At 68.9% G+C, this 50,031-nt stretch carries 54 protein-coding genes; 38 read left to right on the top strand and 16 right to left on the bottom strand.

Annotation, left to right across the window (positions count from 1 at the left end):
• Positions 1-609: 609 nt before the first annotated feature.
• Entirely contained in the window at positions 610-1,128 is a 519-nt protein-coding gene (locus RMO01_RS06210) for a hypothetical protein (protein ID WP_309628172.1), read from the top strand.
• Here the strand turns inward: RMO01_RS06210 and RMO01_RS06215 are convergent.
• From RMO01_RS06215 to RMO01_RS06225, 3 genes are all read right to left on the bottom strand, one after another.
• Complete coding sequence (locus RMO01_RS06215; protein ID WP_309628173.1) at positions 1,125-5,372, bottom strand: translocation/assembly module TamB domain-containing protein; 4,248 nt, start codon at positions 5,370-5,372, stop codon at positions 1,125-1,127. The genes RMO01_RS06210 and RMO01_RS06215 overlap by 4 nt on opposite strands.
• Before the next feature lie 56 nt (positions 5,373-5,428).
• Entirely contained in the window at positions 5,429-7,240 is a 1,812-nt protein-coding gene (locus tag RMO01_RS06220) for an autotransporter assembly complex family protein (RefSeq protein WP_309628174.1), read from the bottom strand.
• A gap of 97 nt (positions 7,241-7,337) precedes the next feature.
• Entirely contained in the window at positions 7,338-7,592 is a 255-nt protein-coding gene (locus RMO01_RS06225) for a hypothetical protein (RefSeq protein WP_309628175.1), read from the bottom strand.
• Between the two features lie 157 nt (positions 7,593-7,749).
• On the opposite strand from RMO01_RS06225, the gene RMO01_RS06230 reads away from it, so the two are divergent.
• Entirely contained in the window at positions 7,750-9,489 is a 1,740-nt protein-coding gene (locus RMO01_RS06230) for an ATP-binding protein (protein WP_309628176.1), read from the top strand.
• Here the strand turns inward: RMO01_RS06230 and RMO01_RS06235 are convergent.
• The 12 genes from RMO01_RS06235 to RMO01_RS06290 all read right to left on the bottom strand — a co-directional run bounded on the left by RMO01_RS06235 (position 9,486) and on the right by RMO01_RS06290 (position 15,709).
• Positions 9,486-10,556 carry a CaiB/BaiF CoA-transferase family protein gene (locus RMO01_RS06235; RefSeq protein ID WP_309628177.1) on the bottom strand — a complete coding sequence of 357 codons (1,071 nt, stop codon included), beginning with the start codon at positions 10,554-10,556 and terminating at the stop codon, positions 9,486-9,488. The genes RMO01_RS06230 and RMO01_RS06235 overlap by 4 nt on opposite strands.
• 234 nt (positions 10,557-10,790) lie before the next feature.
• Complete coding sequence (locus tag RMO01_RS06240) at positions 10,791-11,090, bottom strand: hypothetical protein (protein ID WP_309628178.1); 300 nt, start codon at positions 11,088-11,090, stop codon at positions 10,791-10,793.
• A 29-nt stretch (positions 11,091-11,119) separates the two neighbouring features.
• Entirely contained in the window at positions 11,120-12,544 is a 1,425-nt protein-coding gene (locus RMO01_RS06245) for a hypothetical protein (protein WP_309628179.1), read from the bottom strand.
• Between the two features lie 9 nt (positions 12,545-12,553).
• On the bottom strand, positions 12,554-12,850 hold the full coding sequence (locus RMO01_RS06250; protein ID WP_309628180.1) for a hypothetical protein: 297 nt from the start codon (positions 12,848-12,850) through the stop codon (positions 12,554-12,556).
• Positions 12,851-12,908: 58 nt separating this feature from the next.
• A complete protein-coding gene (locus RMO01_RS06255) occupies positions 12,909-13,043 on the bottom strand; it encodes a hypothetical protein (RefSeq protein ID WP_309628181.1) in 135 nt (44 codons plus the stop codon).
• Positions 13,037-13,381, bottom strand: coding sequence for a hypothetical protein (locus tag RMO01_RS06260; RefSeq protein WP_309628182.1), 345 nt, complete (start codon positions 13,379-13,381; stop codon positions 13,037-13,039). The genes RMO01_RS06255 and RMO01_RS06260 overlap by 7 nt, the downstream gene beginning before the upstream one ends.
• Entirely contained in the window at positions 13,378-13,851 is a 474-nt protein-coding gene (locus tag RMO01_RS06265) for a hypothetical protein (RefSeq protein WP_309628183.1), read from the bottom strand. The genes RMO01_RS06260 and RMO01_RS06265 overlap by 4 nt, the downstream gene beginning before the upstream one ends.
• Positions 13,848-14,045 (bottom strand): hypothetical protein, encoded by a 198-nt coding sequence (locus RMO01_RS06270; protein ID WP_309628184.1) that lies wholly within the window; start codon positions 14,043-14,045, stop codon positions 13,848-13,850. The genes RMO01_RS06265 and RMO01_RS06270 overlap by 4 nt, the downstream gene beginning before the upstream one ends.
• Positions 14,042-14,569 (bottom strand): helix-turn-helix domain-containing protein, encoded by a 528-nt coding sequence (locus RMO01_RS06275; RefSeq protein WP_309628185.1) that lies wholly within the window; start codon positions 14,567-14,569, stop codon positions 14,042-14,044. Before RMO01_RS06275 ends, RMO01_RS06270 begins: the two co-directional genes overlap by 4 nt.
• Complete coding sequence (locus tag RMO01_RS06280; RefSeq protein ID WP_309628186.1) at positions 14,566-15,042, bottom strand: hypothetical protein; 477 nt, start codon at positions 15,040-15,042, stop codon at positions 14,566-14,568. Before RMO01_RS06280 ends, RMO01_RS06275 begins: the two co-directional genes overlap by 4 nt.
• Positions 15,042-15,347 carry a hypothetical protein gene (locus RMO01_RS06285; protein ID WP_309628187.1) on the bottom strand — a complete coding sequence of 102 codons (306 nt, stop codon included), beginning with the start codon at positions 15,345-15,347 and terminating at the stop codon, positions 15,042-15,044. Before RMO01_RS06285 ends, RMO01_RS06280 begins: the two co-directional genes overlap by 1 nt.
• Positions 15,347-15,709 carry a hypothetical protein gene (locus RMO01_RS06290; protein ID WP_309628188.1) on the bottom strand — a complete coding sequence of 121 codons (363 nt, stop codon included), beginning with the start codon at positions 15,707-15,709 and terminating at the stop codon, positions 15,347-15,349. The genes RMO01_RS06285 and RMO01_RS06290 overlap by 1 nt, the downstream gene beginning before the upstream one ends.
• Before the next feature lie 118 nt (positions 15,710-15,827).
• Between RMO01_RS06290 and RMO01_RS06295 the strand changes: the two genes are divergently transcribed.
• On the top strand, positions 15,828-16,088 hold the full coding sequence (locus RMO01_RS06295) for a hypothetical protein (protein WP_309628189.1): 261 nt from the start codon (positions 15,828-15,830) through the stop codon (positions 16,086-16,088).
• Positions 16,089-16,091: 3 nt separating this feature from the next.
• Here the strand turns inward: RMO01_RS06295 and RMO01_RS06300 are convergent, their stop codons facing one another.
• On the bottom strand, positions 16,092-16,724 hold the full coding sequence (locus RMO01_RS06300; RefSeq protein ID WP_309628224.1) for a S24 family peptidase: 633 nt from the start codon (positions 16,722-16,724) through the stop codon (positions 16,092-16,094).
• Between the two features lie 329 nt (positions 16,725-17,053).
• Between RMO01_RS06300 and RMO01_RS18085 the strand changes: the two genes are divergently transcribed.
• From RMO01_RS18085 to RMO01_RS06470, 35 genes are all read left to right on the top strand, one after another.
• Complete coding sequence (locus RMO01_RS18085; protein ID WP_409013054.1) at positions 17,054-17,551, top strand: HNH endonuclease; 498 nt, start codon at positions 17,054-17,056, stop codon at positions 17,549-17,551.
• The gene (locus RMO01_RS06305) at positions 17,548-18,393 is read left to right on the top strand and encodes a ParB N-terminal domain-containing protein (RefSeq protein WP_309628190.1); all 846 of its coding nucleotides are present in this window, start codon (positions 17,548-17,550) and stop codon (positions 18,391-18,393) included. Before RMO01_RS18085 ends, RMO01_RS06305 begins: the two co-directional genes overlap by 4 nt.
• Positions 18,390-18,752 (top strand): hypothetical protein, encoded by a 363-nt coding sequence (locus RMO01_RS06310; RefSeq protein ID WP_309628191.1) that lies wholly within the window; start codon positions 18,390-18,392, stop codon positions 18,750-18,752. The genes RMO01_RS06305 and RMO01_RS06310 overlap by 4 nt, the downstream gene beginning before the upstream one ends.
• Positions 18,749-18,934 carry a hypothetical protein gene (locus tag RMO01_RS06315; protein WP_309628192.1) on the top strand — a complete coding sequence of 62 codons (186 nt, stop codon included), beginning with the start codon at positions 18,749-18,751 and terminating at the stop codon, positions 18,932-18,934. Before RMO01_RS06310 ends, RMO01_RS06315 begins: the two co-directional genes overlap by 4 nt.
• Positions 18,931-19,635 carry a hypothetical protein gene (locus tag RMO01_RS06320; protein ID WP_309628193.1) on the top strand — a complete coding sequence of 235 codons (705 nt, stop codon included), beginning with the start codon at positions 18,931-18,933 and terminating at the stop codon, positions 19,633-19,635. The genes RMO01_RS06315 and RMO01_RS06320 overlap by 4 nt, the downstream gene beginning before the upstream one ends.
• Positions 19,629-19,928 carry a hypothetical protein gene (locus RMO01_RS06325; protein WP_309628194.1) on the top strand — a complete coding sequence of 100 codons (300 nt, stop codon included), beginning with the start codon at positions 19,629-19,631 and terminating at the stop codon, positions 19,926-19,928. Before RMO01_RS06320 ends, RMO01_RS06325 begins: the two co-directional genes overlap by 7 nt.
• Positions 19,928-21,046 (top strand): toprim domain-containing protein, encoded by a 1,119-nt coding sequence (locus RMO01_RS06330; RefSeq protein ID WP_309628195.1) that lies wholly within the window; start codon positions 19,928-19,930, stop codon positions 21,044-21,046. The genes RMO01_RS06325 and RMO01_RS06330 overlap by 1 nt, the downstream gene beginning before the upstream one ends.
• Entirely contained in the window at positions 21,043-21,918 is an 876-nt protein-coding gene (locus tag RMO01_RS06335; RefSeq protein ID WP_309628196.1) for a DNA adenine methylase, read from the top strand. The genes RMO01_RS06330 and RMO01_RS06335 overlap by 4 nt, the downstream gene beginning before the upstream one ends.
• Positions 21,915-23,900, top strand: a complete 1,986-nt coding sequence (locus tag RMO01_RS06340; protein WP_309628197.1) for a hypothetical protein — start codon at positions 21,915-21,917, stop codon at positions 23,898-23,900. The genes RMO01_RS06335 and RMO01_RS06340 overlap by 4 nt, the downstream gene beginning before the upstream one ends.
• 536 nt (positions 23,901-24,436) lie before the next feature.
• Positions 24,437-24,955: a hypothetical protein gene (locus RMO01_RS06345; RefSeq protein WP_309628198.1), complete on the top strand. Its 519-nt coding sequence runs from the start codon at positions 24,437-24,439 to the stop codon at positions 24,953-24,955.
• A gap of 442 nt (positions 24,956-25,397) precedes the next feature.
• Positions 25,398-26,738 carry a hypothetical protein gene (locus tag RMO01_RS06350; protein WP_309628199.1) on the top strand — a complete coding sequence of 447 codons (1,341 nt, stop codon included), beginning with the start codon at positions 25,398-25,400 and terminating at the stop codon, positions 26,736-26,738.
• A gap of 76 nt (positions 26,739-26,814) precedes the next feature.
• Positions 26,815-27,234 carry a hypothetical protein gene (locus tag RMO01_RS06355; protein ID WP_309628200.1) on the top strand — a complete coding sequence of 140 codons (420 nt, stop codon included), beginning with the start codon at positions 26,815-26,817 and terminating at the stop codon, positions 27,232-27,234.
• A gap of 97 nt (positions 27,235-27,331) precedes the next feature.
• On the top strand, positions 27,332-27,526 hold the full coding sequence (locus tag RMO01_RS06360; protein ID WP_309628201.1) for a hypothetical protein: 195 nt from the start codon (positions 27,332-27,334) through the stop codon (positions 27,524-27,526).
• A complete protein-coding gene (locus RMO01_RS06365) occupies positions 27,523-29,244 on the top strand; it encodes a portal protein (protein ID WP_309628202.1) in 1,722 nt (573 codons plus the stop codon). Before RMO01_RS06360 ends, RMO01_RS06365 begins: the two co-directional genes overlap by 4 nt.
• A 58-nt stretch (positions 29,245-29,302) precedes the next feature.
• Positions 29,303-29,440, top strand: a complete 138-nt coding sequence (locus tag RMO01_RS06370; RefSeq protein WP_309628203.1) for a hypothetical protein — start codon at positions 29,303-29,305, stop codon at positions 29,438-29,440.
• On the top strand, positions 29,437-29,640 hold the full coding sequence (locus RMO01_RS06375; protein ID WP_309628204.1) for a hypothetical protein: 204 nt from the start codon (positions 29,437-29,439) through the stop codon (positions 29,638-29,640). Before RMO01_RS06370 ends, RMO01_RS06375 begins: the two co-directional genes overlap by 4 nt.
• Positions 29,641-29,970: 330 nt before the next feature.
• Positions 29,971-30,930 carry a hypothetical protein gene (locus RMO01_RS06380; RefSeq protein WP_309628205.1) on the top strand — a complete coding sequence of 320 codons (960 nt, stop codon included), beginning with the start codon at positions 29,971-29,973 and terminating at the stop codon, positions 30,928-30,930.
• A 191-nt stretch (positions 30,931-31,121) separates the two neighbouring features.
• On the top strand, positions 31,122-32,066 hold the full coding sequence (locus RMO01_RS06385) for a phage capsid protein (protein ID WP_309628206.1): 945 nt from the start codon (positions 31,122-31,124) through the stop codon (positions 32,064-32,066).
• A gap of 105 nt (positions 32,067-32,171) precedes the next feature.
• A complete protein-coding gene (locus tag RMO01_RS06390; RefSeq protein ID WP_309628207.1) occupies positions 32,172-32,672 on the top strand; it encodes a hypothetical protein in 501 nt (166 codons plus the stop codon).
• Between the two features lie 112 nt (positions 32,673-32,784).
• Entirely contained in the window at positions 32,785-33,390 is a 606-nt protein-coding gene (locus tag RMO01_RS06395) for a hypothetical protein (protein WP_309628208.1), read from the top strand.
• A 45-nt stretch (positions 33,391-33,435) separates the two neighbouring features.
• Positions 33,436-35,682, top strand: coding sequence for a hypothetical protein (locus tag RMO01_RS06400; RefSeq protein WP_309628209.1), 2,247 nt, complete (start codon positions 33,436-33,438; stop codon positions 35,680-35,682).
• A complete protein-coding gene (locus RMO01_RS06405; protein ID WP_309628210.1) occupies positions 35,672-36,142 on the top strand; it encodes a hypothetical protein in 471 nt (156 codons plus the stop codon). Before RMO01_RS06400 ends, RMO01_RS06405 begins: the two co-directional genes overlap by 11 nt.
• A gap of 1 nt (position 36,143) precedes the next feature.
• A complete protein-coding gene (locus tag RMO01_RS06410; RefSeq protein WP_309628211.1) occupies positions 36,144-36,620 on the top strand; it encodes a hypothetical protein in 477 nt (158 codons plus the stop codon).
• Complete coding sequence (locus RMO01_RS06415) at positions 36,620-38,890, top strand: hypothetical protein (protein ID WP_309628212.1); 2,271 nt, start codon at positions 36,620-36,622, stop codon at positions 38,888-38,890. The genes RMO01_RS06410 and RMO01_RS06415 overlap by 1 nt, the downstream gene beginning before the upstream one ends.
• An 86-nt stretch (positions 38,891-38,976) precedes the next feature.
• Positions 38,977-41,928 carry a transglycosylase SLT domain-containing protein gene (locus tag RMO01_RS06420; RefSeq protein WP_309628213.1) on the top strand — a complete coding sequence of 984 codons (2,952 nt, stop codon included), beginning with the start codon at positions 38,977-38,979 and terminating at the stop codon, positions 41,926-41,928.
• A gap of 18 nt (positions 41,929-41,946) precedes the next feature.
• Positions 41,947-42,192 carry a hypothetical protein gene (locus tag RMO01_RS06425; RefSeq protein ID WP_309628214.1) on the top strand — a complete coding sequence of 82 codons (246 nt, stop codon included), beginning with the start codon at positions 41,947-41,949 and terminating at the stop codon, positions 42,190-42,192.
• Positions 42,193-42,202: 10 nt separating this feature from the next.
• Positions 42,203-42,571, top strand: coding sequence for a hypothetical protein (locus RMO01_RS06430; RefSeq protein ID WP_309628215.1), 369 nt, complete (start codon positions 42,203-42,205; stop codon positions 42,569-42,571).
• Complete coding sequence (locus RMO01_RS06435; protein WP_309628216.1) at positions 42,568-45,288, top strand: hypothetical protein; 2,721 nt, start codon at positions 42,568-42,570, stop codon at positions 45,286-45,288. Before RMO01_RS06430 ends, RMO01_RS06435 begins: the two co-directional genes overlap by 4 nt.
• 58 nt (positions 45,289-45,346) lie before the next feature.
• Complete coding sequence (locus RMO01_RS06440) at positions 45,347-47,572, top strand: hypothetical protein (protein WP_309628217.1); 2,226 nt, start codon at positions 45,347-45,349, stop codon at positions 47,570-47,572.
• Complete coding sequence (locus tag RMO01_RS06445) at positions 47,572-48,003, top strand: hypothetical protein (RefSeq protein WP_309628218.1); 432 nt, start codon at positions 47,572-47,574, stop codon at positions 48,001-48,003. The genes RMO01_RS06440 and RMO01_RS06445 overlap by 1 nt, the downstream gene beginning before the upstream one ends.
• Positions 48,000-48,728 carry a hypothetical protein gene (locus tag RMO01_RS06450; protein ID WP_309628219.1) on the top strand — a complete coding sequence of 243 codons (729 nt, stop codon included), beginning with the start codon at positions 48,000-48,002 and terminating at the stop codon, positions 48,726-48,728. Before RMO01_RS06445 ends, RMO01_RS06450 begins: the two co-directional genes overlap by 4 nt.
• Positions 48,725-48,934 carry a hypothetical protein gene (locus RMO01_RS06455; protein WP_309628220.1) on the top strand — a complete coding sequence of 70 codons (210 nt, stop codon included), beginning with the start codon at positions 48,725-48,727 and terminating at the stop codon, positions 48,932-48,934. Before RMO01_RS06450 ends, RMO01_RS06455 begins: the two co-directional genes overlap by 4 nt.
• On the top strand, positions 48,931-49,482 hold the full coding sequence (locus RMO01_RS06460; RefSeq protein ID WP_309628221.1) for a DUF1353 domain-containing protein: 552 nt from the start codon (positions 48,931-48,933) through the stop codon (positions 49,480-49,482). Before RMO01_RS06455 ends, RMO01_RS06460 begins: the two co-directional genes overlap by 4 nt.
• Before the next feature lie 25 nt (positions 49,483-49,507).
• Entirely contained in the window at positions 49,508-49,834 is a 327-nt protein-coding gene (locus RMO01_RS06465) for a hypothetical protein (protein ID WP_309628222.1), read from the top strand.
• Positions 49,834-50,031 (top strand): hypothetical protein (locus tag RMO01_RS06470; protein WP_309628223.1); only part of this gene is annotated, 198 nt, incomplete at its 3' end. The genes RMO01_RS06465 and RMO01_RS06470, both read left to right, overlap by 1 nt.

Consider the following 50,031-nt stretch of genomic DNA (forward strand, 5'->3'; position numbering starts at 1 on the left):
CCCCCCAGGACCCCAACGATTTCAATGTCCGGGATTATTTAGGGCCTTTATCGCAGGCGCCCTCCAAACCGCGCGTACACTTCTCCCGTCCCGTCGCGAGGGGAAGGCGTCCTGGGCCCAGGACCCGGACGTGCGGCGGGGTCGATCGCGGGTAGTCGTGGAGCGAGCCAACGATCTGGCTCGCGAAGCGAATGCCGGGGCAAGGGAAAAGCCCCGGGCCCGGCGGCGCTCTGGGCGCCGTCGCCCGTCGTGGGCTTAAGACGCGGAATCGGGACGAACCGGGTGACACCAAGGCGGCGGGGAAGAGGCTCCGTCGCTCCCGGCGCAAGAGCTTCCCTCACCGCACAGCTTGCGAAAACCGGTCGAGCGGAGCCAAGGCGACCACGCCGAAACTCTAAACACACAGGCTGGCGTCGGCGACGGCGTCAGCCACGGTCCCGGGCGAGATCGCCCATGGCTCCGCCGCTTCCCCGACCCGTTCACAGCGGAAGAGCGATGACCTGTGTCCGGCACGCTCCCTCCCCCTCCGGGGAGGGGGAAGCCCATCATGATATTGCGCACTCCGCCGGCATCATGTAAAACGTGCTTGTCATTTTGGAGGAAAGACACATGAGCAACTGGCTGAAGGCGATGAACCCCGCGAGCCCGATCACCACGGAGGCGGACGCCGAACGCGCAGCCAAGGCCAGCGCGATCTCGATCTTCATCGGCGTGGTCGTCGGCCTGATCGGCCTGGCCTGGACCTTCGCCAACCCGGCCGCAATGCAGGACGCGGTGGCCGCAGCGTCTCAGAACGATCCCGCCGCCGCAGCAGCGAGCCAGGCTGCGCTTCAGGTCGGTCTGTGGATGGGCGCTGGCCTGGTCGTGATCCAGCTCATCCTGGGCGTTGTCCAGTGGCGCAACCCCGGAAAGTTCATCGCCATCCTCTTCATGGTGCTGATCGCGTTCGGCGTGGTGTCCAGCCTCGCGGCGCCGCTGATGGCCGATATGGCTCCGGGCATGCCCGCCACCCCGATGTGGCAAGTGGCCCTGTCGGTGGTCATCATGATCATCCAGTTCATCCTGCACGTCACCGGCCTGAAGGGCATCAAACAGCTCGACCGAATCCAGATGGAGCAGTCGCGCTAATTCGCGTCCGCTGAACTGTTGGGCCGTCGGTCCTGCGCTCCGGTTCCCGGGACGCGGGACTGGCGGCGCCAGCGGATCGACAGGGTCGCGTCGCCCTGTCCGCCGAATTCGGAGCTGATGGCCAGGTTCCTGCGCACCTGCCATTCGACGTTGACCGCCGCCCCGCCTTCGCCGCCGCCGATGATCTCCAGATAGACGTCGTCGGTGATGTAGCGGCCGCCCGCCACCGTGAGGGCCGAGGCCTCCCCGCCGAACGACAGCCGGTCCAGCCCGGCGAGTTCGCGCAGATTCCCGATCACATCGAACCCGCCGCCGCCCGCCAGCGACGCGACCCCCGCCGCCAGCTGGGCCGCCTCGAACGGCGACAGCTGCGACGCCGACCGGCCGAACAGGACCTGCGACAGGATCTCGTCCTGGGGCAGGGCAGGGGCCGAGGTCAGCAGGATTTCCGGCCGCGCCGCCGTGCCGGTGACCCGGATGGTGGCCGTCAGAGCCGGATCCTCGCGCACCGCCGACAGGTTCAGCCGGATGCGGTTCGGGTCCGTGGACAGGGAGACCGAGCCCCGGTCGTCGAAGACGAAACGCTTGCCGGCGAACTCATAGTCGCCGCGCACGACCGCGGCGCCGCCGGTCAGCACCGGCTGGGCGATCGTGCCGCGGACCTGGGCGTTGAGGTTGAGCAGGACGTTGAGGCCCCGACCCTCGACGCTGACGTTGCCGCCGCGCGACCGCAGCCGGATGTCCATGCCGATCTGGGGACCACGGCTGGGACCGTCGTCGGCCTCGACCGGATCGCCGCCGGGGCGGTTGATCTCGACCACATCCATGCCGACGATGCCGCTCGAACCCGGCGGGTTGGCCTCGATCCGGGCCTCGTCGATGTTGATCTCGCCCGCCAGGGTAATCTTGCCGTCCGCGGCCCGGACGACGGTCAGCGGACCCGACGCCCGGCCCTCGGCGATCTCGTTGTCGATGATCTTGAAGCGGGTCAGGGTCAGTTCGAAGTTGGACCCGGAGCCTTCCTTCAGACCGATCCGGCCGGCGCCGGAGACCGTTCCGCCGGCGCCGTCGGTGGCCGTGAAGGTCTGGACCAGGGCGGTCGTGTCGTCGAACCGGCTGGCCAGGGTGACGGCGTCGAGGGTCAGGCCTATGCCGTTGTCGCGGAAGCGGCCATTCTGCAGGTTCAGACGTCCATTGATCAGCGGCGCCGCCAGGGTTCCGCCCAGGGTCGCCGAGCCGTCGACCTGACCGGCCAGGGTGCGTTCGCCCCCGAAGAAGACGTCCCAGATCGGCTGAATCTGGCCCTGCACCTCGACCTGGCCGGACATGGTGCGAGTCCTCGCAATCGCCAGACGCAGGGGCGCGGCCGAGGACTCGACCGGCAGGGTGACGTCGGCCGTGGCGCGGACCGCGTCGGTCCCGGCCGCACTGGCCTGGATCCGCAGGGTGTCATTGACCAGGGTCGCATTGACGGAGCCGTCCACGGACAGACCCCGGGGCGCATCCACGCTGCGCAGCTGGGCCAGGTTGACGTTCGCCGATCCCGACAGGTCGTCTCCGGAGCCGCGCAGGGAAATCCGCCCAGTGACCCGGCCCCTCAGATCGGGCGAAATGGAGCCCAGCTCGACGCTCGTCAGGTCGGCCTGGATCAAGGCTGCGTCGGTGTCCTGACGCAGTTCGCCGAGCAGGACGCCGCCTCCGATCGACAGGTCGACCCGGGCCACGCGGCCCTCTCCGGCCAGGGCGACGACGGCGGGATTGCGCGTCGAGAAGGCGACATCGCGCACCCTGCCTGACCCGCTCAGCGTGACGCTCTGCGCCTCGCCCTGCCGCGAATACACGCCAGACCCGTCGAAGGAGAGGGGCGTTCCTCCGCCGACGTCGGCCTTCAGGGTGAAGGGCAGGCGGTCGAGCGTGCCTCGCCCGTCCAGCTCCAGCGAACGGATCACATAGGTCGAACCGGCGAGGCGAACGTTGGAGCCGGTCACGTCGAGGATGGCAGTGTCATCGCCCGCCCCCTCGGTCAGGCGAATGCGACCGTCAGCGGTGCCCGAGGCGAGGAAGGCGCCGGGACGGGCCGTGAACGTCAGGTCGGCGCTCGACGGCGTGTTGTTGGCAAGGGCGATCGCGCCCTGCGCCGTCACGCCCCCGGCATTCAGATCGACCTCGGTCAGGCGGATACGATTACCGCCGAGGAAGAAGTTCCCCGTCGCCTTCGCTGGTCCGTAGTTCGACCCGGCTGTCATGACGATCCGGCCGTCCGAGGCGTCCGCACCCTTGCGGAAACTCAACACCAGATCGGCGTCGGTCAGCTTGAGGGGGCCTGCGGCGATGCTGTCGAAGGCGGCGGTCAGGTCGATACGCGGCTCGGCCAGGGTGCCGGTCAGGGCGCCGTCGCCCGTCATCGCTCCGTCGACGGCGACGGGCCCCACGCCGAACGGACCCTGCGCATTCCAGTTCAGGGCCAGGCGCAGCCGGCCCTCTGGCTCGATCAGGCCCCTCGCCGAGGCCGTGCCGGCCGCGCCGGTCAGGACGCCCTGTTCGACGGCGATCCGGCCGTCGTCGAGCCCGCCCGCGAACTGCAGCCGGGGCGTCGCGCCCAGCAGCCGATCCAGTTCCGCCATGCCCGTGGTCAGGCGCCCTCCGCGACCGTCGAAGGTCAGAACCCAGGGCGCGCCGCTGCGGGCCGAGGAGGCCTGGATCGGACCGCCGAAGGTTCCTCGCGCCCCGGTGCGGATACGGCTGACGTCGGTGATATCGGCCCGGCCCCGGAAGCCCAGCCCGCCGGTCAGTCCGCGACCGCCCGATCCGGTCACGGTCAGGGCCTGACCGCGCAGGTCGACCTTCTGCAGCAGGATGGCGCCGTCGGCGAGACGGGCCGCCTCGAACGACAGGCGCGGCGTGGCGCCGAGCAGGGCTCCGACGATCCCCTGGCTACGTCCGCCGGCGACAGACAGGTCGCCGGTCAAACCGATGCGGCCATTGCCGGCGGAAATGTCGAGCGGCCCCTCGATCGTCTGGGCTGCGTAGCTGGCGAGGTCGGCGTTCGCGAGACGGACATCTCCGTCCAGTGTCCAGCGCGCGGCATCGCCCTTGAACACGCCGGTATAGGTCGCCGCCCCGCCGCTGGTCGCTCCGACGAGCCGGGTGACCGACCCGGTCGAGACAGTCAGAGCGACCCCGTCTGGCACGGTACGGTCGTCGAGGCGGATCATGCCCCGCGCGCTCGACTGCAGGTTTTCCGAGGTCAGTTGCCAGGCCATGCCCTGAACCCTGTCGTCGTCCGCATCGGGCGCCGAGGCGAAGCCGAACCGAGCGGTGCGACCGATGCGTTCGACGAAAGGCTCAAGCAGATCCGATCCGCTGAAGTCGAAATAGCCCGAGATCCGCGAGCCCTGGGGACCATAGCGGCCGCGAACGGTCAGGGGCGTGAAATCGCCAGTCTGCACCGTGGCGTTGACGATCTCGCCGTTGACGAGGGCCGAGGCAAAGAAGGGTTGGTCCGGCGAGTACCCCAGCGATCCCGCCAGAGGTCCGCCCTGGGCCTCGCTGGCGCGCAGGTTCAGGCGCAGATCCTCGGGCTTGGCGCCCAGGGTGGCGGCGATGCGCAGGAAGTCGCCCGGCCGGTTCAGGCTGTAGGCGGCGATGTTCGCGCCCTTGTCTCCAGTGCGGGGAACCATGGCGTCGCCCGTCAGACGCCAGCGGCCATACTCCTGCGAGAACCCTTCAAGCAGTTCGACGTCGGCCGTGAACCTGTCGATGTCGATACTGATCGGCATCGGCTGCGGCGGCCTGCCGTCCGGCGGGTCGAGTTCGGGGCGCCGGATGACCCGGATCGACTTCGCTGTGATCTCCGTGGCGTGGAAGCGACGGGCGATCAGCGGCCAGTAGCTCCAGTCCACCCGGACGTCGCGAGCCTCGAGCCACACGCCCTTCTCGTCGGTAATCGTCACGCGACGCAGGGTGAAGTCGTCGAACAGATCGCCCTGCAGGCCTTCGACGTTGATGCGGCCATAGCGGCTGATTTTCTTGCCGGCGACAAAGCTGGTGACCAGGTCGCGGCCCGGCCCGGACACCAGATACATCCGGCCGCCGACGGCCAGGATCAGGGCCAGGATCAGCAGGCCCACAAGGGCGAAACCGCCGAAGAAGGCAGCCGCCTGAAGCCGGGTGCGACGCCGTTTCTCCGCCTTGGCGGGCGTGTCGATTTGGGCGGCGATCGCTTCGGACACTCCGGTTGTCACCGGCTTCTTCTTCCGACCCGTTGGCATGCGCCGGGCGGGCTTGGGGGTCGGATCGGTCAAAACGCCTGACCGATGCTGACGTAAACCTGGAAGCCTGCGTCGCCCTCGCGCTTGTCCAGCGGGAAAGCGATATCGGCGCGGATCGGGCCGAAGGAGAGATTATAACGGGCGCCGATGCCGACCGCGTAGCGCAGGTTCGAGAAGTCGGGTGTCTCGGCGAAACCGATCGCCCCGGCATCCACGAAGCCGACGACGCCGAAGCCCTTGCCGATATCGTGACGGACCTCGGCCGAGACCTCGAACAGGGAGATGCCGCCCCGCGGCGTGTTGTCGGGAAGGCGCGGACCGACGCCCTGGTACTCGTAGCCGCGCACCGAGCCGCCGCCTCCGGAGTAGAACAGCCGATCCGAGGGGACGCTGAGCTCGCTGCCGCCGATGATCGAACCCAGTCGCATGCGGCCGGCCAGCACCGTGCGGGCGTTGTCCTGCACGGGCATATAGGCCGTGGCCTGGGCCTCCGTGCGCAGGAACAAGATGGTGTCCTCGCCCGCCACGGCTGTCGGCTGGACATTCAGGGTCATCCGCCAGCCGGTGGTCGGATTCAGCGGGTCGTTGGATTGATCGACATAGGCGCTGCCCCGGCCGGTCAGGATAGCGAGATCGCGATCGAAGCTGATCGGCGCCTGTGTGACCGGGTCGAACCGGTTCTCGCTATACCGGCCGGCGTCCAGACCGACGCCGTAGCTGTAGTACGACGTCTTGCCGATCCGCTGGCGCAGGTCGGCGGACAGGACGGCGGCGGTCCGGCGATAGGCGTCGGTGTCCTCGTTCACCACGGCGGCCGACAGCGCCAGGGTCTCGCCCGGCGTCCGCCAGTGCGGCAGGCTGAGGTCCGCGCCGATGCGGCTGTCGATCGTAGCGAGACGCGCCTCGAACCGCAGGGTGTCGGCGCGGCCGAAACGGTTGTACCAGGTCCAGAGTCCGTTCACGCCTGAACCATCGGCGGTCGAGAAGGTGGCTCCAGCCTCCAGGATCCGACGCGGCCGGTCGGTCAGGGTGATGACGACCGGGCGGTTGCCGTCCGGCGTGGTCTGGTCCGCTGCAGTCAGGGCCACCGCCACCCCGTCATAGACGCCGGTCTCAAGCAGTCGGCGCTCCAGCTCGGCCACCAGTTCAGGATCGTAGCGCTGACCTTCGTTCCAGGGGGCCAGGCCCATGACCCAGTCCGGATTGGTAGGGCCCCGGGTATCGACCCGGACACCGTCGAGGCGAACCAGAGGGCCGGGGTTGATGTTGAAGGTCGGGGCGACAGTCAGCGTTGCATGATCCACGACCACGCGGCGCGGCTCGGTCGCGGCATCGGGATAGCCTTCACGCGTCAGGCTGGCGATGATCCGGCCCTCCCCTGCGATGACGTCAGCGGCGCGACCCGGATCGCCGGGCTGCAGTCCGATCTCGGCCTGGGCCGTTCGGATGACCTCGGGTTCCGGTTCGGGCCCAACCCACCGGATCGCTGGATCCGCAAGCAGGAAGCGCGGGCCGGGCGTGATCTCGACGATCGCGATCGGGCTGTCCTCGCCCTCGACCACGTCCGCCAGGATGGGCTGGTAGTAGCCTTCGGATCGCAACAGGGCCTCGGCCGAGGCCATGGCGGCGCGGGCCCGTCGGCGGGCGTCGAAGCCGTTGGTGGGCGGCCCTTCGGTCTCGCCGATGGCGCGAACCAGGGCAGTGCGCAGGTCGGCGTCGAGGTCGCCGCGGATCTGGGCGCGCGGGTCAGCGGACGCCGCTCCCGCTACGCTGACTGCGCCCAGGCCTGACACCGCCGCGACGAGCGCGGCGGAGATGCGGCGGAAGGGAGAGGACCTCAACGTCAATATGCAACCCTGATCGGCGACCTGTTCCGGATCGGACCAGGCTCGCCAGAGGCCCCCCTCAATCAGCGAATCGGGACGACCTTGCGGCCGATCAATAGAACAGGGTCTCGCTCTCTGGCTTGACCGTCTCTTCCGAGGAGCGCTCTTCGGACGGCAGGGTCGAGTTGGGTGGCGTGTCGGTCGGAGCCGTGGTGTCTGCGGCAGCCACGCCCTGATCGGTCGCCGCGGGTGCAACGGGCGCCTCGATCGGCGGCGGTGCGGTTTCGGCCTGCTGGGACACGGGATCTTCACAGCCGGCGACAGCCAGACCGGAACCCAGAGCCGCGAGCAACATCAAACGCTTCATTTCAAATCTCCCCCGGAGTGCGGCGTGAAAACGCGCCGTGAACAGGCCTGTTCCATAGCTCTTCCCACGGTCCCGGTCACGCTGGATCAACAGCGTTCTGGCAACCAATCCTTCGTCTATTGGCGCGACACTCAGCTTAACGGGAGAGGGCTCAGGAATGACGGCGAACGGCTATGCCATGATCGCCCAGGTGCGGTTCCGCGAACTGAGGACGCGGATCGGTCTGGCGGCGTTCATCGCCGTGACGGCGTGGTTCCTGACGCATACGGTCTGGCCGGCCGTGTGGTTTGGCGCCGTCGTGGCGACGCAGGCGTTGGACTGGATCGTGTTCAAGCCACTGCGCAAGCGCCCCGACGCTGAGCCGTCCACGGGTTACAAGATAGCCTTATGCGCCACGGCTTCGGTCAATGTGATCGTCTATTCCGGCATTGCCGCCTATCTTTGGGCGGCCGGCGGAGACGCGGGGCGGTTGTTCGCCATGGTGCAGGTGGCCGGCGGCCTGCTGCACGTCAGCTTGCACATGCACCATGTACGGCCGCTGCTGTTCGCGGCGGTCATCCCGCACAGCCTGTATTTCCTCGGCATGCCCGTCGTCGGCGCAATCGTCGACGGCAAGCCGGAAGAAATGCTGATCTCGCTGGGCGGGGTTCTTTACATGATGCACCTGGTGGTCGCCGTGCGGCAGAGCTCAATGACCACCGCGGCTTTGCAGACTGCCAACGCCGAGGCCCGGCGGGAACGCCAGAAGGCTGAGGTCGCCAGTGCGGCCAAGTCGGAGTTCCTCGCCGTCATCAGTCACGAAATCCGCACGCCCATGAACGCCGTCATCTCGGCGGCGAACCTGCTGCGCCGGACGCGATTGGATCGAGAGCAGCGCGAGCATGTGTCGATGCTTCTGGACGGCGGCGACGTGCTGGTTGGCCTTTTGAACGATGTGCTCGACCTCTCGAAGATCGAGGCGGGCAAGATGACCCTCGAATCCTCGGTGATGGACCTTCGCGAAAAGCTGGGCTCGCTCGGTCGGCTTTGGGGGCCGAAGGCCGAGGCCAACGGCGTCCGGCTGAAGATCGAGATCGAGCCCGGTGTGCCCGATTGCGTGCGAACCGATCCGCTGCGTCTGCAACAGATGCTGTTCAACCTGTTGTCGAATGCGGTGAAGTTCACGGATCAAGGCGCGATCACCGTGTCCGTCGATTGGCGGGCGGAAGACAATCGCTTGATCATTGCGGTGGCCGATACGGGCGTCGGTATTCCGGCGGACCGGCTTGCGGGGATCTTCGACAGCTTCGAACAGGTCGACGCGGGCACGACGCGAAAATACGGGGGCACCGGCCTGGGTCTGGCGATCAGCCGGCGGCTGGCAGAGATCATGAGGGGGCGCCTGACCGCCGAGAGCGTCGAGGACGAGGGTTCGACCTTCGTGCTGAGCCTGCCGATGGAGCCTGTAGCAAGGCCGGCGGCCGAGACCCGGCGTCGAACGGCGCCGCAGGTCGGGTTGCAGGGTAAGGTCATCCTCGCCGCTGATGATCACGCCGTGAACCGGCGCATCCTTTCGCTGCTGCTGGAACCGCATGGGTGCACGGTTCTGCTGGTCGAAAACGGGGCCGAGGCTGTCGAGGCGGCGAAGGCCCAGCGGTTCGACGCCATCCTGATGGACATGCAGATGCCGGTCATGGACGGGCTGGAAGCGTCGGCCCAGATCCGGGCCGGGGGCCTCAACCGGAGCACCCCGCTGATCGCCCTGACCGCCAACGCCATGGACGTGCACCGGGCCGCCTGGGATGCGACGGGTGTGCACGCTTTCCTGACCAAGCCGATCGATCCGGCGTTGCTGGCCGCGACCCTGGCCGAGGCCTGCGCCGAGCCGATCGACGAAGCGGAAATCCGAGTCGCCTAGGCCCAGCGAGAAACCGCTTCCTCCAGAGTGAGAGACCCCGCCGGTCCGATCGGAGCGATCTGCCCGTCGAAACGGGGAGCCGGCGACGGCTGGAGCGGCGCGCCGGCAAGGGTCTGTCGAGCGGCATTGTGCGGATGGTCGGCCGCCTCGGCGAAGGTCAGGACAGGGGTGACGCAGGCTTCGGTCCCGGCGAAATGCGCGGCCCAGTCATCGCGGGTGCGGCCGGCGAAGAGTTCCGTGAACGTCGCTTCCAGCGCGGGCCATTGGCTGACCGGGAATTGCGCGGCATCGACTGGATCGAGGTCGAGACCGGCGAGCAGGGCGGCGTAGAAGCGGGGTTCCAGGGCCCCGACGGCGACGAACCGGCCGTCGGCGCAGGCGTAGCAGCGATAGAAGGGCGCTGCGCCGTCCAGCAGGTTCGAGCCGCGTTCGCCCGACCAGTGGCCGCTGGCCGTCATCGAGAAGAACAGGGCGGACAGGAGCGCCGTGCCGTCGGTCATCGCGGCGTCGACGACGCGGCCCTTGCCGGTGGAGCGGGCCTCGATGATGGCGGCCAACACGCCGGCGACCAGCAGCATGGCGCCGCCGCCGTAGTCGCCGACCAGGTTCAGCGGCGGGACGGGCGGGCGACCAGCCTCCCCCATGGCGTGAAGCGCGCCGGTCAGGCCGATGTAGTTGATGTCGTGGCCTACTGTCTGGGCCAGAGGTCCCGTCTGCCCCCAGCCGGTGACGCGGCCGAAGACCAGTTTCGGGTTGCGGGGGGCGCAGTCCTCCGGCCCGAGACCGAGGCGTTCGAGAACGCCCGGGCGGAAGCCTTCAATGACGGCGTCGGCGCTCGCGATCAGGTCGAGGACCCGGTCCCGGTCGGCGGGGGACTTCAGGTCGACAGGTACGGCGTTGCGGGCCCGGTGCATGACGGCGCTGCCGACATCGCCGAAGACGCCGGCCCCGTCGGCGCGGCTGAGGCGCAGCACATCGGCCCCCAGATCGGCCAGGACCATGCCGGCAAAGGTCACCGGACCCAGGCCGTCGAACTCGATGATGCGCACGCCGGAAAGAGGTTTCATTGTCGCTTGCTAGCGCCGGCAGGGAGCCCGGTCGAGTTCACCCAAGGGAAGCGCATGAGGCTTTTCTCACGCCGTCGATGGCGGAGAAACGATGGTACGTCCTCTCGGGCTCGAACCGAGGACCCTCTGATTAAAAGGACGAGGGCCTAAATCGGCCGGGTCAGTAGCGGCGGGATCAGAGCGGTTTCGGGCCGGTCTCGCCGGGGCCGGACAGGGCGCGGTTGGGCGGTGAAGTCACCAAGCCGGATGGCCGGGCGGGATAGAGCGGCCACGGGTGTCGAGGAAAGTCGCCACGTCCGCTCCATGCAGCAGCGCCGGCTCTGGCTGAGCGTCGTCGATATAGACCTCGATCGTCAGCAGACGGGGAGCGTCCTCACCGTGCAGGTCAAACGACAGGCTGGCGTCGTTTCGGGCGCTGTCCGCCTTGAGTGCGTCGAAGTCGCGCAGGTTCATGACCCAGAGCCGTTCCGGATTGCCGTGGACCTCGGAAGCCTCTTTCAGCATGGCGCGAGCGTCGGCGACGGTGAAGGTCATGGGTGCGGCTCCAGTGTTGTGAAGGCAGCCTAGACCGAAACCAGCGCCTTGACCCAGCCCGAGGCCTCCAGGTGCGCGCTCATCTTGCGGGCGCCGGAGCGGCCGACCGCGGCGTTGCCGGTGCCGTAGTGCTTGGCCCAGAGGCGCAGGACGTGGGCTTCGTCCTTGTGCAGGCTGCGCTTGCAGACCTCGGCCGCCTCCAGCCCGGCCGATCTGGCGAGGGTGATGAAGGTGTCGCGGGTGTCCATGAAATCGAACGGGCCGTTGAAGTCCGAACCCTCGTCGCCGTCGCCGGTGAGGAGCGACGGGGCCGCGACGGCGGCGTGGTCGCGGACCTCGCGCCAGGCGTCGTTGAAGGCCCGGTTGGTCCAGACGCCCGAGCGGTTGCGCGGGGTGTCCTCCCTGACGATCAGGCGGGTGGGCGACACCTTCAGGGCGGCGTGGCGGGCGATGATGCGGTCGACGGCCGCCGCGCCGATGTCGAGCAAGGGTATCTCGGACGAGGCGACGCCTGTCTTGGCGCGGCTGACGCGGGCGACGTGCCAGCGGGGCGCTCCGGTGTCGTCGGGCAGCTTGACCAAGCGGCGCTTGTCGAGGCCGAGGATGTCCTTGAGCGACCAGCCCAGGTCCAGCGCCAGCAGGACGGCGTCGCCGATGCTGTGGTGGCCCAGCGCCTCGGCCGAGGCGACCAGGGCGGCCATCTCCTCGGGCGTGCCGACGCGGATGCGGCCGTCGGGCGGGGTGCGGTCGACCAGGGCGACGGGATTGATGGCGAAGGCGGCGATCCGCTTCTTGAGCTTGAGCCAGCCGAAGAAGACCGAGGCGACCTGAAGCACGCCATGGGCCATGTTGTGTCCGCGATGCTGGAGCAGCCACTGATAGGCCTGCTCGACCGGGAAATCCTCGTCCTCATCCTCGCCCGGTGCGCACAGGGTCTCGATCGGCAGGGCGCGGAAGGCGTCCAGCGCCGCCTGGTCCTCGGTCTCGACACAGGCGATCTGGAAGACGTGGATCTTTGACTTGTAGTCGGCGACCGTGGTGGCTGCGAGGCCGCCCTTGCCGCGATCGAGCGTGAACTTGGGCGTCTTCAGCCATTCGTCGATCAGGGCGCCGATGGCGCGGCGGTCGATCCTCTGCGCCGGCGTCAGGGCCGAGCCGTCGACGGACCCCGCCGGGGCGAAGGCGGCCATGTCGGCGGGGACCGGCGTGCCCTTCAGGGTCCAGGCGGCGACGGCGGCGTTGATGGCCTCGGCGCGGGTGATGGCCTCACCCTTGGGCAACCAGGTCTGGACGCCCTTGCGGTCGCGGGTCGAGAAATCGACGGGCCGCCAGCCCTGGGCGCGGCGCGTTGGAGACGGGAGCCAGCGTGGGCGTCCGTTCCGCCAGTCGAAGCCGACGGGGAGGACGCCGTGCTGACGCTGGCGGCGTTTGGGCGGGGCGGTTTTGCGGGCCATGGACGGGCCTCAGGGGATGAAGGTGGCGAGGTCCTGGATCGCGGACCCCGTGTTGTCGCGCACGGCGACGAAGCTGGCCAGCGCCGGGTCCGTCGGATTGGCGACCTGAAGCGCCGCCGCGACCTGTCCGGCCGATGCGGCCACGGCCGCGAGGTCAGCGAGATTGACGGCGGCCAGGGTCGAAGCTTCGACCTTTGCGACGGCCTGGATCACCTGATCCTGCCCCATGCCCATGACCTTGAAGCGGCGGAAGAGCGCACGGCGCAAGGATTTGCGGGTCTCGGCGACATAAGCGGCGTCGGTCATAGCAGTCGCTCCCGCCGCGTCAGACGCAGCACCAAGGTGTGGAAGAGCGCGGCCAGCATCACGGATGCCCCTTGGCGGTGACGATCAGGAGGAAGATGGCCGCCAGCGCCAGCAGCAACAGGGCGACGCCCTGACCGCGTTCGGACAGCAGGCGGGGGCGCGACGCCGGGCGGCGGCCGAGGAAGGTCAGCATGAGGCTTTCCCCTTGATGGCGCGGAGGGAGGCGCGGCCGTCGCGGCCGACGGCGGGCGGGACGATGCGGGGCTCGGGCTCGACCGGGCGCAGGGCGTGGACGCGCTGGGTGCGGCGGACCAGCCAGCGTTCGACGGCCTCGGCCAGATAGCGGACCGGTTCGCCCGGTTCGTTGATCTCGGCCGGGAAGTCGCGGTCGGCGGTCCAGCGCTCGCGCACCTTGCGGAACCGCTCATAGCTGAGGCCGACGCGGTCGGCGGCCTGGCGGCCGGTGTAGTGAGCCGAAGGCGCGGGCGGGGTGAAGGTCAGTGGCGTGTGGCTGAGAGCGAACATAGTCATGAAGACGGTCCCTTCAGTGCGCGGACGGCGGCTCCGGCGCGCTTTAGAATGTTGTCCCAGAGGCTATCCCGCACCCATTCGTAACCGGTGCGATCCTGCATCTCGGCCGCTGCGGCGCACTGTTCGATTACCTCGTCAGGGCTTTTCGAAATGTAGAAGAGCAGGCTGGCCTCATAGGGAAGCCATCCCACGACGCTCCCCGAGCCTTGGGTGAAGTGGTCGTGCGACCAGCACCAGCCGGCGAACTCCCAGCGATCTTCGCCGGTATTGCCGAGGTTGTTGTGGCCGATGGTCCAAGTTTCCAGCTCGTCTTCCAACGGATGCTGGGCTTCGGGCTCCTCGTAGTTCACCAGAAGGCGAAGCAGCCGGCCGTCCTTCGGCGCATAGTCCATAGGAAAAGCCGGTCGGGCGACCCAACCCTTGTCGAAGGGCTGAAGCGCCTCGACGATCTCTTGTGGCATCTTCCTCATGCCAGCACCTGTCCGTGCTGAAGGCGGCGCGACAGGTTGTCGGCGATCATGTCACCGATGGCCCGTCCGGCGGCCGTGCAGGCTTCCGGCGTGGTGATGCGGTCGAAGGCTCCGGCGATCTGAACCGGCTTCTCCTCCCCGCCCTGCAGCACAGCGAGGTTGACGTTGAGGACGGTGACGTGGGCGGCCGTCATTGCGCCCTCCGGCCGTCGTGGCGTTCGGCGTCGATGCGGGCCTGGCGCAGGGCTTCGGCCGGGGAGGCGGCGCGGCCGACGTGCAGCTTGGGGCCGTCGACCTTGAACGGGCTGTAGCGGGGGCCGTGGGTCTCGGCGAGATGCTCGGTCCCGGTCCAGCGGATCAGCCAGACCCAGTCGGGGCGCAGGGCCTGCATCAGGGCGACCTCCTCCGCCAGCGCCATCGAGGGCGGCGGGCAGGCCATGACCTCGGCCCAGATCTGATCCTTGCCCTCCGGGAAGGCGGAGAAGACCGCACCCGTGGACATGCCGATGCGGGCGGCCAAGTCGCGGATCGTCGTCGCCTCATAGCCGACGTTGACGAACAGGAAGCGGGCCGCCTCCTTCACCTTGGCGAGGGTGCGCAGCTTGGCGAGGTCGCGGCGGTTCGGCTTGCGCTGATCGAAGAGGTTTCGCGCCCGTTCGATGTCCGCAAGGGTCGGGCTGGGCGGCTGGATGGCCGTCAGGGTGTGCGACAGGCTCATTGGGGCGCACCCCAGGCGATGACGTGCCGGGCGATGATCTCGCCGTCGTTCTTGCGCAGACTGTTCCACAGCTGGGCATAGTTGGAGAAGCCGGCGGCGATCGCGAAGCCGTGCGCCGGCTGCGCGCGGTCACCGGCCGAGGCCTGTTCGGCGGCGGCCAGCATGCGGGCGACCCCGGCACCCCGGTCGCCCAGACGGCCGGACGCGTTGTCAAACTGCTGGCTCAGGACGCGCACAACGCCGTCGGCGGAGAAGGTGACGACCCCGGAGAAGACGCACTGCATCTCGGGGAAGGTCTTGCGCGTGCGCGGGTTGGTCCCGCCCCGCGCGGCCGTCGCCAGCTGGAGCCGGTGACCCACGTGGGCGTGGGGCCTGCGGCTGTCCGCTTCGCGCGGCAGGGCCAGTAGAATGTAGCGGCGGCCTTCGTTGATCGCGGTCGCGATCGTGGCGGCGGGAAGGGTATAGGTGGCCATCAGGCGGCGTCCCGCTGAGCTTCGGGGAGGGAACAGCGCGGGTCGAAGAAGTCGCGCAGGCGGCCCGTTGTCCGGTCGAGGTGACGGGCGATGCCGAACACGTCGTGGGTGAGGTTGAAGTTGTCCGCCTTGGCCAGCTTGGTCAGGTCCAGCGGGCAGCCGTTCGCGTGACATGCCGTCAGGTCCATGGTGGTGGACAGGCGGTCGAGCGTCTCGCCCTGGGCAAGGCAGAGTTCTTCGGCCCGATCGACGATGGTCGAGATCAGGCCCGCATCCTCATCGGACACGTCGAAGGAAACAGGCATCAGTTCAGGCTCCGTTGCAGAAGGTTGGCCGCCGTGGCGGCGGCCAGGGCGGCCTCCGTCAGGCGGGAGGCGAGATCGGGGGAGACGGGGAAGGGCGGGTCCTCGGCCAGGCACTGGGCGGCCAGCCGCACCTCGTGCAGGGCGAAGGGGTTCGCGCCCCGGCCGTCGCCGGCGTCGATGAAGACGGTGGCGAAGATGCAGGCCTCGGTCGCCGAGACCTGCTGGAGGTCGGCGATGGGGCGCAGGCTGACCCGGCGGGGGTCGCCCCGCTCCAGCGCGATCAGCAGATCGGACACGCGCCCGACCGTGGCGTCATCGCTGACGACCGGCGGCGGAGGGGCGGCGAGTTGAGGGGTGGTCATGGTTGGCTATCCGTGGTTGGTACACGGATATCCACCCTGTCTAGACGTTATGTCAAGACATTTTGGCTAAAGCAGATCGAACATGCCGCTGTTACGCTCCACCTGAGGAGGTGGGGCGATGTGGATTCTATTGTTGGGCGTGTTGATGCTCGGGCGTTGGTGGCAGGTGGCCCTGTGGGTCGTCGCCGTGACGGTCCTGGGAGGCGTCGTCACCGTCGGGCTGACGCCTGGGGTCACTGCGGATGAGCTGATCCCAGCAGGGATCGTCGCGCTGTTTGTGCATGGCGGGATTGCCGCCGCGATCTTCGGGTTGAAGAAGGCGTGGCTGAACCACAAGCTGCCGAAGCAGCGTCGTCCAGGCCCAGCAGGTCAGCGGTAGCCTTTAGCCGCGTCCGACCACCGCGTGGACGGCGGCAACGTTGTCCTTCTCGAAGGACCAGTCGCGCGGCGGGTTGAACTGAGTAAGCGTCACGGTTTTCGCGTCGCGACCAACGTACCGCTTGAGGTAGCCGTAGTCATCCTTCGTAACCAGAACGCAGTCCTGATCCCTTGATGGCCACTGGTTAGGCGCGATGTAAATAGTTTCGCCGGGCTCGTACCGCGGGACCATGCTGTCGCCAGCAACCTTCAGGGCGTAAGCGCCAATGATGTTCGCCTGATTTGGATGGCGTGGCACCGCACCAAGCAACGTCTGCTGCGCTAACGTCAAATGATCGTCGCTCGCCGCCCCTGCCCAGCCATATAGGGGCACCATCCCCGGGAGGATGGAGATTTCAGAAGTTTCCCCGGCACGGGAGATTTCCTGCCCCAGCCAGCTCTCGACCTTTCGCCACTCGTGCCGCTGGATGCGGCGCCGGTCGTCGAAGATGCGGGTCACCTGTGAGGCGTCGATGCCCAAAAGCCGGCCCAGCTCGGACTTCTTGAAGCCCTTGGCGTCCATCGCCTCCGCGAGAGCCCGGATCTCGGGGTCGCTGCTCTTAGTGGTGTCTGCAATGCCCATCCGCCCATTGGACACATAGTCCAAACGGGGTCGTTGACGCGGTGCGCAAATCACATGAGGCATGGCGCTAGACATTATGTCTGGAGGTTATGTCAAATGTCTCGGAACCGCCAGAGGCGATCTAGGGCGCAGCAAAGGTTGTTCGATATCGGGCTGGCGCGGGTCGCTGTCTGGTGCGGGGTGAGCGAGAGCGCCGTCTACAAGTGGGTGGATCGTCGTCCGGCTGATAGCCCGGTCCCGCCCCAGCATATTCCCGCCATCCTCGTCGGATGCCGGGCCGCCGGTATCGAAATGGAAGCCCAGGAAATCTGGGCGGCCGCAGCTTCTCTTCGGGAGATTGCGGCATGAGAGCCGTGGTCATCGAGATCGCCGCCACTTGGCATGATCGGGTTGATCGGTCGGGCGGGCCAGACGCGTGCTGGCCGTGGGTTGGACCGCTCAGTCCTGCCGGATATGGCCAGACCCAGATCAGGCTGGACGGTCGGTCAAGAAGTGCAGGCGCGCATCAGGTTGCCCACTATGTGGCGACTGGTCGCTGGGAGGGGGCGGCTGCGAGGCGGATGGTCAGGCACCTCTGCCATAACCGTCCATGCTGCAATCCGGGCCATCTGGTCGGCGGAACTGCGAAAGACAATGCGGAGGACCTAGCTGCTCGCAATCGCGGGGAAGACCTTCTGGCATCACCAGTCCGTCAGGCACCGCCGCGCCTGCGAGCCGAGGCTCCGCGAGCCGAGCCCCGGAACCTAGGCGTCTATCAGTTGCCCGTCGCAGGCACGGCCTGCGCCCACAACTGGCCCTGCCGCGTCCACTTTTGCGGCGCGTATCAGGGAGAAGCGGCATGACCGATCATCGTCCCATCGCAACCGGCGACCTGAAGGCACCGGAGAGCGGTTTCAAACCCGGCCCCGCCCCGATGCTTCAGTGGCTGAAGATCGCCGACCTGGTCGTGGACGACCGCTATCAGCGGCCGATCTACGGCGCCGGACATCGGAATGTCCGCGAGATCGCCGAGCGTTTCAGCTGGTCGAAGTTCGCGCCGCTGATCGTCGCACCTGTCGAGGGTGGCAAGTTCGCTGTCATCGACGGCCAGCACCGAGCGACGGCGGCGGCGTTGCGCGGCCTGGAGAGCGTGCCCGCTCAAGTGATTATCGCCGACGAGATCGAACAGGCCGCCGCGTTCAAGGCCGTCAATGGTCAGGTCACGCGGATGCACAAGCTGGCTGTGCAGCACGCCGCCCTGATGGCCGGAGATGCTGACGCGCTGGCGATCAAGGCGGCATGCGACGCGGCGGGCGTCGCCATCCTTCGATACCCGGTCGCCCTGCCATCGCTGAAGCCGGGCGAAACCCTTGCGCTCGGCGCGGTGAAGGAGGCGCTGAAGTCGTTCGGCCACGACGCACTGGTCACGGCCATGATGTGCGTGACCGAAACGAGCAACAACCGCCCGGGCCTTCTGGCCGCCGACATCATCAAGGCCGTCTGTGCGGCGCTGGCGTCGAACGAGCGTTGGCGAGACGGTGGCGAGGCTCTGTTTGCGGCATTCGACGTGATCGACCTCGAGGACGAACTGGAAGAGGCGCGCTGCTCGCGTCGGGCCAAGGGCGTCGCGGTCTGGGAGGTCCTGGCTGACCGGATCAAGGCAATCCTGCGTGACGCCCTGCCCATGGTCGAGGTGGCGCCATGAGCCACAACCCCAACATGACCAGCGCCGAACGGGTGCTGTGGCGACAGGTGGCGCAGGCGGCGCACGAGGCGGCCAAGGCGCCGGAGAGCGCGGGCCTGGCCAAGGCGCTGAAGAAGGCGCTGTCGGGGGCCGAGAGCTGGCGCATGCCGGACCTGAGGCCTCTGCCCAGCGCCTGTTTCCGGGCCTTTCTGATGATGGCGCGCGGCTTCGCGGCCGAGCCGGACCCCGTGGTGCGCTTCGCCCTGAAGGCGCGGCTGGCCGGTCTGGCCGATGCGGCGGGGGACATTCTGGATGGGCTGGGTCCGACGTCGGGCGATGAGCCGCGTCCGGCATGGATGGATCGGGCGGACCTGAAATGAGCCGCGCCGTGATCCCCGTGCCCCGGGCGCTGCTGAAACAGCTGATCCAGGCGAGCATCGACCTGCTGGACGCGGCCGAGGCGGCGGCGACCGATCGGGAACCCGACGACGAAGACGAGGTCGTCAGCGAGGACGACGGCCTGGTGCGCCACTGGACCGACAGCGTCGGGAGGCAGGCGTGAGCATGGTCGCCCTGGTCTCGTCATCGCCGCCGGTGACGCCGCGCGTCGGCTCGCCCCGGCGCGCCGCCATCCTGACCGCCCTGGCCAGCGCGGCCGTGCGGGCGGGGAACCTGAAGGCCGTGCTGCTGCTGGCCAAGACGGGGCGGCCGAAGAGCCTGCTGGCCTGTTCGGGCCGGTTCCGGGTTCTGGCCCTGAGCGGGCTTCAGGCCGTCTATCCCGAGGCGAACGAGCCGGCGCTGAGGTCGGCGCTGGGGCTGGGGCCGTCGGTGGACCGGCGGCGCCGGGCGCTGGAGGCCTGCACCACCTGGCCGGAGGCCGACGTGCGGGCCACGGCCCTGTCGATCGTCGAGAACGAGGACGCCCAGCTGACTGGGCGCTGGATCTGGCCGCACGCCTGTGCGGTCGCGGCCGAACACACCGGGGCCGAGGCGGCCGTGGTGGCGACGGTGACCGGGTCGCGGGCGACGCCGCCGCGCGTCGTGGCGCGGGCGCGCAAGCTGGCGGTCTATCTGACCATGACCGAGGGGGACGTGAACCTGACGGCCATGGCGGCGGCGACGGGCCTGGATAAATCGACCGTGCGGTTCCACGTCGAGGGCCTGGGGGACGCGCGCGATGACGACCCCGCCCTGGACGCCGAGCTGGAGATGCTGAGCGCGCTGTTGCGCGCGCGGCTGGATCAGGAGCTGAGCCAGTGGTGACTCGCGCGAAGGTCAAGAGCCGAAAGCAGTTCGACAAAAAACTGGCCCAGATCTGGAAGCGGATCGGTCAGGGTGGACAGGTCGAGATCGCGGCCATGTACGAGGTCGGCAAAGGCCCCCGCGTCTGGTTCGGCTGCGATGGCCTGTACCTGACCATGCCGATAGAAGCGGCGCGCCGGTTCGCCGTGAAGTTCCAGGAGGCCGAGGCTCTGGACCCGAGCCTCGGCACGTTGGGTCGCGATTTCGCGACGGCGGCCGATATGGCGGAAGCGTCGACGGCGCCGGTGCAATGATGGAGCGTCGCCCTCTCCCCTATCCCTGGGATCGCGTGAAGGAGGAGCTTCAGTCGCGCGTCCGCGATCTGGCTGAGGACCTTGGCATCAAGTGGAAGCCCGACGGCCAGGGCCTTTTGCATCCGCTGAACCCGAACCGGAAGGACAACAAGCCCGGCAGCATGGTGATCTGGACCGATCCCGGCCGCATCGGGGCGTGGAAGGACTATGCCTCCAACGATCAGGGCGACATCTTCGGCATGATCCAGTTCTGGGCCCGTCCTCGCCCCGCCGGGAAGATGGACGTCTATTGGTGGGCGCTGGAGTGGCTGGGCTGGGACAAGGGGACGGTTCGGACCCTCTCGGAGGACGTCGAGGCGCGAGAGCGCCGGGAGCGTGAGCGGATCGCCGAGGAAAGCCGGTCCAAGGCCTTGGCCGATGCGAAATCTCGCGCACTGTTCGGGCTGTGGCTGGGCCTTCCGCCGATCGCGGGGACGCCGGCCGAGCATTATCTGCGCGAGGTGCGCAAGGTGCCGATGGAGCGGCTGGCGCATCAGCCCGGCGCCCTGAGATGGGCGGCGGCTGTGGATTGGGTCGATCCGGAGACGGGCGAGGTCCACGAATGGCGCAACGTGATGGTCAGCGCCATGACGGCCGACAAGCGGGTGACCGCCCTGCACCGGACATGGCTAAAAGCGGACGGCAGCGGGCCGGACCCGGCGCGCAAGGCCAACGGCCGGCACAAGACGATGATCGGCCGCGCCTCGGGCGCGGCGATCCGGCTGAGCCCCGGACCCAGCGGCCTGTCGCCGACGGCGGCGGCGAAGAAGGGGATCACCGGGCCGCTGGGCATCGGCGAGGGGATCGAGACGTGCCTGCCCGTCGCGGTGGCGCGGCCGGACTACCGCGTCTGGGCGGCCGGGTCGCTGAGCCTCATGGGGCTGCTGGAGTGGCCGGACTGCGCCAGCGCCGTGGTGCTTTTGCGCGACAACGACTGGGAAAAGCCGGAGGCCATCGCGGCCTTCGACCGGGTCGAGGCCCACTGGCGCGCCCAGGCGCGCGGGCGGCCGGTCGCCGTCGTGGCGCCGCCGCCGGGGGTGGACGACTTCAGCAGCTGGGTCATGGGGGTGGCGGCGTGAGTTCGAGGACGAGGCCTCCGCTGAGATATTTCGGCAGCAAGTTCCGGCTCGCTCGCAAGCTGCTGCCCTACTTCCCGCCCCATGACCAATACGGCGAGCCGTTTGGCGGGAGCGGAAGCGTCCTGCTGCACAAGCCGCGTTCGCGCGTCGAGATTTACAACGATCTCGACGATGACCTGGTCAACCTGTTCCGCGTGTTGCGCCAGCCGGGCCCGGCGGCGAAGTTGACCGATCAGCTTCGCCTGACGCCTTACTCGAGATCCGAGTTCGTAGCCGCCTATGTTCACACCGACGAACCTGTCGAACGGGCCCGGCGCATGATCGTCCGGTCATTCATGGGCCACAGCAGCATCGGAACGCGGATCGACCGGACGACGGGTTTCAGGGCTTGCAATCCCGCTGCGCATGGCGACCCCGCCAAGTCCTGGGCGACCTATCCAGATGCCCTTCAGGGTATCATCGAGCGCATTCGCGGGGTTTCCATCGAGCAGCTTCCGGCGCTGGACCTGATCGCACAGCGTGATGGCCGAGGCGTCCTTTGGTACGTCGATCCGCCTTATGTCCATTCGACCCGATCCGAGAAGACCACCCGGGCGGCTCCGTCCGCTGGATATCGTCATGAACTGAGCGACGCCGACCATGTCGCGTTGCTCGAGACCCTTCTGCGCGCCGACGGGATGGTGATCCTCTCCGGCTACCACCATCCGATCTACGCCGACATGCTGTCGGGCTGGGAAGTCGTCGAACTGGAGGCGCTGGCTGAGGGTGGATCGCCGCGCACCGAAGTCCTTTGGATCAATCCCGCTGCTACCCGCGCTCGCGCCGGCGCAGCCGTGGCCAGACCGGCCGACCTGTTTGGCGTTGACGCATGACTACCGATGACCCCTTCGCCGCCATCGCTGCGTCCCTGCCCTCGTTCGAGGAGGAGGACGAGGCGGCCCTGACCCAGGTGTTGCGCGAGATGTCGCTGCGCGACCCCCTGCGCGGCGATCCGATGGAGATCGAGCTGCCGACCGGATCGGTCGAGGACGTCCTGCCTGGGCAATGGCGCATGGGGTTCAGCCGGTATCAGACCGGCCTGCCGTTGAACTGTCCGGTGACACCGCTGGGCAAGCTGGCGACCCTGTCGGGGACGACGTATTTCTTTCTCGACACCCTGGGCGAGGTGGCGGTGCTGGGGGAGAACGCGGGCAAGGGCAATATCGCCAGCCTGTTCAGCGGACGGCCGAAATATCTCGAATGGGCGTGGCCGCGCCTGACGGCGCCGAAGCGCAAGGGCGATCCCTGGATGGTGAAGGGGTGGGAGGCGGACGAGGCGCGGAACGACCTGTTCGCGGCCTGCGCATACATGGGCACGTTCGAGCTGGAGGACCGGGTGCGCGGCCGCGGGGCCTGGCGCGGGGACGACGGCGGCCTGATCTTCCATGCCGGCGACGCCGTGTGGATCGACGGGAAGTGGAAGCCGCCCGGCGCCAACGGGCGCTACATCTATCCCGGGCGGCCGAAGATCGGGCGGCCGGCGCGGGGCAGCGTGCCCCAGGGCGAGGGCTCCCCCGGCGACATCCTCTTGCAGGGGCTGGAGAGCTGGGAGTGGGAACGGCCTAAGCTGGACCCGCGCCTGGCGCTGGGCTGGATCATGTCGGCCATGGTCGGCGGGGCGCTGGAGCAACGACCTGTTGCGTATGTCACCGGGACCGAGGGGGCGGGCAAGTCCACGCTGCAGAAGCTGTTCCGCCTGTTGATGAACGGGGCGCTGCTGGCCACGTCCAACACGACGCAGGCGGGCATCTATCAGAAGGTCAAACAGGACAGCGTCGCGGTCCTGGTCGACGAGATGGAGGCCAAGGAGGATACGCGGACCACGGACAAGATCCTGGAGCTGGCGCGGGTCGCCTATAGCGGGGACAAGATGCAGCGCGGCGGCAAGGACGGCGTGGGGCAGGAGTTCAGCGTGAACAGCTCCTTCCTGATGTCGTCGATCGCCATGCCGCCCGTGGACGCCCAGGACGCCAGCCGCATGGCGGTGCTGATGCTGCGCGAGCGGGTCAAGGCGATCAGCGTGGACGGGGTGAAGCCAGTCGACGTGATGACGGCGTTGGGGCTGAAGGACGCCAAGAAGGTCAGCCTGATCGGGTCGCAGCTGTTGCGGCGGCTGGTCGTGTGGTTCGAGATCGAGGGCAACCGGCCGCGTTGGGACAAGCTGATCGACGCGTTTCGGGCCGCGCTGCTGGACAGCGGGCATTCGGACCGGGCGTGCGACACCTTCGGGACGCTGGCGGCCGGCTATCACGCCGCGCTGAGGGACACGATGCCCGATGACGTCGAGTTGGCTGAATGGGTGGCGCTGCTGGCGCCGAATACCCTGACCGAGACGAGCGGCAAGGAGAAGACGTGGCGGCGGTGCTTCATGCACCTGCTGGAGGCCCAGCCGGAGACGTTGCGGAACTCGCGCGTCGCCAAGTCGGTCGGCGCGGCGCTGTTGTCGTGGCGGGACAGCGAGACCGGGCCGCTGGACATGATCTTCAGCCCTGACGAGACCCTGAGGCTGTTCGGCATGGCGATCAGCTTCGGCAGGGACCAACACGGCGCCCCGAACCCCCAGACGTGGCAGTACGCCCGCCTCTTCATTCCCGCCAAGCACCCGGGGTTGAACACCCTGTTCGCGGGGACGCCCTGGGCTGGACGCATGGGCGCGCCCGGACCCTGGCTGGGCGTGTTGCGCCAGATGCCGAGGCATCTGTGGGAGCCGGGTAAGTGCGACAAGGGGCTGGATCGGAAGGCCTCGGGCGTGTTCATCGAGCTGGCCGAGGCGCTGGCGCATGATGACGTTGAGCCGATGGCGCTGGCCGCCTAGGAGCGAAGCGACCCAGCGACATGGAAAGGCCTGCCAGCGTGAGCTGGCGGGCCTTTCTGCATCGCCGACCAGGCGATGCGCAGCATCTCTTCAGCGAGGCCTAGCCGAGCGCCCACGCAGCGCCCGCTTGGGCGCGGTGCGCGTGGGCTCCGCATGACTGTCTGAGGCCGCCCAGACCCTCACCCTGAGCGCTCCAGATAGGGTCCGGTCCATCCCCGACCCTGCCCCGGTTAGCGAGAACATGCGCTGCGCCTCGGGTCGGGGGACACCGGTCGAGACGGTTCTGTGGTTCTGATCACGGTTCTGTGCTTTCGCCAGCGACTTCAAACACATCGACGGCGGGAGAACCGTAGAACCGTAGAACCGGGCGGCGCGGCCCCATGCGCGATGAAATGTCGGCAAGATCGCACATAGGCGAGGATATATAGGGTTCTACGGTTCTATGGGTTCTGACCTTGCGAGAGGCCAATAACGGCGGGAATATTCATAGAACCCGGCGAAGAACCCGCCAGAACCCAATTAAATAGGGTCCAAATATGAATACCCCTGCGTTGCCGGGGCTCGCTCCGGCGCCGAAGCGGGGGCCAGGGCGGCCGAAAGGATCCGGGAACAAACGATCGGGCGACCTCCAGCGCTACGTCGAGGCGGTCTATGGCGGGATGACGCCTGGGCAGCAGTCGGCGCAGATCGGCCTGGTCACGGCGGCCGAGCTGAGAGCCCAGGGCGGGGACATCATGGCGGCCATGGGCCTGAAGGCCCTGAAGCTGGCCCAGATGCTGGGATGCGAGGGCAAAGAGGCGTGGCTGCTGATGCAGCGGGAGCGGGCGGACCTGCTGCCCTACATCCACCAGAAGCGCGCGCCGAAGGAGGAGGCCCCGGAGGGCGAGGGCTCGACCCACACCATCCTGGCCATCCCGATGGAGGCCGGCACGGCGGCGGGCGACGGCAGCGGGGCAGGGGAGTGGGACACGCCGCCCGATCTGCTGGAATATCAACAGGTTATCGAGGCCGAGGCGAACGAAGTCACCGAACCCAAGTCACCAGACGACGCCTAAGCCCCTGTTATCGCTGGCCTAGCAGCCCTTGGAACCTCTGACTGCAAATCAGAGGACCGACCCCCTCCCGCCGGACCCCCCGCCCCCCTCGCGACCCCCCGCCCCCGTTTTCGGGCGGCCCCGGTTTTCAGGTGGGGGCATCGACCGGCAGGTTCTCGCCCCGAGGCCCCGTCCACCCCCCGTTTCGGCACCGCGAAACTGACCTCGTCGAAACGGGTCAGGGTCAGGGAAACGGGTGTCTGCTGTCGCGAAAATAGAGCGCCGGACGTGGGGCTTCGCCGGGCCGGTGGCGCGCCTGTTCGAGTTCGACAGGACACAGCTGGTTTTCATCGTGGGGCCAACGGGCGGCGGCAAGACGATTGCCGCGGCGCGCCGCTGTCTCCGGACTGCTCTCTGGCAGCACGCTAGTCCGAGAGACGGCTGGCGTCGAGCGCGGATTTACGTGGTCTGCCCGACCTACCGGATCGCCTGGGACAGCGTGATCCCGTCGTATCTGAAGACCTTCGCCAAGGAGACCGACCAGCCCCTGGTGACCGAGGGCCGGGGTCGGGACGGCGAACTGCGCGCCAGCTGGAAGGGCGCGATGGGCGACCCCGCCAACCACACCTATCAGATGCTGGGCAACGGCCCCGACGGCAAAGGCCCCGTCGAGATGGATGTGCGGTTTCGGGCCGTGCAGGACGTGGACCTGGACGAGTTCTTCCGGGGTAAGGAATGCACGGCCTTCTGGCTGCCCGAGGCCGACACCCACAACGACAAGAACATCCTGTCCTACTGCGCCAACCGCATTGGGCGCTTCCCTGAACCGGACGACCGGCCCGAGACGGCCCCGACGCCCGCCTACATGGGCGTATGGGGCGACGCCAACACCCCGACCATCGGCCACTGGTTCCAGGAAGAGTACTTCAGCGCCGAGCAGAAATCGTTCCGCCTGCACAAACAGCCGCCGGGCTACGACCCCGACAGCCCTGACGGCTTCCACCCGGCTGCCGAGAACATGGCGAACCTGCGGAAGATCAACCCCCGCTACTACCAGGCTATGGCCGAGCGGATGGAGGCGCACGACGTCCGTCGCCTGTTGCAGTGCAAGCTGACCTATGGCCGCCTGGGCGAGCCGGTGCACCCGAGCTTCGACGAAACCCTGCACGTCGGGCCGGACGACATGGAGCCGTCGCCGGATCTGCCGGTGATCATCGGCGTGGACGTCGACTTCAAGGGCGCCGCGACGCTGGGCCAGCGCGGGGCCTTCGGCCAGTGGACCGCCTATGCCGAGGTCAACGCCATCGACAGCCCCGACGGCGAGATGGACGTGCTGGAGTTCGCCGACGCCATCACGGCCGCGCGCCAGCAGTATTTCCCGCACTGCAAGAAGGCGATCATCGTCATCGACCCGGCCGGCAAGGCCCGCTCGACCCTGAACCGGGGCCTGAGCTGGGCGACCGAGCTTCAGGCGCGGACCAAGATTACCGTCGTTCCCGCGCCGTCGAACGATCCGAAGGTGCGCAGAACGGCCCTGGCGCGGCCGCTGAAGCGCCGGAACGGGTTCCGCGCGCATCCGCGCTGCAAACGGCTGATTACCGCCCTGAACGGCGGGTTCCACTACCCCAAGAAGGGGTCGGTGACGTCGATGGTGGCGCGTAAGAACGAATACAGCTCCATCGGAGAGAGCTGCGAATACATGGCGCTGGGCGGCGAAGGGCTTGAAGACAGGGCGGGGCTGGTCCCGGCGATGGGGCTGGGCGATCCGGGCGTCAGCAACGTGGTTGAAGTCGTCTTCGACTAGGTCGGTCCACTCCCCGTTGCGGCAAGGAGAGCCTGTGCGGGCTGAGGCATTCCCGCCGCAATCCCGAGGACACCACATGAAAAGTCTGAGATCCATCGGCCTCATGGCCGTCGCCCTGCTCGCCTGTTCCGCAGTCGCCCACGCCGCCCCGGTCACGGCTGCCATGACACACCTCACCTCGTCCATCGACCCTGGCGCTATCATGGCGAGCCTCGCCGTCGTCGGCGCGGTCGCCGCCGCCCCGACCGAAGGCATCGCCGATCCGAACCCGGCCACGGGGCCAGTTTCTGTCCTGCAGGCGCTGCACGACAGCGAGATCAACGCCGGCATCCAGACGTTCTTCGACGGACAGTTCGAAGTCTGGCTGGGCGACGAGGCGAACGGTCGCAAGGCCGAGACGATCGCCGACAGTTACGCCTCGGCCGAGGCCTGGCTGACGATGGCGGCCCGCGAGCGATACCCGGACAGCCAGTTCGCCCAGGCGAACCCCGGTTAAGAGGGCGTCAGGCCCGGTTGAAAGCCCCGGTCAGCGATGGCCGGGGCTTTTTGCTGTCTCCCGTCCCCCCCCGGTTTCGGCCGGGCGACGGTGCGGCATGAGCTTCCTCCGTCGTCAAAAGGTGCAGGCCCCGCCGCGTCCGGTCGATCCGGCCGATGTCGCCAATCGGCTCGACCAGGCGCGCCAGAACCGGCTGAAGAAGGGCGGGCGTCAGTCCACCTTCCTGTCGGAGGCCGTGGCCGAGGCTGCTACCGGCGCGCCGGCCGCCACCCTGACCGGGATCGGCGGATGAGCGTCGCCGCGCCGACCGCAACGCCGCGCAGCCGCAACATCCGCAACGGCTGGGAGGAGGCGCAGACCCAGCGTCGGGCCTTCGAACCCGGCTGGCAGATGGTCAGCGACTATTTCTATCCGTCGTCGAACTTCACGGTGACGCAGACGTCGCCCGTGGTGCGGCGCGCCCGGCGCATCGTGACCAACACCCCGCGCCAAGCCCTGAAACAGGCCGCAGCCCTGTTCGTCGCCTATGCCGTCGACAACGCCCAGCCCTTTCTCGCCCCCAATGTGAACCGGGGCATGGCCCTGGCCGGGCGCGCGATCTGGATCAAGGGGCCGGATGGCCGCGCTCTGGAGCTGGACGACGCCAGCCGCGATTATCTGGACGACCGCCGCTGGCAGATGTTCGACGCGCAGATGCTTCCGCAGTCCGGCTTCATCGCCGCGACGGTGCGCGCCGGGCTGGAGTTCCTGGCCTTCGGCAACGGCGTCCAGTGGACCGGCCGCAAGCGCGGCTTCGGTCCGCGCTACCGCCACATGCCGCTCAAGTCCTGCTGGTGGATGAAGAACGAGGACGGCGAGGTGGACACGCTGTTCCGCCGCTGGCGCACGCCCGTCTGGCGGCTGGTCAAGGACTATCCGAGGTCGCTCGAGCATCCGAAGATCAAGGAGCTGGCCGACGATCCGAAGAAGGCCCAGACGTCGATCGAGGTCCTGCACGTCGTCGAACCGCGCCAAGGCGGGGTGTCGGGCGGCATCGCCACCAACAAGCCCTTCGCCAGCCTGACCCTGTTGCCCGAACAGGACTGGTTCGAGGCCAAGGAGGAGGGTTACGACAGCTTCCCCTACCAGGTCGCCGGCATGGACGAGTGGGAGGGCGCGCCCTACTGCACCGGCCTGGGTTTCGACGCCCTGCCCGACGCCATGGCCCTGAACCACTTCTCGGGCGGGATGGAACGGGCCATCGACCTGATCAACGACCCGGTGACCTTCGCGCCCACCCGCCTGTTCGGCAACCGGCTGGACCGGCGGCCGGGAGCGGTGAACATCTACGACCCGGTGAACCTGGGCTTCCAGTCGCTGAGGGATGCGATCCAGAAGGCGGACATCGCGGGCGACCCCAGCTGGGCCGAGCGCCGCTGCGCCGCCCTGACCACGAACATCGAAAAGGTCTTCTTCGGCAACTTCACCAACCTGAGGGACGCGGCCAACGTCACGGCCGAGGAGATCCGGGAGCGTCGCGACCTGCGCACCCGCGCGCTGAGCTATCTGGTTCCGGCTTTCGACCGCGACCTGTTCGGCAAGGGCGCGGACCGGGCGCTGGAAGCCCTGATCGAGGAAGACCTGGTCCCGCCGCCGCCCGCCGCCCTGTCGGGCGTCGATGTCGACTGGGATTACGCCGGGCCGCTGGCCAAGGCGCAGATGCTGACCCAGGTGGACGGCGCCATGCGCCTGTTCGACGCCGCCGCCGCCGCGAAGCAGTTCGACGAGAACGCGGGCGACATCGTGTCGGTGCATGAGGCCCTGCGCACCGTGAACGACAGCCTGGGCAATGCGCCGGGCATGATCAACACCCGTGCCGTCGTGGCCGAGAAGGCCGCCGCGCGCGCCGAGGCCGCCGCCCAGCAACAGCAAAACGAGGCCATGACCGCCGAGGCGACCGCGCTGCGCGACGCCGGCCAGGGCATGGCCTCGATCGAGAACGCCGGCCAGCCATCCCGGATGGCGGCGTAGAAGGAGACCGGCCTTGAGCAAGCCAAAGCGATACGCGGAGCATCCCCGCGCCGAGAGGATGAGCAAAACCCCGCCGCGCCCGAAGCCCAGCCTGCTGCGTCAGCGGTTGCTGGCCTCGACCCGCCACTCGCCTGTCTTCTCGCCCGAGCTGAAGGAGTGGCTGATGTGGGATCGGATGGGGGTGTCGTTCCGATGAGCGATCCGTCTGCGTTTGACGAGCGACCGGCCGCGACCCTCTTTCGCCAGACTTGCGATCTTCGCAACCGCGCTCGAACCCATCGCGACAACGCGAACTCCGCCCTTTCGGTCTATGAGGCTGAGGTGGCCAAGGCCGTAGCGCTGGAAGTCCGCATCGAGATGTTCGACCGGGCCATTCGCAAGCTCGAACCCCTGTGACTGACACCCTGCCGCAGGACACGCCGGAGCTTGAGCCCGCGCGCGGGTTCGACAGCGCGCGGCTGATCGCCGACGTGCGGCTGGGCGATCAGGACGCCATCCGCGAGGCCTATCGGCGGACGTTCGGCACGGCGCTGGGCCGCGTCGTCCTTCTGCACGCCCTGGCGACCATCGGCGAGATCGGACAGGCGCGCGCGCCCGAGCCGCCGGAGCTGAGCAACCACAAGAACGGGCGCGGCCATGCCGTGCTGACCATGGCCAATCTGGCCGGCTTCGACCCTGTCGCCGTCGCGGCGGCCGGGCTGACGCAAACGCTTGAAGGAGCAGACTATGAGCGATCCTACACCCACGCCGACGCCCGAGCCCACGCCGACGCCGTCGCCATCACCTTCTCCGACGCCGACGCCGACCCCGACGCCTTCACCGGAGGGGCAACCGACGCCGACCCCGGCACCGGCGGATGGTCCGAAACCGGCTGACACGCCCTGGCAGGACAACCTTCCCAAGGCCCTGGCCGAGGACCCGCTGTTCCGGGGATACAAGACGATCGACGACCTGGCGCAGGCGCACCAGCATCTGACGAAGCTGAAGGGTGCGCCGGCGAATGAACTGCTGCGCATTCCGTCGAAGCCGCTGGATCAGGCGCCCGAGGACTGGAAGCCGATCTTCGCCGCCATCGGCGTCCCGGCCGACGTCAAGGACTACAAGATCGAGCTTGCGGCCGAGGCGGCGACCGATGCGCCTGCGCTGGAGGGTGTGCTGCGCGAACTGGGCGGCAAGGCCAATCTGAACCAGGCCGGGATGAACGCCGTCGTCGAAACGCTGAACACGCTGGGCAAGGCCGCCGCCGAAGCCGATGCGGCGGCGTTAGCGGCCTCGACGAAAGAGACGGCCGAGACCCTGACCAAAGAATGGGGCGCGGCCGCCGAGGGCAACCGACGCGCCATCGGCAAGCTGATCCGCGACGCCATGGGCGGCGAGATCGACGAACAGGCCGCCGCCGATCTGGAGACTTCGCTGGGGTCGAACCTGACCCTGTCGCGCGTTCTCGCCCATGCCATCGGCAAGATGGCCGAGCCGGAGGCCCCGGGCGGTGGGAACGCGTTGCCTCAGACGACACAGATGACCCCGGCGGCCGCCAAGGCGGCCCTAAGCGCCAAGTACGCCGACAGGGACTGGTCCGCCGCCCTGAACTCCCGGAGCCATCCTCAGCACGCCGCCGTCATGGCGGAGCGCGACATGCTGCTGGCCCAGCAGCGCGGCGAAAAGCGACCTGACGCGGTCGCATAGAACGACAGGCTTGACGGCTGGGGCAAATCACCCCAGCCGTTGACCATTCTCTTCGCCGGAGACCGCGAAAGCGCCGGGCCACGAAGACGACGCCCCGGGGAGCGCATCCCAAGGCACGCACGGCGAGAGCCGAGACTGCAGCCGATCAAATCCAGACCTTTTTTTGATCGAATGCAGGAGGGCGTGCGCCCATGGACTATTCGCAAATCACCCAGGCCGACGTGGATGGCTTCCGCGAGAACCTGAACATGGTTCCGCAGCAGGACGAGAGCGTCTATCTGCCTCACGTCGACTCGGACATGGCCTATTCCGAACCGGGCAAGGCGTTCAACGTCGACAGCATCGGCACGTCGGACCCCAAGGACGTCGACACCGTCGTTCCGGACAGCCCCGAGGGCCTGCTGGAGATGACCCGTCGGGTCGGCTTCTTCAAAGGCTTCCACGACGGCAAGTTCATCGAGAGCGTGCAGAAGGTTCACCAGCTGCGCGACCCGACCAATCTGGTGATGGCGTCGATGCGCGCCGGCAAGATGCGGAAGGCCGACACGAAGATCCGCGACAGCTTCTTCGCGCCCGCCCGCATTGGCGAGCATGGCGAGGACGTGCTGAACTTCCCGTCCGGCAAGATCATCGACGTCGCGTCGCGCAAGTACCTGCACACGCTGGAGGTCTCCGCCCTTCCGGCGTCCGGCGCTTTGCCGATCACGCTCGGCAAGATCCTGACCGCGCGCGGCATCATCCGGAAGACCAAGATCCTGAAGCTCCACAAGGGCGCCCGGATCAAGCTGGCCGTGCGTGAAGACGACATCAGCCAGCTGCTGACCACCATTCCGGTGACCAGCAGCGAATACAAGATCGCGGAGAAGCTGGCCGGCGGCGAGATCACCCACGCCTGGGGGATCGACTTCGTCCAGGACGACGACGTGAACCTGAAGGCCGGTTCCTCTGACACCTACATCCTGCCGATGTGGGTGGACCGGGTGATGATGTATCGGTCGCGCGAGATCCACAACGCGACGATCAATCCGCGTCACGACAAGTCGAACCGCCCCTACGCCTACTACGAGACCGAACACGGCGCCGCCCGTGGCTGGGACGAAGGCGTGGCCGGTATCGAGGTCAAGGACGTCGCCTGAGCCTGAACCCGGGCCGTCCCTGACCGGGGCGGCCCATCTTCGCTGATTTCGGCCGAGAGGCCCGCGGACCCCGGAAAGGCCGCTGAATGACAAGGAACACCCACCATGGCCAAGTTCATTGGAGCCATTCTTGGAGCCGCCCATGCCGCGAACAGCGGCGCGGCCGGCTCTCTGGTCGACCCGTTCTACTGCAACGGCCGCGTGGCCCGGATGCTGAGCGATTACTGGACCGGGGACGCCGCCCAGGACGATCAGATCAGCCTCGGCTTCGTCGACTGGACGACCCGCTTCGACGCCATCTCGACGATCGACTTCGACGACATGGGCACCTCGATCACGCTCGACGTTGGCGTCGCGCTCGACACGGATTGCCTGATCGCCGCCCAGGACGTGGCGACGGCGGCGGGCTCGGTCTCGCTGCTGAAGTCGGTCGCCATCGCCAACCGTCGCAAGCCCCTGTGGCAGCTGGCTGGCTATGCCAGCGCCCAGGCGGCCCGCACCGCGACCGTCGCCGTCGGCGGGCGAGCGGAGCTGCTGGCCACGCTGAAGGGCGGCAACCCCGGTTCGGGCACGCTCGCCTGGTCCATCTACGGCTCGCCTCAATAAGGCGACGCCCAGGCATCGGCGCGCCCGCCGGATTGCTCGTCTAGAGGCGCGCCGCATCGGGGGCGGGAGGATGTGCAGTCCCTCCCGCCCCTAGTCATTTCAGGAAGAGACCATGTCGGACGCGGAAACCAGCCTTGTGAACGGCGCCCTGGTGCATCTGGGGGAAGACACCGTGTCCAGCCTTGTAGGCGACCCGCCGCCGTCGCGCATCGTGAAGATCCTGCCGCACCTTCAGAAGTCGATCGACGCCGTGCTGGTGAAGTACGGCTGGCTCTGCGCCCTCGACTACTTCACGCTGGAGCCCAGCGCCCTCATTCCGGCCAACTGGCGCTTCCAGTACCACTATGTCCTGCCGGCCGGCGCGCTGCGCTTCTGGGAGGTGTCCCGGCTGAACGGTTGGGAGCGCGGCGTCTGGATCCGCGACGACGGGGCAACCGTTCCGGTCCTGCGCTCCACACAGGGCGGGTCGATCAACGTCAGCCTGGTCATGCGCCGCAATGCTGACGCACTGGACAAGAACGTCAGCGACGCCATCGAGTTCGAGCTGGCGGCCCGCGCGGCGCGGCCCATCGGCGGATCGGTCGAACGGGCGCTGGAGCTGCGCAAGATCGCGGATCAGGCCGTCCTGTCGGCCATGGGCACGGACGGACAGGATGCGAAGGGCGATGACGTGATGATCGCTGACCGCGTCGGCAACCTGCGCGCCGCGGCTCTGTAGCCCGTCCGCGTCCACCCCCCGTTTCGGCAGGGGGAGATTGGGCGCATGGGCAGACAATCCGGTTTCCAGAACGCGTTCAACATCGGCGAGCTGTCGCCCGACGCCTGGTCGCGCAGCGATCTGGTGCAGCACTCCAAAGGGTGCGCGCTCGGCTACAACATGATCGGGCGGGTGGCCGGGCCGACCGGGCGTCGGCCGGGGACCTGGTTCGTCGGCCTGCCCAAGTTTTCGGCCACGGCCGGGCGGCTGGTTCCGTTCCGGCGATCGAGCGCCGACGCCCTGGTGCTGGAGTTCGGCCACCTCTACGTCCGCGTCTGGACCGTCAACGGCGCGCCGGTGATGGACGGCCCGTCGCAGGTCGAGTTCACCACGGTCTATACGGCCGCGCAGCTGGACGGCCTGCGCTGGCGTCAGTCGGGCGACGTCCTCTACCTGACCCATCGCGACAACCTGAGCCCGCGTGTGATCCGGCGGCTTTCGAACACCAGCTGGCAGTTCGACGGGCTGGGCTTCTCGAACGGCCCGTATCGCGGCGAGAACGGCGACGCGACGCGGACCCTGAACCTCAGCGGGACGACGCTGACCGCCAGCTTCTCCGCCTTTGTGAGCGGCCATGTCGGCAGTCTGTGGCGGCTGAGGTCCAATGCCGGCAACCCCGGCGTGCTGTCGTGGGAACCGGGCGAGGAAAGCGTGACCATGGGGGCGCAGCGCCTGTCGGACGGTCGCGTCTATGGCGCGGCGAGCGGCGGGACGGCCGGCAACACCCCGCCGGTGCATGACAGCGGCACGGTGTCGGATGGCGGGGTCGAGTGGACCCATTTGCACGACGGCGCGGCCGTGGTGGTGGTCACAGCCTTCACCAGCGCCACCGAGGTGACCGTGGCCCTGCTGACCGGCGCGCCCGCGGGGCTGGACGCCGGCACGCCCTACTGGTCCGAGGGGGCCTATTCCGACGTGCGGGGGTGGCCGACGGCCAATCCGGCCGTCCGCGAGGAGCGACTGGCGCTGGCGGGAGCCTTCGCCGAGCCGGACGGGATCAACCTGACCCGGACGGCCGGTTTCGGCCCGGCGACCGTGGATTTCACACCCGGACTGGGGACCGGCCGCGTGGTCGACGACGACGCGGTCAAGCGGTTCGTCGGCGGCGACCGCGACAGGATCGTGTGGATGGAGGGCTCCAGCTTCCTGCTCGCCGGGACGACGGACGGCGAGTTCATCATCTCGGGCGGCACCCTCGACGATCCGATCAGCCCCAGCGGATGCGTGGCGCGGCCGGTCGGGGAGTTCGGGTCAGCCGACGTCATGCCCGCCCTGGCCTATGGCGGCGTGGTGTTCGTGGCGGCGGGGGGCGAGACCCTGCGCCTGGTCGCCGTCGCGCCGGACCAAAGCCTGGAGCTGCGCGACCTGAACGTGGTCGCCGGTCATATCGGTGCGCGCGGCCTTGCCGAGATGACCTGGATGAAACAGCCGCTGAACCTGTTCTGGTTCCGGCTGTCGGACGGCGGACAGGCCAGCTTCACCTATCACCGCGAACAGGCGGTCGAGGGATGGAACCGGCACGGGATCGGCGCGCCCGCCGTGCCGACCGAGGAGGAGCCGCTGGGCGGGGGCATGGTGCTGGAAAGCAGCTGTGTCGTTCCCGGCTTCAAGGGGCGGCCCCGGCTGTTCATGCTGGTCAGCCGGATCAAGGATGATGTGCCGCAACGCCTGATCCTGAGACTGGCGGAACCGGCGGACAAGCTGTTCCTGGACGCCGCCGAGCGATACGCCGGTGCGGCGACTGCGGGCGTCGGCGGGTTGAACCATCTCGCCGGGGAGCCGGTGACCCTGATGGCGGCGACCGAGGCCGGCGCGTCGGCGGCCGTGGGCAAGGGCTGGGGCGAGTATCGTGACCGGATGGTCGATGAGGACGGCGAGGCCCTGTTGCCCGACGATACAACGGCGACGGCGATCTATGGCGGCCTGCCCTTCCTGAGCCGGTGGGAGGGGCTGACGCCCGATTTCGGCGGCCCCGGCGCGACGGCGGGGCGGCTGGTCCGCTACACCCATGTCAGCGTCGTGCTGGAGGCGGCCGTGGCCTATACGGGGACCGTCGGCGACGAGGGCGACAGCGGCCGCGACCGGCTGTTGAACCGGGCGCCGGGCGACGTCGGCGGGCCGGTCGTGCGGCGCACGGCGTGGAAGTCGGCGGCGCTGGGTGGCGCGAGCCGGGACCGGCGCTATTTCGTCGAAACGGACCACGGCTGGGACCTGGTCATCCACTCGATCCGGGCGACGGCCGATGTCGAATAGGCTGACCCTGCGCCCCTACTCGCCCACAGATCCATTGCGCATCGACGCCCGGGAAGATTTCGCGCGCGAGCATAAGGCCATGGGGGAGCCGCTGTTCGGGCCGGGCCGGGTCGAGGGCCTGTGCTGGACCCTGACCGACGGTGAGCGGAAGTGGGCCAAGCCCCTCGCGTGTGGCGGACTGGAGCCGAACGGCATGGGGCGGTGGACGGCCTGGCTTTACGCGAGCGACCTGTCGCCGCGCGGCTGGGTGAAGGTGGCGCAGGCGTTCGTCGTGGCGGTGCTGCAATCCGGGGCGCACCGGGTCGAGATGACCGTGCGGGCGCCGACGTCGACAGGCGACTGGAACGGATGCCTGGACGCCTGCGCCTTCGCTGAGCGGCTGGGCCTGAAGCGCGAGGGTCTGATGCGCGGATACACGCCCGACGGGGCGGATTACTGGCTTTTCGGGGGAGTGTTCTAGGATGCCGTTGCCATTGCTGGCGGTCGGATTGGCGGCCGCGGGAAGTATCATGGGCGGGATCGGCAGTCTGCGCGCCGGATCCGCGCGGGCGAAGGCCCTGGGCTATCAGGCCCGGAACGCCCGGCAGGAGGCGGGCGTGCGCGCCTCGATCCAGATGGAGGAGAGCGACCGGATCGGGGCGCGGGCGGCGACGCTGGCGGCGGCCTCGGGCGGCGGCGGACTGCAAGGGTCGGCGCTGGCCGTGATCGACGATCTGGCGCGGCAGGGTGTCTATCGCGCCCGGCAGACGGTGCGCGACGGCCTGTCGGAAAGCATCGCCCTGAAACAGGAGGCGACGACGGCGCGACGACAGGGCCAGGCGGACTTCGCCGTCAGCGTCATCAACGCCGCTTCAACCGTGCTGGGCGGGATGGCGCAGCAGGCGCAGGCGCGGCGCGCGGGCGGGCAGGCCCCGGCCCGATTTGATCGGTTCTTCTGATGGCAAAGCTTCCTCAGTCCATCGACATGCAAGGGCCGAACGGCGCGACGGCGTCGGGGCGGGCCGTGGATTTCAGCAGCATCGGCGGGGCGCTGGAGAGCGCCGGCGCCCAGGTCGCGCGCTGGGACGAAAGCCGGCGGGTCGCGGACGACGCCGTGGCCGGTCGCGAGATCGAGACGGTTCAGCAGGACTATGCCCTGGCCGCCGGGCTGAGGGCCGAGGAGTATGACGGCCGCGACCCCGGCTATGCCGCGCGCGAGCTGGCGGCGTTCGATGCACACTATGCGCCGGTGTTGGCGCGAACCGACGTTCCGGACGGGGTGCGCGATAGCCTGACCCGTCAGACCCGCGAGCTTCGCGCCCGTGTCGGTCAGCAGGCCATCGCGGTCGAGACGACCACGCGCGGCCGCCGGGCCTCTGCGGACCGGGACGCGGCGGATCAGGCCGGCGCGCTTCAGGCCCTGATGCGGTTTCAGGACGATTTCGACGGGCGGTCCGACGCCCGCAGACAGGCGTGGGACGGCGCGTCACCGGGCTTCGCGGCCGGAACGATGGAGGATTTCACGGCCGCGCAGGAGGCGGCCCTGGCCGACCTGCCGCCGAACGTGGCCGATCGGTTGAAGCCCATGCTGCTGTCGCGGCAGGTGACCCTGCAGGCCCAGGCCATGGCGGCCGAGGACGAGGGCCGCGAGGCCGGGACCATGGCCACCATCTCGCAGGGTCTGCAGGGGCTGGTGAACCGGGCCGCGCGCGACCCGTCGCTGATGGCCCGGTTCGACGAGGAGATCGCGCCCATTCTCGCCGCCGCTCCGGCCGCCCTGAGGGACCGACTGGAGAAGGAGACGCGCGAACGGGCGCAGGTCGGTGCGATCGAGGCCCGGATACAGGCCGGCGACTATGACGCCGTCGAGGCCGAGGCGGAACGCGGGGCCTATGACTGGATGGACCCCGGCACGGTGGCGCGCACCCGCGAGGCGGTGAAGAGCGCGCGGGCCAACGGGGTGATCGAGGACGCCCAGGCGGCGGCGGATCTGGAAGCCCAGGTCGCGGCGGACCTGAGGGGCGTACTGGCGGGCGGACAGCCCGACGCCGCCCTAGTCCAGCGGGCGCGGCTGATCGGCGGCGACGCCCTGGCCGTCAAGGTCGAGACCGACCAGAAGGCGGCGCTGGAGGTCCGGCCGCTGATGGCGCGGGTTCGCACCATGACGGCGGACCAGTTGTCATCGGAACTCGAACGACTGCAGGCCAGCGCCACAGACGCGGTCGGAGCCCGCGCGCTGGAGCTGGCGGGGGCGATGATCGAGGCGGACCGTGGGCTGAGGTCCGATCCGGCGGCTTGGGCGGCGACGCCGACCGGGCCGGGCGACCGCGTGGCCGAGGGGGTGCGCGACCGCTGGCGCGGCTTCACGGCCGAGCCGACGGCCGAGACGGCGCAGGCCTACGCCCGCGCCACCTGGATCGCCCAGCGCGAGGGCGGCGTGCCGCTGTCGCAGCGGCGCATCCTCGACAGCGGCACGGCCGAGGCCTGGGTGGGGTCACTGGATGCGGAGGGCGAGGCCGGTGACGGACTGGCCGCCCTGGCGGCTCGCGCCGCCCTGTTCGGCCGCGAGTTCCAGCCGCAGGTGCTGAGGGAGCTGACGCTGGCGGGTCTGAAACCCGCCGATCTGGGGGCGCTGACCCACTATGCCGGGTCGCCCCGGCGGATGGCACTGTATGTCCAGTCGCGCGCCCTGACCGGCGACGACCGCGCGGACAAGGACACGCGGGATCAGGTGGACGCGGCCCTGACCACGGCGCTTGCGCCCTATATGCGGGCCATCGGCAGCCAGAGAGGCGGCCCGGCGACGATCGAGGCCGCCCGGGTCCTGGCCTATGGAATGGCGGCCCGGGGCGAGAGCGTGCGCGACGCGGTGCGGACGGCGACCGCGCCCATGACCGACGCCTATGAGTTCGAGGACGACTGGGCCTTGCCGGCGGCTTCAGGCCATGAGGTCGGGCGCGTGCGCGCGGGGGCGCGAAATCTTGTCAGCGGGCTGATCCGACAGGACGGCTCGGGACTGTTCGCGCCCGCCAGCACCCGGATGACGCCGGACCAGAGCCGACGGGTCTATGCCGACATGGTGCGCGAGCGCGCGACCTGGAGGAACCTGGCCGACGACAGCGGCCTGGAGCTGGTGATGACCGACGCCCAGGGGCGCCCGGTCCGGGTTCGCGACGCGGCAGGACAGGACGTCGTCCGGACCTGGGCGCAGCTGACCAGCGAGCGCTAGGGCCTCTTTGCACGCTGTCGCCTGCCGCGCGGCGGCTCGCTGCTTGAGCCCGTCCACCCCCCGTTTCGGCAGGGGGAGGATGAAGCATGTTTCAGGATCCTTTCCGCCAGAACGCCGACACCGCGTCCGACGATGATCTGACGACCCTGGTCGAGACCGGCCCGGTGTCGAATGCGATGGGGCGTCGCGCCCTGTTCGACGAGCATCAGGCGACCGACCGGGTGGGCGGCTTCATCGTCAGCGATGACCGGCGGGCGTTCGACGCCCAGAGGGCGCGGGTCTTCGGGGACCAGTACCGGAACGAACTGAGCGCCGAGGACGCCAACGCCCGCTACGGCGTCGAGGGCGAACTGACCTTCGACGCGCCGGTGAACGAGCATCGGGCCGTCGAGATGAACCGGCAGGCGACGTTGCGCCGGTTCCGCGAGGATACGGCCGCCCGGGCCGACCTGAGCGTGCTGGAGAGCATCGGCGCGTCCGTGCTGGGTTCGGCGACCGACCCGGTCATGCTGCCGACCTGGTTCATCGGCGGAGGATCCGCGGCCGTGAGAGCGCTGGGTGTCGCGGGCGGCGCCGGGCGGGGCGCGGCCATCGCGCGCGGGGCGACCGTCGGCGTGATCGACGGCCTGACCGGCGGCGTCGTGGCCGAGGGGATCAATGCGGCGGCGCGCCTGAGCACCGGCGAGGATTACACCGGCGGCGACGCCCTGAGAAACATCCTGTTCGGCGCGGCCCTAGGCGGCGTGGTGGGCGGCACGGTCGGCGGCGTGGCTGGCACGGGCCGCCGCGCCCCGCCAGTGCGGGCGCCGGGCGTTCGAGGCCCGGTTGGTGAGATTATCGCGCGCGAGGCCGCGGCGTCAGGCGTGAACGTCGATGTCGCCATGCGCATCGCCCAGATCGAGAGCGGCGGGAACCCGAGAGCGCAAAACAGCCGGTCGACGGCCGGCGGCCTGTTCCAGTTCATCGACAGCACCTGGGCGCAGTTCGGCGGGGGCGACAAATACGATCCGACGACCAACACCCGCGCCTTCATGCGTCTGACCCAGGAGAATACGAACGGCCTGCGATCTACGCTGAGACGCGATCCGGCAGGCTGGGAGCTTTACCTGGCGCACCAGCAGGGTCTCGGCGGCGCCCGTCAGTTGCTGAGCGATCCCAACCGACCGGCCGTTGACGCCCTGAGGGCGGCAGGGGTTCGCAATCCGGCGAGGGCCCTGACGCTGAACGGTGGCCATGCCGGGATGACCGCGGGCGAGTTCGCCGGAAAATGGCGCGAGCGGTTCGGCGACACCGGCCCGTCGATCGAGGCGCTGACGCCGCCCCAACCGCCGCGTGCCCTGGACGGCCTGACCGAGAACGAACGCGTCGGGGCCTTTACAGAGAGCCTTGAGGCCATCGCCGAGGACGCGCCGGTGGACCTGGGTTCCATGCTCGCCCGGAACGGCATCGACGCGCTGGATGAGGTGTCGGCGGTCCCGTCGATCCGGGGTCGCTGGCTGGAGGCGGACACGGCGGTGACGCGGCGCGGCGGGGAAATCCCGGTGCGGTTCGCCGTCGTCGAGCTGGGCGACCTGAAGACCAGCCACAGCGATGACCTGACACCTTCGGGCGACTATCCGCAGGCCCTTCAGCCGCGCGACCGGTCGCGGGCGGGGTCGCAGGCCGAAAACTACAATCTGGAGCGCGACCTGAACCCGGCGCTGTTGATGCGCGACCGGGCGGCATCGGGCGGCGCGCCTATCGTCAGCCCGGACGGGCTGGTGGAAAGCGGCAATGGGCGGACCATCGCCCTGCGCCGCAGCGCCGCGACGGGGACCGAGGCCTGGGGGCGGTATCAGGCCGAGTTGGCGCGGTCGGGCATCGACATCGAGGGCTTCGACCGGCCGGTGCTGGTGCGGATGCGGTCGGAGCCGATGACCGGGGCGGGCCGGGCCGACATGGCGCGCGAACTGAACGTGAGCCAGACCGAGGGTTTCAGCCCCGTCGAACAGGCGAAGTCGGACGCGCGCCGTCTGGACGCCGACACCCTGTCGCTGATCGAAGGCGACGACGCGTTTGCGGCGACGAACCGGCCGTTCCTGAAGGGGTTCGTGTCGCGGGTCGCGCCGAACGACGCCAACGCCCTGACCGATGCGCGCGGGGCGCTTAGCCTGGCCGGCAAGAGCCGCGTTCAGGCGGCGCTGGTGCAGCGGGCCTATGGGGACGAGGCGCTGACGGCGGCCCTGTTCGAGACCAGCGACGCCAACATCCGGTCCATCGGCCAGGCGCTGGCCGACGCGGCGCCCGCCTGGGCGAAGATGAGGGCCGAGGCCCCGCGCGAGCTGGACCTGACCGTCAATCTGACCGGGGCGGTGGCGCTGGTGCGCGAGGCCCGCGCCGCGCGGATGTCGGTCGGCGAGCTGGTGGCCGAGCGGCTGGGCCAGACCGACCTGTTCGGGGGCGAGGCCCTGAGCCCCGAGACCGGAGCGATGATCCAGCTGATGTTCCGGGACGAGGCGCTGACGAAGCCGCGCGGCGCGGACCGGATCGCCGAGGCCCTGAAAGACTATGCCCGAGGCGCGGCCGAGACGCCCGCCGGACCGAACCTGTTTGGAGAGACCCCCGATGGCCGCGCCTTCCTCGACACCCTCCTTGCCCGCTATGCCGGGGCCGAAGGCGAAGGCCAGAGAGGCCTCGCCTACGCCGGAGGCAGCGAGCCCGCCTGGACGACGCGAGAGGTTGAGCCTGCTGGCCTCGACCTTCGGCCGCCTGGCCAAGAACCCCGCCAACCCGGAGGAGGCGGCGACAGACTGGAAGACGGCGGGCCGGCTGAAGGCGCTGGCGGAGTGGGCGGCAGAACCCGCCTGACGCCCGAGGCCCGGGTGGCGGCGTTCATCGCGGCCGACCCGGAGCTGAAGGCCCTGATGGCGGACACCGAGGCGCTGGCGCAGGCCAACGGCGTGGACCTGCCGGCGTTCGAACGCTCCACAGAACCGTCCACCGTGGCCGAGGCGATCCGCGCTGCCGCCTTCTGCCTTACGACCGAAACTGTCGTATGAGCGGCCATTCGTTAACGGATGAAAATCCTAACCCCTCCCGCCGTGCTGGCCTGCGTCGCCGTGACGCCGGACCAGGTGCAGTTCGACTGTCCCCGCTGCGACGTCACGCACATGCTGACGCGGGGGCTCGACTTCACCGAGGACCCCGCCGGGGTCTGGCGGGTGAACGAGCCCGGCGGGTTCGAATGCGACTGCGGCGTGCTGATCCGCGCCGACTTCACCCTGACGCGGTTCGTGCCCCTGCTGGAGCCGCTGACCGACTGAGAGCTAACACATGACAGGTTCGACCCGCACCGAGACCGCCAAACTGAGGCTCCGGCTAGACCAACACGCCAACACGGTTCTGAACCCGGATGACTGTTTCGTCGCGCTGCGCCGGGACGGCCGGAAGGACCTGTGGATGCTGTTTCCCGTCAGCGAGGTGACGGCCGAAGGTCGGATCGTGAAGGTTGCGGATCAGATGAAGGGTCCGCGCGACCTCACTGATAGCGAGTGGTCGCAGCCCAGATACGCCTTTTCGCTCAAAGGAAGGGCGACAAACGACGCGATGATCGACCTTTGCTGGCGGCCCTACGCGGGTCTTCAAGCCCTCCGGATGGCCTGCGCCGAGGTCATGAACTTCGTGCCGGACACGGTCCATTGACCCGCGCCTGTCACAGTCCCGTCCGCATGGCGACGGGCGACGCCTTCTCGGATGAACAGATCGACGACATCCTGGACCGGCTGTTGCGCAAGGCGCAGCGGCGCGGCGAGGCCTTCGACAAGGCGGCCATGGCCGAGGCGGCGCAGGAGCTGACCAAGGAAGAGCTGGTCGGCGTGCTGGCCGAGCGGCGGCTGCGCGTCGCATCGGCGCGGGCCAGCGCCGGGTTCGACCGGATGATGGCCGGGATGGGCGACGCGGTCGGGGACGAGGCCGACAGGCTGAAGGCGTTCAATGTGGGGTCCGAGAAACAAGGGCTGGGCGGATCGTTCAGCGTTGACGCCGAGGGGCGGGCGCGGACCGTCGCCCTGTGGGGCCAGGTCGAGAAGGGGCTGCGCGAGGCGGACCTGCTGGACCGGATGTCCGGGTTCGGCGTGGATCACGACTTCGAGCGGATGGTGGGCCGGGAGATGGCGCGCCTCAACGGGCAGGACATCCCGCCGACCGGCGACGCCGACGCGCTGAAGGTCGCGGAGATCCTGAACGCCGCGACCGAAACCGGGCGGCTGATGCAGAACGACGTCGGGGCGTGGATCGGCCGGATCGAAGGCTATATCGGCCGCCAGGCGCATGACCGGCTGAGGGTCGCGGGCGGGTTCTGGCGCGAGTTCCAGGCGGGCGGGCTGGGCGCCATCAAGGACATGAAGGGGGCCAGCCTGAAGGCCAGCCGCCGGGCCTACCGCGAATGGCGGGACTTCATCACGCCGAAGCTGGATGACCGGACGTTCGACGGCATCGAAGCGCGCGACCTGGACGAGGGCTGGATGGACGACGCCCGGGCGTTGCAGGCGTCGGGCGCGATCGACGACGCGGCGAACGTGCGCGAGGTCATGCTGTACCGGGTCTGGTTCGACATCGTGTCGGGCAAGTCCGAGGTTCTGGGCGGCGCCGACGACATCGGGGACTTCCGGCCCCCGGCGTCCAAGGCGCGCAGCGTGTCGAAACACCGGGTGCTGCACTTCAAGAGCCCCGACGACTGGTACGACTATCACCAGACCTTCGGCCGCGGCTCGATGTTGGCCAACGTCATGGGCGGGCTGGAGCGGGCGGCCAAGAACGCGGCCCTGATGAACCGCTGGGGTCCGGCGCCCGAGGCGATGTTCACCAACAAGGTCGCCGAGCTGCACGCGAGCGCCCGCCAACGCGGCGACAGCGGGGCGGCGGACCGGCTGATGTCGGCGCAGCGCCGGGCCGAGTTCGACGAGATGACCGGGGCCGGGTCGGCGCCAGAGAACCTGAGGTTCGCCATCGTCGGGCGGTCGATCCGGGTTCAGCAGTCGCTGGCCAAGCTGGGGGGCATGGTCCTGTCGGGCCTGTCGGACACGTCGCTGGCGGCGCAGACGATGAAGCGGGCGGGGGCCGGGTTCCTGGACGGCTATTCGGGCGCGTTTGCTGGCATCGCGCGATTGCAGTCGGCCGAGGGCAAGGCGGCGGCGGACCTGCTGGACGTCGGGGCGCGGTCGGCGGCGGCGCATATGACCGGCCGTTTCCATGCGGCGGACGGGCCGCTGGGCTGGGCCGCGTCGGCGCAGCGGCTGTTCTACAAGGTCAACCTGTTCGAGGCCTGGGTGGACGGCCTGAGGCGCGGGGTCGCGGAGATGTATTCGGCGCACCTGGGGGCCGAGGCGTCGCGGCCGTGGGCGGCCCTGAACGCCGGGACGCGCGAGACGCTGGAGCGATACGGCATCGACGCCGACGACTGGGAGCTGGCGCGGCTGGGGTTGATCCAGCCGGAGGCGGCGCGACCGGAGGCGTCGTCGTTGCGGCAGAAGCCCGCCGAGGCGAGCGTGGAACCGGAGGGGCGGCGGTACTGGACGTTCGAGGCCATAGACGGGATCTCGGACAAGGCCCTGCTGAAGCGGGCAGGGCTGACCGGCAAGGAGGCGACGGCAGAGGCGGCGCGGCGGGTCCGCGAGGACCTGAGGTTGAGGTTCCAGGCCATGGTCGGCGGGGTGCTGGACGACGCCCTGACCGAGGCCAGGGCGCGCGAGCGGGTGGCGATCACGCGCGGGACGCGGCCGGGCACCGTCTGGGGCGAGGCCGTGCGGGCGATGACGCAGTTCTGGAGCTTTTCGGCTGCGATCATGGGGCGGCATGTGGCGCCGGCGACGGCGGGGTATGCCGGTCAGAAGCCAGTGGCCTTGATGGCGCACCTGATCGTGGCGTCCACCCTGCTGGGCTATGCGTCGCTGCAGGCGAAACAGATCGTCAAAGGCCGGGAGCCGCGCGGCTTCACCGATGAGGACGGCGAGTTCCAGGGCGGGAAGCTGTTCATGGCCAGCCTGCTTCAGGGCGGCGGCCTGGGCATCTATGGCGACCTGCTGTTCGGAGAGGCGAACCGGAACGGGATCGGCTTCACCGTCGGGTCGATGATGGGGCCGACGGTCAGCGAGATCGAGCGGCTGATGACCATCATCCGCAAGACGACGAGCGGCGACCCGGACGAGATCGCCGACGTTCCGGCGAAGCTGATCGGCATGGCCAAGGCCAATATCCCGCTGGTGAACCTGTTCTACACGCGGGCGGCTCTGGACTATCTGGTCTGGTACCGGCTGCAGGAGGCGGCGTCGCCCGGGTCGGTCGCGCGCATGGAAAAGCGCGTCGAGAAGGAAGAGAACGCCGAGTTCTTCTACAGCCCCGCCGAGGCCGTGGGCAGCTGACCGCCCGACCCTTCTAGCCCTCCGTCCACCCCCACGCACGCGCGCGTGAGAGTGGCGCATGACCACGACGCCGGCGCCCAGCATCAATGTCATTACGCCGACAGGGTCGGCCGTCGGACCGTGGACCACGGGCTGGAAGTTCGACGCGCCCGAGGACGTCTGGGTCTATGTCGAGACCGACGGCGTCGCCGGGCCGGATCTGGAACTGGGGGTGGACTTCACCCTGAGCGCGCCGACCCCGTCCGTGGACGGCGGCAGCGTGACCCTGGACGCCTCTATCGTGCCCGAGGGCGGATGGACGGGCGAAAAAGTCGTCATCCGGCGCTGGACCGCGCGACGTCAGGGCGTGGCCCTGCCGGATACCGAGGGCCACAAGCCCCGGGCGACCGAGAAGGCGCTGGATCGCCAGATGCGGATCGCCGAAGAACAGGACGACGAGATCGCGCGCCTTGCCGAAGGCGGCGGCGGGGGCGGTGGCGGCGGGATTGCCAATCCCGAGGATATCGCGGCGGAGGTCGCGTCTCAGGTCGCGCCGCTATCAGGAGACATCGACGCGGCGGCCAGTGCGGCGGCGGCGGCCAGTGCGGCGGCGGCCGGGGCACAGTCCAATGCCAACACCCGGGCGGCCAAATCGGCCAACCTGAGCGATCTGGGCAGCGCTTCGTCGGCGCGGACCAATCTGGACGTCCCCTCCCGCGCCGGTTCGGGCGTCTCGTCTCTGCCGTTTAAAACCAACCTGCGCGTCTATCAGCTGTCCGTGCATGACGCGCCGTACAACGCCGTGGGCGACGGGACGACGAATGACGCCCCCGCCTTCAACGCGGCGGCGGCCGCCCTGAGCGCCATCGGCGGCGGCTACCTGATGGTAGACCCATCGAAGACTTATCTGCTGGACGACGATTTCATCTGCGCGCCCGGCGTGCGGGTGAAGGGTCAGTTGGCCCTGCCGGGCATTCCCGGCCCCGACAGCGGCTCCCTCGCCGATATCTGGACGTTGGGATCGCGGCTGATCATCAACCCGGCCAAGACGATCCGGGTCAAGGGTGGGGCGGGCCTGTCCGAGTTGTTCCTGTGCCGCAAGGGCCTGAACGGGCAGGTGACGCCGCACGACAGCGCGACGCGCGACGCGGCCTTCACCGGCACCGCCATCACGATCGAGGGCGAGGACACCTGCTGCACCAACCTGCTGGTGCTGGGCTTCGATTACGTCTGGGTCTGTGACAGCCACCAGAGAGCCGAGGCCAGCAACATCCGCTGGGACGCCAAGAACGGCTTCTGGTCGAAGAACAGCCTGGACGTGTCGCGGATCAAGCCGCTGCACGGCTGGCCGTTCGTCACCTTCGGCACGCTGGGCAACGCCGCCTCGACCGCCGAACACATGAACCATCGGCCGGGGATCGCCTATCGCTTCTCCGGCGTGAACGACTGGATCCAGCTGGAGGACCTGTTCGAGTACGGCCACTTCGTCGGCATCCAGACCGAGACGGCCGAATACGACGCGCCGGGCCCGACGCCCGCCTATCCCTATGGCCCGTCGAACGCGGTCTTCACCAACTGCGGCAAGGACAGCCTGGCCTATCCGGTCACGCCCTGGGTCATTCCCGGATCGATCGGGTTCAAGATCTTGGGCAAGACCAACGAGCTGAAGCTGATCGGTTGCCAGACGGCGGCCGTGGACGTCGCCTATCATATCGAACTGGACGACGGTGAAGCCCAGGTGATCATGGTCGCCTGTTCGGCCCACGCGGTGCGGACCGGCCTGAAGCTCGACGGCGGCAATGTGCGGATGAGCGCCTGCTGGTTGCGCGGGCTGGCCGGCCTGTACGGCGAGACCATTCTCGAAGGCTCAGGCATCAGTCTGGTCGACGGAAGCGCCAGCCGCGTCGTAGTGGACCGGACGACGGATATTCGCGGCTTCCAGTACGCGGTGAACGGCGGCTCGATCCCGGGCGCCGTGATCGGCATGCCGCACATCACGAACGGCACGGTGATCAATCTCGAGCTGGCCGAGATGGTCATCACGAACATCGGCACCGCCCAGCCCAGTCCCAACCACGACGCCCAGCGGGTCGTCGGCCCGCCCGGACAGGCGATGGGCGTGCTGGGGCCGACCCATTTCGGGCACGTGGTCAACTTCCTGTTCGAGGACACGCGCAGCGTCCTGTCGAGCGGCAACATCCGCCTGAACGCCGGGGCCGATCTGGTCGTCAACGACAGGGATGTCCTGACCCTCGTTTGCGCCGACACCTATTGGTACGAAGCCGCGCGCGGGCAGGCGACCTGATGCCCGACATCGGCGCAGCGGAAATCTTGGGCGGCGTGACCCTGACCGGCGTCGGGGCGGGCGTGCTGCGTCTCGCGCAGTGGTGGCTGGAGCGGCAGGGTCGGGTGCCGTCGAAGACGGCCGACGCCGCCGATCTGGTGACCGCCGCAGCCGCGTTCCAGGAGGCGCTGAACACGGCGGCAGAGGGGCAGATCGGCGCGCTGGTGGCCCGCATCGCGGCCATCGAGAAATCGCACACCGAATGTGAGGCGCGCTGCGACCAGCTGGCCGGCGAGGTCCGCGCCCTGCGCCAGTCGAACGACAGCCTGATCCGCCAGCTGCGCGACCCGGCCTCGACCCAACCCGGCGGTTCCCTGGACGGCGCCGTCATCCAGCTGATCGACGGCCGGGCCGACATCGTCAGCACCAAAGCGGAGAGAGCATCGAAATGACCGACACCCTGACCACGCTGCGCGCCCAGCTGCTGGCGTCCGTGGCCGTCATCGACGAGGCGCTGAAGGCCGTGCCGCCCGAGGCGGTCCAGTTGGACCTGCCCAAGCCCGCCGCCTTCTTCGACCGTCTTCGCGGCCGTCTGTGGCCCCGGATGAGCGTGAGCCAGGTGCAGGGCTGCGAGCGCATCCTGGCCGCCTGTGGCCATGCCGGGTTCGGTCTGGCGTGGACGGCCTATGTGCTGGCGACCGCCTATCACGAGAGCGGCTATCGGATGCAGCCGATCAAGGAGCTGGGCGGCGACGCCTACCTGTCGAAATACGATACCGGCCGGCTGGCCGAACGGCTGGGCAACACGCCCGAGGCCGATGGCGACGGTGTCCTCTACGCCGGTCGCGGCGATGTGATGATCACCGGCCTGGACAACTATGTCCGGGCGACGGTCGAGCTGCGCCGCCTCGGCATCATCGGCGAGGATGTGGATCTGGCGAAGACGCCGGAGCGGGTGCTGGAGCCCGCCATATCGGCCGCGATCCTGATCTATGGCATGCGCGACGGCTGGTTCACCGGCCGGGGGCTCGACGACCTGTTGCCCCGGACGGGATCGGCGACGGTGGGCCAGTTCACCAAGGCGCGGCCGATTGTCAACAGCATGGACAAGGCGGCCCCGATCGCGGGCTACGCCATCGACTTCCAGGCGGCCCTGTTCGCGGGAGGCTGGGCGTGAAGGGGAATGGCTATCCCACGGCGGCCGGAATGAAGATCCTTGAGCGGATATTCGAGAGCGGTCCGACGCCTCTCGCGCCGATCAATCCCCGGACTTACGCCCACCTCGACGAGAACGGCTACGTCGTCACGACGACCCTCGGCGGCGTGGTGTGCGTCGATCTGTCGGGCGAGGGCAAATACTTCATGAGCGGCGAACTGCCGTGACCCCGACGCCCGTCCGCATCACCGACGACGTCCGGATCAGCGAGAGCTGGTCCGGGCGCGAATTGCCGGGCGACATCGTGGACGGGCGTCAACGGGTCAAGCTGACCACGCCGGTCGACTATCGCGACCGGACCCAGGCGGGGGGCGAGAGCGTCATCCTGGTCCCCGCCGGGTTCGTGACGGACTTCGCGTCCATGCCCTTTGGCGTGCGCAACCTGTTTCCGGCGCTGGGGATCTATGCCCGGCCGTCGATCATCCACGACCTGCTGTATCTGATCGAGGGCGACCTGCCGAACCTGCTGGAGCGGTTGCAGGCGCCGCGCCCGGGGAAGTCGGCGGCAGGGACGCCGATGCTGACCCCCGAGGAAATCACCGCCTATCTGAACATCACGTCCGAGCGGCCGTGGGTGAACACCCGCCGCTACCTTCGGCACGAAGCCGACGCCGTGTTCGCCGAGGCCATGCAGGTCGTCGGCGTCAGCGCCTGGCGTCGCACCGTCATGCATCGCGCCGTCCGCATGGGCGGCGGCAACGGCTGGGGCCGCTAGGCCCCGGCGAAGAGGAGAGAATTCTATGCCGGACACCAACTACGACAAGTCGTCGACCAGCACGCGGAAGTACCGCTACGACCTGCAGCAGCGGGTTGCCGTCGCGGCGGCCAATGCCGCGTCGGCCGAGATCAACGACGCGGGCGAGGTCATGCTGCACGCCACCACGGACTGCTATGTCACCGTGGCGGCCCTGGACCCGGTCGCGAACGCCGCGACCAACGCCTTCCCCATGCTGGCCGGCGAGAAGTTTCACCTTCAGATCAATGTCGGCGACCAGTTCGGCGTGATCCGCGCCAGCGCCGACGGTTATCTGTTCATCCTGCCCGTCGACGGCCGGGTCCGCGTCTGATGCTGTTCGGCGTTGGCAGGGTCGGCGGCGTCGGCCGGGTGGGCCACTCCCAACGAATGGGAGGGGGGGCTCCTTCGTGGGTCGAAGACCCGTCGTGGCTCCAGATCGACTTCACGCAGGGTCGCATTTGGAACCCTGAAACACGGCAGGCCGTCACGCTGGAAAGCGAGCTGACCGTGTCGTCCCCGGCGGGTTAT

Source organism: Brevundimonas sp., from assembly GCF_031412435.1.
Classification (GTDB): Bacteria; Pseudomonadota; Alphaproteobacteria; order Caulobacterales; family Caulobacteraceae; genus Brevundimonas.

Bases quoted from the DNA above. Each gene is read 5' to 3' on its own strand.
- RMO01_RS06210 (WP_309628172.1), top strand. From the start codon at position 610: ATGAGCAACTGGCTGAAGGCGATGAACCCCGCGAGCCCGATCACCACG.
- RMO01_RS06225 (WP_309628175.1), bottom strand. From the start codon at position 7,592: ATGAAGCGTTTGATGTTGCTCGCGGCTCTGGGTTCCGGTCTGGCTGTC.
- RMO01_RS06230 (WP_309628176.1), top strand. From the start codon at position 7,750: ATGACGGCGAACGGCTATGCCATGATCGCCCAGGTGCGGTTCCGCGAA.
- RMO01_RS06235 (WP_309628177.1), bottom strand. From the start codon at position 10,556: ATGAAACCTCTTTCCGGCGTGCGCATCATCGAGTTCGACGGCCTGGGT.
- RMO01_RS06240 (WP_309628178.1), bottom strand. From the start codon at position 11,090: ATGACCTTCACCGTCGCCGACGCTCGCGCCATGCTGAAAGAGGCTTCC.
- RMO01_RS06245 (WP_309628179.1), bottom strand. From the start codon at position 12,544: ATGGCCCGCAAAACCGCCCCGCCCAAACGCCGCCAGCGTCAGCACGGC.
- RMO01_RS06250 (WP_309628180.1), bottom strand. From the start codon at position 12,850: ATGACCGACGCCGCTTATGTCGCCGAGACCCGCAAATCCTTGCGCCGT.
- RMO01_RS06255 (WP_309628181.1), bottom strand. From the start codon at position 13,043: ATGCTGACCTTCCTCGGCCGCCGCCCGGCGTCGCGCCCCCGCCTGCTG.
- RMO01_RS06260 (WP_309628182.1), bottom strand. From the start codon at position 13,381: ATGACTATGTTCGCTCTCAGCCACACGCCACTGACCTTCACCCCGCCC.
- RMO01_RS06265 (WP_309628183.1), bottom strand. From the start codon at position 13,851: ATGAGGAAGATGCCACAAGAGATCGTCGAGGCGCTTCAGCCCTTCGAC.
- RMO01_RS06270 (WP_309628184.1), bottom strand. From the start codon at position 14,045: ATGACGGCCGCCCACGTCACCGTCCTCAACGTCAACCTCGCTGTGCTG.
- RMO01_RS06275 (WP_309628185.1), bottom strand. From the start codon at position 14,569: ATGAGCCTGTCGCACACCCTGACGGCCATCCAGCCGCCCAGCCCGACC.
- RMO01_RS06280 (WP_309628186.1), bottom strand. From the start codon at position 15,042: ATGGCCACCTATACCCTTCCCGCCGCCACGATCGCGACCGCGATCAAC.
- RMO01_RS06285 (WP_309628187.1), bottom strand. From the start codon at position 15,347: ATGCCTGTTTCCTTCGACGTGTCCGATGAGGATGCGGGCCTGATCTCG.
- RMO01_RS06290 (WP_309628188.1), bottom strand. From the start codon at position 15,709: ATGACCACCCCTCAACTCGCCGCCCCTCCGCCGCCGGTCGTCAGCGAT.
- RMO01_RS06295 (WP_309628189.1), top strand. From the start codon at position 15,828: ATGTGGATTCTATTGTTGGGCGTGTTGATGCTCGGGCGTTGGTGGCAG.
- RMO01_RS18085 (WP_409013054.1), top strand. From the start codon at position 17,054: ATGAGAGCCGTGGTCATCGAGATCGCCGCCACTTGGCATGATCGGGTT.
- RMO01_RS06305 (WP_309628190.1), top strand. From the start codon at position 17,548: ATGACCGATCATCGTCCCATCGCAACCGGCGACCTGAAGGCACCGGAG.
- RMO01_RS06310 (WP_309628191.1), top strand. From the start codon at position 18,390: ATGAGCCACAACCCCAACATGACCAGCGCCGAACGGGTGCTGTGGCGA.
- RMO01_RS06315 (WP_309628192.1), top strand. From the start codon at position 18,749: ATGAGCCGCGCCGTGATCCCCGTGCCCCGGGCGCTGCTGAAACAGCTG.
- RMO01_RS06330 (WP_309628195.1), top strand. From the start codon at position 19,928: ATGGAGCGTCGCCCTCTCCCCTATCCCTGGGATCGCGTGAAGGAGGAG.
- RMO01_RS06340 (WP_309628197.1), top strand. From the start codon at position 21,915: ATGACTACCGATGACCCCTTCGCCGCCATCGCTGCGTCCCTGCCCTCG.
- RMO01_RS06345 (WP_309628198.1), top strand. From the start codon at position 24,437: ATGAATACCCCTGCGTTGCCGGGGCTCGCTCCGGCGCCGAAGCGGGGG.
- RMO01_RS06355 (WP_309628200.1), top strand. From the start codon at position 26,815: ATGAAAAGTCTGAGATCCATCGGCCTCATGGCCGTCGCCCTGCTCGCC.
- RMO01_RS06360 (WP_309628201.1), top strand. From the start codon at position 27,332: ATGAGCTTCCTCCGTCGTCAAAAGGTGCAGGCCCCGCCGCGTCCGGTC.
- RMO01_RS06365 (WP_309628202.1), top strand. From the start codon at position 27,523: ATGAGCGTCGCCGCGCCGACCGCAACGCCGCGCAGCCGCAACATCCGC.
- RMO01_RS06370 (WP_309628203.1), top strand. From the start codon at position 29,303: ATGAGCAAAACCCCGCCGCGCCCGAAGCCCAGCCTGCTGCGTCAGCGG.
- RMO01_RS06375 (WP_309628204.1), top strand. From the start codon at position 29,437: ATGAGCGATCCGTCTGCGTTTGACGAGCGACCGGCCGCGACCCTCTTT.
- RMO01_RS06380 (WP_309628205.1), top strand. From the start codon at position 29,971: ATGAGCGATCCTACACCCACGCCGACGCCCGAGCCCACGCCGACGCCG.
- RMO01_RS06385 (WP_309628206.1), top strand. From the start codon at position 31,122: ATGGACTATTCGCAAATCACCCAGGCCGACGTGGATGGCTTCCGCGAG.
- RMO01_RS06390 (WP_309628207.1), top strand. From the start codon at position 32,172: ATGGCCAAGTTCATTGGAGCCATTCTTGGAGCCGCCCATGCCGCGAAC.
- RMO01_RS06395 (WP_309628208.1), top strand. From the start codon at position 32,785: ATGTCGGACGCGGAAACCAGCCTTGTGAACGGCGCCCTGGTGCATCTG.
- RMO01_RS06400 (WP_309628209.1), top strand. From the start codon at position 33,436: ATGGGCAGACAATCCGGTTTCCAGAACGCGTTCAACATCGGCGAGCTG.
- RMO01_RS06405 (WP_309628210.1), top strand. From the start codon at position 35,672: ATGTCGAATAGGCTGACCCTGCGCCCCTACTCGCCCACAGATCCATTG.
- RMO01_RS06410 (WP_309628211.1), top strand. From the start codon at position 36,144: ATGCCGTTGCCATTGCTGGCGGTCGGATTGGCGGCCGCGGGAAGTATC.
- RMO01_RS06415 (WP_309628212.1), top strand. From the start codon at position 36,620: ATGGCAAAGCTTCCTCAGTCCATCGACATGCAAGGGCCGAACGGCGCG.
- RMO01_RS06420 (WP_309628213.1), top strand. From the start codon at position 38,977: ATGTTTCAGGATCCTTTCCGCCAGAACGCCGACACCGCGTCCGACGAT.
- RMO01_RS06425 (WP_309628214.1), top strand. From the start codon at position 41,947: ATGAAAATCCTAACCCCTCCCGCCGTGCTGGCCTGCGTCGCCGTGACG.
- RMO01_RS06430 (WP_309628215.1), top strand. From the start codon at position 42,203: ATGACAGGTTCGACCCGCACCGAGACCGCCAAACTGAGGCTCCGGCTA.
- RMO01_RS06440 (WP_309628217.1), top strand. From the start codon at position 45,347: ATGACCACGACGCCGGCGCCCAGCATCAATGTCATTACGCCGACAGGG.
- RMO01_RS06445 (WP_309628218.1), top strand. From the start codon at position 47,572: ATGCCCGACATCGGCGCAGCGGAAATCTTGGGCGGCGTGACCCTGACC.
- RMO01_RS06450 (WP_309628219.1), top strand. From the start codon at position 48,000: ATGACCGACACCCTGACCACGCTGCGCGCCCAGCTGCTGGCGTCCGTG.
- RMO01_RS06465 (WP_309628222.1), top strand. From the start codon at position 49,508: ATGCCGGACACCAACTACGACAAGTCGTCGACCAGCACGCGGAAGTAC.